Source organism: Mycobacterium sp. NGS34, from assembly GCF_059812845.1.
In genome coordinates this window covers 114,309-160,434 of the sequence record NZ_JCALDM010000012.1, presented here as the reverse complement: position 1 = coordinate 160,434, position 46,126 = coordinate 114,309, and the positions used below count along the sequence as shown (strand labels likewise).

The following is a 46,126-nucleotide window of genomic DNA, read 5'->3' as shown; positions in this document are numbered from 1 at the left end:
GGATAGCCGCGCAGCGGTCTATTCTCCTGACACGCGCGGTGAAGCAGTTCGCCGCGAGATCCGGGATCGACGGAGCGGCTATGACACGCTGGGCGGGAAATCCGTGGCGGCGGTTCGGGCTGTCCGCACGGGCGGGTTGGCTGCTCGTCGCGTTCTACAGCACGGCGGCGGTGCTGGTCGTCGCATCGTCGGCGTATAGGTGGCGCGGCGCGTACGGGACGCGGCCGGTCGACGAGGGCGTGTTCGCGCTATGCCTGCTGGTGACGGCTTCAACCGCCGGCTACGCGGCCTATTTCTCGACCGGGCGGCGCAGATTCGGCTGGCTGGCGCTGGTGATCGGCCTGCTGGGCTGGGCCGCGGGCGAGATCCTCTGGTCCGTGTACGAGGTGCGTCCGGACATCGAGCACGCCACCCACCCCGCGGCGGCCGAGGCCGTGTTCACCTTGTATCCGATCGGCGCCATGGCGTCGTTGGCGCTGTTGTCGCACCTGTCGCGGCACAGTCCCCGCCGGCTGGTGCTGGACGGCCTGATCGTGGCGACCTCGCTGTTCGTCATCTCGTGGGTGTTCGTCCTCGACAGGCAGCTGCGCGAGAACACCGGCTCACGGCTCGCGACGCTCATCGAGGTCTTCGCCGACGTCATCATCCTGACGACGGCGATCCTGATGCTGTCCCGGATCCGCTCCAACGACCTGCCGAGTCGGGGCTTGCTGGCGGGCGGAATCGCGACCATCGCGGCCGCGGATATCGCGATGGTTTTCCAGACCGGGGTGGGCAGCTATCACCTGGGCGACCTGACGGATCTGGGGCGGGTGGCCGGATTCGCGCTGCTCTCGCTTTCGGGCCTGGCCAGCGTCCACGAGACCGCCACAGATCACGCGCGGACCGAGATCATGTCCCCCGCCCTGCTCTGGCTGCCCTACCTGCCGCTGATGCTGGCCGCCGCGGTCGGCCTGGGCCAGGCGGTGAGCCTGATGGCGCACGGACCGCTGCTCGCCGCGCTGGGGATCCTCGTCGCCGCGGTGCTCGCCCGCCAATTCATCGTGCTCACCGAAAACCAGGGGCTGCTGTCCGAGGTCGCGCGGGAGGCGTTCCGCGACAGCCTGACCGGCCTGGCGAACCGGGCGCATTTCCTGCACCGCCTGGAGGAGGCCGTCGCCAGGCAGCGCCTCGACGGCGGGCCGATCGCGGTGCTGTGCCTCGACCTGGACAACTTCAAAGCGGTCAACGACGCCCTGGGGCATCCGGCCGGCGACGAGCTCCTGGTCCGGGTGGCCGACCGGCTCACCGCCGCGCTGGGCGACTCCGGTACCGTGGCGCGCCTCGGAGGCGACGAGTTCGCCGTCCTCCTCGAGGCGTCGGTCGAGGAATCGAAGGCGGCCGCGGACCGGGTTCTCGACGCGTTCGGCACGCCGATCGTGATCGACGGCGTCCCCATCGAGGTCAGGCCCAGCATCGGCTACACGGTCGCCACGGCCGCGTCGAACTGCACCGTCGACCAGTTCCTGCAGCACGCCGACCTGGCCATGTATGCCGCCAAACGCGAAGGCGGGCAATGCATTCGGGGCTTCCTGCCCGACCTGCCATTCCCGTACACGTTCCCTCAGCTGGCCGAGTCGGCCGAGTCGGCCCCGCCGGGTGTGGATCCGGTCGCCGCCGGCGCCCCGGCGGGCGCCTTCGGTAAGAACACGAAGCTGGCGCGGTCGCTGGCGCCGATCGCCGCGGCAGCGACGGCGCCGCGGGAGCGCCCGCACGACATCCCCGACGGCGTGCGGTGGCCCCCTACCTCGATCCGGATCGCCTTGGCAGCGTTGGGGATTGGCGTGGCCACCTTCGCGGTGACGAGCGTGGTGGACCCCGATGCCGCGCGCAACGCGTTCTTCGCCAAATGTCTGTACCCGGCCTTGAACCTGGCCGCCGCGGCGCTGATCGCCGTTCGCGCCTACCGCGTGACGGCCGACCGTCTCCCCTGGGTCTTGATCGCGGCCGGCATGGCCGTGTCGGCCGTGGGTGACATCGTCTACGTCGCATGGGTGCGGGACGGCCAGTCCCCGTCGGCCGCCGATCCGGAGTACCTGGCGTTCTACCCGCTCCTCTATGCCGGGCTGCTGTTGCTGATGCGATCGCGACTGAAGGTGGTGCCGCTTCCGATCCGGCTCGATGCCCTGGTGTGCGCGCTGGCCGCGGCCGCGGTGGGCGTGGCGCTGCGGGCGGGGCCCATGCACGCGGCCGCGGTCCGCGCTCCGGCGACCGTGCTGGTGGGACTCGTCTACCCGTGGGGCGACCTGGTCCTGCTGGCCCTGACCGCCGGCATGCTGCCAATCCTGGGCTGGCGCAAGGGATTCCGCTGGGCGTTGCTTGTGGTGGGATTCGTCGCCTTTGCCGTCGCGGACACCGCGTACCTCTTCGAGACCGCCGACGGCAGCTATCGGGTCGGGACCACGCTGGACGCCCTCTGGCCCGCGGCGTCGCTGCTGGTGGCCATCGCCAGCTGGGCGCCGTGGTCGTCGACGCCGCCCGCACCGAGACGCGGGCTCGGTTTCTACGCGGTGCCCGTGGTGTGCACCGTCGTCGCGCTCGCCGTCGTCGTGGGTCACAACTCAAGGCTGGCAACGATTCTCGCCGCGCTGAGCCTGGTCGCGGTCGCCGCGCGGTTATCCGCGACCTTCCGCGACGTCAGCATGCTGGCCGAAAGCCACAAGCAGGCCATGACCGACGAAGTGACCCACCTGCCGAACCGGCGGTCGCTGGCGACCGCCCTGACCGGGCTGTCCGACGTGGCGCCGGCGGGACCCCTGTCGGTCCCCGGGGCCCCGTCGCGCCGGGCGCTGCTGCTGCTGCACCTGTACGAGTTCGGCGAGATCAGCGACTCCGTCGGCCAGCACTTCGGTGACGAGTTGTTGAGCCATGTGGCGCACCGGCTCTCGCTCTGCGTGCGCCACGAGGATCTGCTCGCGCGGGTGGGCGAGGACGAATTCGCGATCCTGCTGGGCGAGGGGTCCGACCTGATCGCCGCGCGCGCCCAAGCGGGCCGGTTGCTGGAGGCGCTGAGCGAGTCGTTCGCGCTTGATCCGATCACCGTGCAGGTCGATGCCCGCATCGCCATCGCGCTCTGCCCCGACCACTGCGATCACCCGCAGGAGCTGCTCACTCGCGCCGAGATCGCAATGCCGCACGCGAAATCCGCCGTCAGCAGGATCGCGGTGTACGACTCGGCGTACGAGATGTACCGCGACAACGACCCCAACCTCATCGAGGAACTGCGCGTCGCGCTGCTGGACGACGACCAGCTGACGGTGCACTACCAGCCCAAGATCAACGCCAGCGACGGCAGCGTCCACAGCGTCGAGGCGCTGCTGCGCTGGCAGCACCCCAGCCGCGGGTTGCTGCTCCCGGACGAGTTCCTGAACGCCGCCGAACGCGGCGGGCTGATGCGGCAGGTGGCCAACCGCGCCATCAACGTCGCGCTGGAACAGATCCGTTCGTGGCGCGACCGGGGCATGCCACTGACCGTCGCGGTGAACCTCTCGACCACCAACCTGCTCGACCTGGACCTGGTGAGCACGATCGAGCGGCTGCTGCAGACGCACGGCCTGCCCCCCGACTCGCTGATCGTCGAGATCACCGAGAGCGCCCTGGTGGACTCGGCACGCTCGCGCAACACCGTCGCAGCGCTGCAGCGCCTCGGCGTTCGGATCTCGCTCGACGACTACGGAACCGGGTGGTCGTCGCTGGCGCGGCTGCAGGACGTTTCGGTCGACGAGCTCAAGCTCGACCGGATCTTCGTGGCGCGCCTGGCCCAGGACCCGCGGTCGGTCGCGATCGTGCGGTCCACGGTGGCTTTGGCGCGCAGCCTGGGCGCCGACCTGGTGGCCGAGGGGGTCGAGGACGAGGTCACCCTGCGCGCGGTGCGCCGTTACGGCTGCACCATCACCCAGGGTTTTGTGCACAGCCCGCCGTTGCCGGCGGACGACCTGCTGCACTGGATCTGCCAGCACGCGCCCAGCACCAAGTCTCAGGCGGGCGTGACGGACTGACCGATCGCCCGATTCGCGTGGCGCGGACCGGTTTGCATGGCTAACATTTTCCCGTGCTCGACCACTGGCCGATGATCGGCCGGGATCACGAGATCGGCGAGATCACGCGTGCGCTCGCCGATGACGAGGTGCGCGGGGTGGCGCTGGCGGGCAAAGCGGGAGTCGGCAAGTCGCGATTGGCCCGTGAGGCCGTGGCGGCCGCGGCGGCGGCCGGGTGGACCGTGCGTAGCGTTGCCGCCACGGCGACCAGCAGCCCGATCCCGCTCGGCGCCTTCTGGCAATGGACCGATCATGTGGAAAGCGTGCCTTTTGCCTTGGCGCGCAGGGTCATTGACGGGTTGACCGACGGCGCGCAACCGGACCGTCTGGCGGTGTTCGTCGACGATGCCCACCTGCTCGACGATCTGTCCGCGCTGGTCCTGCACCAACTCGTGCAGTCGCGGGCCGCCGCCGTGATCCTCACCGTCCGCACCGGTGAGCCGGCCCCCGCGGCGGTGACGGCGCTGTGGAAAGATGGCCTGCTTCGCCGGCACGAGCTAGAACCGTTGACCCGCACGGAAATTGACTACCTGCTGGCTGCGACTCTTGGCGCGGCCCCGGATCGCCAGTGCGCGGACAAACTGTGGCATCTGACCCGGGGAAACGTGTTGTTCGTGCGGCAGCTCGTCGAACACGAGCACGCAGCGGGGCGGATGGTGCTGAAGCGGGGCGCCGTGCGCTGGCACGGCAACGCCGCGATCCCGGGATCGCTTGCCGAACTGGTGGACTCGCAGATCGGCGGCATCCCCGCCGACGTGCGCGACGTGGTGGATCTGGTGGCCCTTTCCGAACCCATCGACTGGCACTGCCTGAGGCTGATCGCCGAGCCCGGCGCCATCGAAGCGGCCGAGCAGCGCGAGCTGATCCGCACGTCCGAGGGTGAGGTATGTGTCGGTCACCCGTTGTACGCCGAGGTCCGATTGGACCGTTGCGGCACCTCGCGATTGCGCCGTCTTCGCGGCCAAATCGCGGCCGCGATGAAGGACGGCGACGGCTCCGCAAGAGCCGTCAAACGGGGACTGTTGTGGTTGGAGTCCGACCTTCCGCCCGAGCCAGAGGTGTTGTTGAAGGCGGCCACGGCCGCGAGCGCGCTGCTGGATTTCGAGACGGCGGAGCTGCTTTTCACGGCCGCCGCCGCCACCGGTGCCGGCGCGCAGGCGCGGATACCCCTCGCCTACTCCCTGCTCATGAGGGAGAAGGGCGATCTCGCGCTGGAAGTTCTCGATGGCCTGGAGGTCGACGAGGCGACGCAATCGGCCTTCATCAACGACGTGGTGATGCGCGCGTCGAACCTGTTGTGGGGCATGCGATCACCGAAGCGGTCCTGGCGGCTCATCGACGATGCCCTCGAGACCGCGCACGGAGTGGGCCGTCAACAGCTGCTGGTGTTCCGCGCCTATCAGCTCGCGCTGGAAGCGCGGCCGGCTGAGGTCCTGGCGACCATGGCGGAGGTCGACGACGACGACCTCGACTGGTACGGGGCGACGGTGGGTTACGGCTCCGAGAGCATGGCGTACGGCGAACTCGGGCAACCCGATCAGGCCGTGGCCAAGGCTATCGAGGCCTACTACACCCTCACGTTGAGCGAAGAGGGCAAATTCCTACGCCAGCCGGCCACCGAGTACCACACGTTCGCCCTGATTGCTGCGGGACGCATCCCCGAGGCCCTCGAGGTGGCCGAACGCAATCACCGTGCCCAACGCGGAGAGCCGGCCGCCGTTGGGGCTTTGGCGACGGAGATCCTCGGCATGGTGTCGTTGGCCGCCGGTGACCTCGAGGCTGCGCTGCGGGATCTGCCGAAGGCGATCGATGAGAAGGTTGCGGACAATTTCAACGTGGCGAACAGCTTCCACCGGTTCCACCTGCTGCGCGCGCAGGCGCTGGCCCGGGCCGGCGACGCCGACGCCGCCAGTCGGGCGCTGAACGCCGCCCGCGCGCACCGGCATCCGGCCTACGTCTACGTCACCTCCACCGAGTTGCTGACCGAGGCGTGGCTGGCGGCGGCCCGCTCGCGGCCGACCGAGGCGTGCCGGCTGGCCCGCCAGGCGGCGCAGTTCGCGCGCGAGCACGATCAATTCGCCCGCGAGGTGTGGTGCCTGCAGACCGCGGTGCAATTCGACGACACCGAGGCGGCCGGGCGGCTGGCGGAGTTGGCCGAGCGCGTGGAAGGGCCACGCGCCGCGCTGGCGGCGCGCTATGCGGCGGCCGTGGGCGCCGACGACGCGGCTGAGCTCGACTGGGCCTCAGCCGAATTCGAGGTCATGGGCGACATGCTGGCCGCCGCCGACGCCGCCGGCCAGGCCGCGACGTCGCACCGGCGCGCGGGGCGGGCCGGCAGCGCGATGACCTCGGCGGCGCGCGCGCACCGGTTGGCCAAGGTGTGTGGCGGCGCGACCAGCCCGGCGATCGACGCGGCCTCCTTCGCGCCGCCGTTCTCCAACCGCGAGCTGGAGATCGCGGTGCTGGTGGCGCGGGGGCTGTCGAACCGCGAGATCGCCGAGGCGGTCTCGCTGTCGGTGCGGACCGTCGAGAGCCACATCTATCGCGCCAGCAGCAAGGCCGGGGTCAGCGGGCGTTCGGCACTGGGCGAGATGATGCGCAGGCGCGGGCCACTGAGCTGGCGTTTCGGCGCCGACGGGTCCTAATTGCAGTAATTGCAACCGGCGTGCGGGGCCGGTGCTGGTGGTGTGGGTGTTACCCGTGGGATGACTGATCTAGTCGGCCGTTCAGCCCATTACCAAGACGAAAACCGGTTTGCCTGGCTAACATTCTGGTGTGCTCGACCACTGGCCCATGATCGGGCGCGATCACGAGATCGGCGAGATAGTGCGCTCTCTCGCCGATGACGCGGTACGTGGGGTCGTGTTGGCCGGCAAAGCGGGAGTCGGTAAGTCGCGGTTGGCTCGCGAGGCCGTCGCGGCCGCCGCGGCGGACGGGTGGACCGTGCGCAGCGTCGCCGCCACCGCGACGAGTCACCCGATCCCGCTCGGCGCCTTCTCGCAGTGGACCGACGACGTACAGAGTGAGCCTTTTGCGTTGGCGCGCAGGGTCGTCGAGGCATTGACCGACGGCGCGCACCCGGACCGGCTGCTGGTCTTCGTCGACGATGCCCATCTGCTCGATGACCTGTCCGCGCTCGTGCTGCACCAATTGGTGCACTCGCGGGCCGCGGCCGTGATCCTCACCGTCCGCACCGGCGAGGCGGCCCCGGCCGCGGTGACGGCGCTGTGGAAGGATGGCCTGCTGCGCGGTCGTGAACTGGAGCCGTTGACCCGCAATGGAATTGACGACCTTCTGGCGGCGGCCTTCGGGACCGCGCCGGACCGGAACTGCGCGAAAAAGCTCTGGCACCTCACGCGCGGAAACGTGCTGTTCCTGCGCCAGCTCGTCGAGCAGGAGTACCGAGCGGGGCGGATGGTGACCCGAGATGGCGCCGTGCGTTGGGATGGCGACACCGCGATCTCGGGATCCCTTGCCGAACTGGTGGACTCGCAGATCGGCGCCGTCCCCGGCGACGTGCGGGACGTCGTGGATCTGGTGGCCGTTTGCGAGCCACTCGACTGGCACTGCCTGAGACTGCTCGCAGACCAGGACGCCATCGAAGAGGCCGAACAACGCGAACTGATCCGCACGTCCGGCGACGAGGTGTACATCGGTCACCCGTTGTACGCCGAAGTCCGGCTGAATCGTTGTGGCGCTTCGCGTTTGCGCCGCCTTCGCGGCAAGGTCGCCACCGCGATGAAGGACGGCGGACGGGCCGCGAAGGTCGTCAAGCGCGGACTGCTGTGGCTGGAGTCCGACCTTCCGCCCGAGCCGGAGGTGCTGTTGGCGGCGGCGACGGCCGCCAGTTCGCTGCTGGACTTCGAGACGGCGGAGCGGCTGTTCCGGGCCGCCGACGCCACCGGCATCGGCGCGCAGGCACGGATCCCCCTCGCCTACTCCCTGTTCATGATGGAAAAGGGCGAACTTGCCTTGGAAGTCCTCGAGGGCGTGGAGGTCGACGAGGCGACCGAATCCGCCTTCATCAACGATGTGGTGATGCGCGCGTCAAACCTGATGTGGGGCATGCGATCACCGGAGCGGTCCTGGCGACTCATCGACGACGCGCTCAAGGCCTCGCACGGAGCGCGGCGGCAACAAGTGCTGGTTTTCCGCGCCAATCAGCTTGCGCTGGCGGCGCGCCCGACCGAGGTTCTCGGGACCATGGCCGAGGTCGACTATCACGAAATCGACCGGTACGGCGCGACGATGGCATATAGCGCCGAAAGCATGGCCTATGGCGAACTCGGGCAGCCCGATCAGGCCGTGGCCAAGGCCATCGAGGCCGACCGGGCGCTCACGTTGAGCGGGCAGGGCAAGTTCCTCCGCCAAACGTTGACCGAGTTTCACACATTCGCCCTGGTCGCGGCGGGACGCATTCCCGAAGCCGTCGACGTGGCCGAACGCCACCGCACCGACCACCGCGACGAGCCGGAGGACGTGCGCGCGGTGGCCGCGGAGATCCTCGGCATGGTCATGTTGGCCGCCGGTGACCTCGCCGCGGCGCTGTTTCACCTGCCGCATGAAGTCGACGCCGAGATGGCGAACAGTTTCCACGTCGTGAACAGCTTCCACCGGTTCCACCTGCTGCGGGCGCAGGCGCTGGCCCGGTCCGGCGATGTCGAGGCGGCCGACAGTGCCCTGTACAAGGCCGAGGAACATCGGCATCCGGCCTACGTGTACGTCACCTCCACTCAATTGCTGACCGAGGCATGGCTGGCGGCGGTGCGCTCGCGGCCCACCGAGGCGCGCCGGCTGGCCCGCGCAGCGGCGGAATTCGCGCGCGAGCACGATCAATTCGCCCGCGAGGTGTGGTGTCTGCAGACCGCGGTGCAATTCGACGACACCGACGCGGCCGGGCGACTGGCGGAGTTGGCCAGGGTTGTGGAAGGACCGCGCGCCGCGCTGGCGGCACGCTACGCGGCGGCCGTGAGCGCCGACGATGCCGGTGAACTCGACTGGGCCTCAGCCGAATTCGAGGTCATGGGCGACATGCTGGCCGCCGCCGACGCGGCGGGACAGGCCGCGACGTCACACCGGCGCGCGGGGCGGGCCGGCAGCGCGATGAGCGCGGCGGCGCGCGCACACCGGCTGGCGACGTCGTGTGGCGGCGCCACCAGCCCGGCGATCCGCGCCGCCTCCTTCGCGCCGCCGTTTTCCAACCGGGAGCGCGAGATCGCGGTGCTGGTGGCGCAGGGGCTGTCCAATCGCGAGATCGCCGACGCGGTGTCGCTGTCGGTGCGGACCGTCGAAAGCCACATCTACCGCGCGAGCACCAAGGCCGGGGTCAGCGGACGTTCCGGGCTCGCCGAGATGATGCGCACCGCGGGCAGCTGAAACGCCTTTTGGCGCCGATTGCAGTAGTCGCCCGCTGTGGGGCCCGGAAATTGCAGTAGTCCACCCCGGATCGAACAAGCCCTCGGGTGCCCGACCATCACCGTGAGGCAGTGGCGGCAAACGACGCCGCCGCTCGAAACGATGCTTGGAGCCGGGCATGTCGTCTTTTGTGGTCGCCACACCGGAGGCGTTGACGGCCGCGTCCGCGGACGTGCTCGGCATCGGCGAGGCGATCAGGCAAGCCACCAGCGCGGCGTCGTCGTCGACGACAGGGATCGCGCCGGCGGCCGCCGATGAGGTGTCGGCGGCGATCGCGGGCTTATTCGGCACTGTTGGGCAGGAATTTCAAGGACTGTCCGCGCAGTCCGCGGCGTTCCATTCCCAGTTTGTGCAGTTGCTGTCCGCCGGCGGGGGCGCCTATGCGGCCGCCGAAGCCGCCAGCGCGGCACCGCTGGCGTCGGTGCAGCAGGGCCTGCAGGCGCTGGCCGCCAGTCCCCTCACCCCGATCCTGGATCTGACCGGGCGCCCGCTGTACGGCAACGGCGCCAACGGCGCGCCCGGTACCGGCCAGGCCGGCGGTGCGGGCGGGTGGCTGTGGGGCAACGGCGGCAACGGCGGATCGGGGGCGGCGGGGCAGGCCGGCGGTAGGGGCGGGGATGCGTTCCTGTTCGGCAACGGCGGCATGGGCGGGGCCGGCGGCACCGGCATCGCGGGTGCCACCGGTCTGACGGGCGCCACCGGCGGCACTGGCGGGGCGGGCGGGACCGGCGGCAACGCGGGACTCTTTTCCGGCAACGGCGGCTCCGGCGGCCACGGCGGGATCGGCGGGATCGGCGGCACGGGCGGCACCGGCGCCGCGGGCAGCTTCGCGGCCGGCGGCACGGGCCTGGGCGGGGATGGCGGCGACGGCGGCACCGGCGGGATCGGCGGCGCGGGTGGGTCCGGCGGCAGAGCCTCGGCGTTGTTCGGCGCCACCGGGAATGGCGGGGCCGGCGGGGCCGGCGGGACGGCCGGGGCCGGCGGTAACGGTGGTGTCGGGGCGGCCGGCATTGCTGCTCACCCCGATGGCGGCATCGGCGGCAACGGTGGTAACGCCGGATCCGCGGGTGCCGGCGGCAGTGGCGGGGCGCCCGGGGGCGCCGGCGCCACCGCCGGGGCAATGGGTGCGGCCGGCGACTCGGTGGGCAGCGGTGGCAACGGCGGCAACGGCGGAGCCGGCTACGACGCCGCCACAGACGCCAGCGCCCCCGCCGGAACGAGCGGTGGCGACGGCGGAGCCGGCGGATTCGGCGGAAGAGGTCCCAGCGGGGGCAGCGGCGGCACGGGCGGCGACGGCGGCGCGGGCGCGGCCGGCATCGCGGGCGGGGCCGGCGGCAACGGCGGCAATGCGGGTGCGGGCGGCAATGGCGGCAATGCGGCTGCTCCGACCGGCACCGCGGGCAACGGCGGTCACGGTGGCAACGGCGGGGCCGGTGGCGAGGGCGCGGCCGGTGCGGCCGACAGCGGTGCCGCGGGCGGCAACGGCGGGACCGGCGGCAACGCCGGCGCCGGTGGCCGCGGTGGTAACGCGGCCACCGGTGCCACCAACGGCGACGGCGGGGCCGGCGGGATAGGCGGTCAGGGCGGCTCCGGCGGCGCCGGGGCCGACTTCCCCGGCGAGAGCACCACCGCCGGCAACGGCGGTGCCGGCGGCGACGGCGGCAGCGGCGGCGTCGGCGGCGCGACCGGCACGGGCGGTATCGGCGGCGTCGCGGGCGACGGCGGCCGCGGCGGTGACGCGGGTGCCGGCGCAAACGGCGGTATCGGTGGCAACTCGACCCTCCACGAACCCTTCGCCTACGGCGGGGCCGGCGGGCAAGGCGGCAGCGGCGGCGCGGGCGGGCATGGCGGCGCGGCCACCTCAGCGGGTGGCGTGGCGGGCAGCGGCGGCGACGGCGGCCACGGCGGCGCTTCCGGTGACGGCGGCGCCGCAACCGGGATGGTCAGCGTCAGCGGCAACGGCGCGACCGGCGGCAACGGCGGCGCCGGCGGTAACGGTGGCGCGGGGGCGCCCGGCGGCGTGGCCGGGGCGGGCGGCAACGGCGGGGCGGCCGGTGCCGGCGGCGCCGGCGGGGACGACCCCGCGGGCCCCGACGGCTACGGGGGTACCGGTGGTAACGGCGGCGCCGGCGGCGTCGGCGGCAATGCCGGCAACGGTGGGGCGGCCGGTACGGGCGGCACGGGTGGTCACGGCGGCACCGGGGGCGCCGGCGGGGCGGCCGGCGCGGGTGGTTCCGGGACCGCGGCGCAGGCTTGGGCCGGCACGGGCGGCAATGGCGGCAGCGGCGGCAACGGCGGCCAAGGCGGCGCGGCCACCGACGCGAGCGGGACCAACGGCAGCGGCGGGGCCGGTGGGGCCGGTGGCTTGGGCGGCAACGGCGGGACCAACGGCTACAACACCTACTATTCCCACGGCACGGGCACCGGCGGCAACGGCGGCAACGGCGGCAACGGCGGGGCCGCCGGCGCCGGCGCGGGCAACGCGGGTAGCAGCGGCAACGGCGGCAATGCCGGCAACGGCGGCAACGGCGGCAGCGGCACCGATACCCCCGGCGGCTGGACCGCCGGCTGGGGCGGCAGCGGGGGCAACGGCGGCAACGGCGGCAACGCCGGCGGCGCCGGCGCCATCAACGGCAACGGCGGTAACGGCGGTAACGGCGCTAACGGCGCCAACGGCGATAACGGGGTCGACCCAACCGGCATTCACGCCTACGGCGGCTACGGAGGCGCCGGTGGTAACGGCGGTAACGGTGGCAACGCCGGCACCGGTGGCATCAATGGCAACGGCGGCGATGGCGGCCGCGCCGGTAACGGCGGCAACGGCGGCAACGGTTTCGACCAAACCGGCCTGGGCGCCAACGCTGTCGGGGGCGGCGACGGCGGACGCGGGGGGAACGGCGGCAGCGCCGGCAGCGCCGGTCCCGTCGGCACCGCGGGCCGCGGCGCCGACGGCGGTACCGGGGGCAAGGGCGGTGAGGGTGGCACCGCCGACCCCGGTTTCTACGCCGGCTCCGGCGGCGCCGGCGGTGACGGCGGCGTCGGCGGCAGCGGGCCCACCGGCGCCAATGGTGGTGCCGGCGGCGCGGGTGGCAACGGCGCTGCTGGCGGCACCAGCGACGCCAGCGCGGGTGGCGGCTTCGGCGGCGCCGGCGGTAGGGGCGGCACCGGTGGTGACGGCGGCACCGGGACCGTCGGCGCGGGCGGCAACGGCGGCCTCGGCGGTCTAGGTGGCAACGGCGGCAACAACGGCGACGGGCAATACGGCGACTACCGCACCGGCGGCGACGGCGGTTCCGGTGGCCATGGCGGCAATGGCGGTCTGGGCGCCACCAACGGCGGTAACGGTGGCGACGGCGGTGCGGCCGGTACCGGAGGCAATGGCGGTGACCAGATCGGCGCCAGCGGCGGTGCCGGCACCGGCGGCACCGGCGGTGACGGCGGCAGCGGCGGCGGCGGCGGCGTGGGCACCACCGGAGTCGGCGGTAACGGCGGCACCGGTGCCGCCGGCGGCGCCTCGGGCAGCAACGGCACGGGCTTCCAAGCCGGGATCGCTGGAGCCGGCAACGGCGGTGCCGGCGGCAACGGCGGCGACGGCGCGACCAGCGGCGGCACCGGCGGCCACGGCGGCGCCGGTGGCACCGCCGTCAGCAGTGGCACCGGCGACAACGTCTACGGCGCGGGCGGCGGCAACGGCGGCACCGGCGGCAACGGCGGCAACGGCACCGGCGTCAACGCCTCGGGCGGCAACGCCGGGGCCGGCGGAAACGGCACCAACGGCACCAACGGCTCCAACGACAGCGGCGGACCGGACCTGCAGGCCGGCGGCGGCGGCTGGGGCGGCGCCGGTGGTAACGGCGGCGTCGGGGGCAACGCCACCGGCACCGGCGCGAACGGCAACGGTGGTGCCGGGGGGCAAGGCGGCGACGGCGGCAGCGGCGGCGACTACACCGGTTTCGGCGGCAACGGCGGCATCGGCCTCGCCGGCGGCGCCGGCGGCAACGGCGGCAACGCGGGCACCGGCGGTGTGGGCGGCGCCGGCGGCAACGGCGGCAACGGCGGCAACTCCGGCAACTCCGGCAACGGCGCCGCCGGCACCGGCTCTAACGGCAGCGACACCTCCGCCTATGGCGGCGGCGGCGCGGGCGGCAACGGCGGCAACGCCGGGGACGCCACCGGCACCAACGGCAACGGCGGTAACGGCGGCTTCGGCGGTAACGGCGGCAACGGCGGCAGCGGCGACCCGACCCTCGCGACCAACAACGGCGCCGGCGGATCGGGCTCGTACGGCGGCAACGGCGGCGCCGGCGGCAACGCCGGCACCGGCGGTGTCGGGGGCAACGGCGGCAACGGCGGCGCCGGAGGCAACGGGGGCGTCGGCGGCGACGCCGCGGACGGCGGCGGCAGCGGCGGCTACGGCGGCACGGCCGGCAACGGCGGCAACGGCGGCAACGCCGGTAGCCCCACCGGCACCAACGGCAGCGGCGGAACCGGCGGCGTCGGCGGTGACGGCGGCAACGGCGGAAGTGGCAGCGCCACCGACGGCGGCAGCGGCGGCGGTGCCGGCGCCGGCGGCAGCGGGGGCAACGCCGGTGGCGGCGGTACGGGCGGTGCCGCAGGCGTCGCTGGCGACGGAGGCAACGGCGGTAACGGGGGCAACGCTGATCCTGGCTTCGCCGGCGGCAACGGCGGGAGCGGCGGCTGGGGCGGCAACGGCGGCAGTGGCACCAGCGGGGCCATCGGCGGCGACGGTGCCGTCGGGGGCAACGGCGGCACCGGGGGTAACGGCGGCACCAGCGGCGTCAGCGCGGGCGGCGGCTACGGCGGTTCCGGCGGCAGCGGCGGAAACGGTGGTGACGGCGGCACCGGGACCGCCGGCGCTGGCGGGAACGGCGGCGCTGGCGGCGTGGGCGGCACCGGCGGCGACAACGGCGATGGCCAACCCGGTCCCGACAACCGCACCGGCTCGGCCGGTAGCGGAGGTTGGGGCGGTAACGGCGGGAACGGTGGGCTGGGCGCCACTAAAGGCGGTAACGGCGGCGCCGGTGGCGCGGCCGGCACCGGCGGTTATGGGGGTGACCAGATCGGCACAGCCAGCACCACCAGCGGCGCGGGCATCGGCGGCTCCGGTGGCACCGGTGGCAACGGCGGTAACGGCGGCGTCGGTACTACCGGCGTCGGCGGCGATGGCGGCAGCGGTGCCGCTGGCGGCGCCGCCGGGAACGCCGGTGTCGGCTTCGACGGCGGGGCTGGATCCGGCGGCGGCGGCGGTAACGGCGGCAACGGCGGCGATGGCGCGACCGGCGGCGGCGCCGGCGGTGTTGGTGGTGTCGGCGCCAATGGCGGCAACAGTGCTGCCGGCGACTTCAACTTTGGCGGCTACGGCGGCGTGGGTGGAAACGGCGGTAACGGTGGCACCGGCACCGGCGTCAACGCCTCGGGCGGCAACGCCGGGGCCGGCGGCAACGGCGGCAACGGCACCGCCGGTACCGACGACAGCGGCGGACCCTTCCTCCAGGCCGGCTCCGGCGGCCCCGGCGGCGCCGGCGGCGCCGGCGGGGTCGGCGGCGACGCCACCGGGACGGGCTCCAACGGCAACGGCGGGGCGGGCGGCCAAGGCGGCAACGCCGGCAATGGCGGCGATTACACCGGTGTCGGCGGCGGCTCGGGTGTCAGCGGGCCGGGCGGCACGGGCGGTGACGGCGGCAACGCGGGAACCGGTGGTGTGGGCGGCAATGGTGGCAACGGCGGCGACGGCGGCAACTCCGGCAACTCCGGCAACGGCGGCGCCGGTACCGGCTCTTCCGGCGGCGACAACGCGGCCTATGGCGGCGGCGGCGCGGGCGGCAACGGCGGCAACGCCGGCAGTCCCACCGGCACCAACGGCAACGGCGGCAACGGCGGCTTCGGCGGCAACGGCGGCAGCGGCGGCAGCGGCGACCCGACCTTGGCAACCAATAACGGCGCCGGCGGCGATGGCGGCCGCGGCGGGAATGGCGGCGGCGGCGGCAACGCGGGCACCGGCGGTATCGGCGGCAACGGCGGCAACGGCGGCGACGGCGGGGCCAGTGGGACCGGCGGCGACGCCGCGGCCGGAGGCGGCGGTGGCGGCGGAGCTAGCGACTCGGCCGGCAGCGGTGGCAACGGCGGCAACGCCGGCAGTCCCACCGGCACCAACGGCGACGGCGGCGGCGGCGGAGCCGGCGGCCAGGGCGGCACCGGTGGTTCAGGCGTCGATGGCGTCGGCGGCACCGGCGGTACCGGAGGCGACGGCGGGGCCGGAGCCGTCGGTGGCGCGTCCGGCACCGGTGTCGGCCTCGCGGGCACCGGGGGCAACGGCGGGCAGGGCGGTCTGGCCGGCAACGGCGGTGACGGCGGCGCCGGCGACGTCGACGTCAACGGCGGCACCGGCGGTCAGGGTGGCGTCGGCGGCAACGGCGGTGACGGCGGCGCCATCGGCGGCTCCGGCGGCACGGCCGGCAATGGCGGCGACGGCGGTTCCGGCGGGACGGCCGGCGCCGGAGCCGCTGGCGGTGACGGCGGCAACGGCGGCGACGGCGGTGACGGCGGCAACGGCGATTCGGGCGCGGCCGGCGGCTTCGCCGGCACCGGCGGCAACGCCGGGACCGGCACCGCGCCCGGCGGCGTCGACGGCCAGGGCGGCAACACCGGCACCGACGGCACCTGACGCCTGGTCGTCGCGGCTAGAACAATTCCTTGGCGAGCAGCTCGAGCGTCGCGACCCGCGCCGGCGCCCTGGCGGGGTCGGTGCCGAGGTGAGCCGACGCGACCGGGTGCACCATCACCTCATCGACGCCGAACCGTTTGGCCAGCGCCCGCACCTGCTCGGCGGCCTCTTCCGACGTGCCGAGGACGGCCCGCCGCAGGCCGCCCTCCACGATGCGTTGCTGTTCCGGCCCGAGCTGGGCCACTTCGGCCTCCTCAACGAGCGGCACCGGCCCCAGCGGCTGCCCGGTGCGCAGCCGCGCCATCATCTGCAGGTTGGGCAGCATCAAAGCCGTTGCCTCGTCGCGGGTTTCGGCCACGGCGGCGTTGACCGTCAGGAACGTCACCGGCTCTGGCGTCAGCGCGCTCGGCTTGAACCGGGACCGGTAGACCGCGAGCGCCTCCTCGGTCCCCTGCCCGGAGAAGTGATGCGCGAACACGTACGGCAGCCCCTTAGCCGCCGCCAGGTGCGCGGAGTACATCGACGAGCCCAGCAGCCACAGCCGCGGCTCACTGGCCGCCGCCGGCGTCGCCTTCAGCCGGTAGTCCCCCGACCGCAGCGGCACCACCACCCCCCGGGCGCTCATCAGCGCGGCCACGTCATCGAGGTAGTCGGGGAAGCGCTCGATGTCCTCGTCGCCACGGCTGCCCCGTAAGGCGTACGACGTCACCGGGTCCGAGCCGGGCGCCCGGCCGATGCCGAGGTCGATGCGGCCGGGCGCGGCCGCCTCCAGCAGCGCGAACTGCTCGGCGACGGCCAGCGGCGCGTGGTTGGGCAGCATCACGCCGCCCGATCCCAGCCGCAGCTGCGTGGTCTGCGCGGCCAGGTAGGCGATCAGCACCGGCGGGCTGGTGGCGCCCACGGACGGCATGTTGTGGTGCTCGGCGAGCCAGTAGCGGGTGAAGCCCAGCCGGTCGGCTGCCTGGGCGAGCTGCACGGTGGCCGCCAGCGCGTCGCCGGTCGTCTGGTCGCTGCGCACCGGCACGAGGTCGAGGACGGAAAGTCGCACGACGGCGTCAACGCTTTCAGTGGGCCGAACGTTCCCTACCTGCGCTCAGTAGTCCTTGAGGGTGATCGAGTTGACGATGCGGTCGAACACCTCCTGCGGGATCGGCGCACCCCCGGGGATGTTGTCGATCACCAGCCACTGGTTGCGCTTGACGTAGTCGTGGAACTCGGCGTGGTAGGCGGCGAAGCCCTTCTCATAGTCACCGCCGGCCGCGGCGAGCTCGCCGGCCAGGATGTACGCGCCCAGCAGCGCCACGCTGGTCCCCTGCCCCGACAGCGGCGAGCAGCAATATCCGGCGTCGCCGACGAGGGCCACCCGGCCCTTCGACCAGCGGTCCATCTTGATCTGCGACATCTCGTCGAAGTAGAAGTCGGGCGCTGTCCGCATGTACTGCAGCAGCTGCGGGCGGACCCAGCCGTCGTCGGCCATCCGCCGTTCCAGCTCGGCGAACACCGCCTCGGTGTCGCGGTAGTCGATCCGCAGGTCGGCCTCCATGAAGCCGACCATGGCCCGGGCCTCGGTGTTGTTGCGGGCGCTGTAGACGCCGACCATCGTGTTGTCGCCGTAGTGCCAGGTCTGCCAGTAGTCGAGGTCCAGGAAGTTGGGCACGGTGAAGATCGCCGCGTAGGTGCCCAGCCGCTCGATGAATTGCGCCTCGGGGCCGAAGACCAGGCGGCGCACGTTGGAGTGCAACCCGTCGGCGCCGATGACGAGGTCGAAGCTGCGGGCGCCGGCGCGCTCGAAGGTCACCTTGACCGTGCTGCCGTCGTCCTCCAGTGCGGCGATGCTGTCGTCGAACATGTATTCGGCATTCAATTTGGTTGCGTCATAAAGCAATTCGACGAGATCGTCGCGCAGCAGCTCGATGTCGGGGTTGGCGATTATCCCGCCGGTCGGCGTCGATTCGGTGTCCTCGGAGAGCTCGTTGCCGTCGGCGTCGACGACGGATGCACCCCGGATCCGTGTCCGCGCGTGGTCCGCGGCGGCCCGCAGCATCATGCGTTCGAGCACCCCGAGCGCCGGCCCCCGCACGTCGATGGCCTGGCCGCCCGGCCGCAGCCCCGGATGGCGCTCCACGACGGTGACCGAATAGCCGTGGTGGGCAAGCCAATACGCCGCCGTCATGCCGGCCACGCTGGCACCCGAAACCAGAACGTCGGTCACTTGATTCCTGCCAACCTCTTAGCGTCGGTGAAGATGTCGTCGAGCATTACCGGAGTCAACCTACCGGTGAACATGTTCTGCTGGCTCGGGTGGTAGCAGCCGAGCAGACGCACGCCCGATCCCAGCTCCGCGACGACGCCGTGGCCGAAGCGTGGTTTGGGCGTCCGCGACACCAGCCGCAGCGCGATCTGCCAGGCGAACCCGCCCAGGGCCACGATCACCCGGATGTCGCCGGAGACCAGCCGCCACTCGGCCTGCAGCCACGGCCAGCAGGTGTCCCGCTCGGCCGGCGTCGGCGCGTTGGCCGGCGGCGCGCAACGCACCGGCGCGGCGATCCGAATCCCGTTGGCGCGCAAGCCGTCCGCCGCGTCCACGCTGGTCGGCTGGTTCACCAGCCCCGCCCGGTGCAGCGCCGCGTACAGCTGGTCGCCGGAGCGGTCACCGGTGAACATGCGCCCGGTCCGGTTGGCGCCGTGCGCGGCGGGCGCCAGCCCGACGATCAGCAGCCAGGGCCGCTCCGATCCCCAGCCCGGCACCGGCCGCCCCCAATAGGGCTGGTCGGCGAACGCGCGGCGCTTGGTGGCGGCGACCTCCTCGCGCCAGGTCACCAGCCGCGGACAGGCCCGGCACACGCTGATCGCGGCGTCGAGTTCCGCGATCGACCGGGCCCCGTCGCTCAGCGTGACCACGCGGGCGGCGTCGGCGGCCACCGGCGTCCGCGGCGTGGCCGGATCGCCCGGCCATCCGGAGCCGGGCACCACCGGAGACGCGAACGCCTGGCCGCTGCGTGGATGGGCAAGCACATGAACATCCTGCATGAGACGAAAAATCGGTCGCTGCGACGACGGCTTTGGCGCTACATTCAGCGCCGATATCCCATGAAAAGCAGCGGCCCCGCGATTCTGATCCTGTTCGCCACCCTGACGGCGACGGCGGGTACCGGCATCTCGATCGTCGCGTTCCCATGGCTGGCGCTGCAGCACCGCGACAGCGCGCGCGACGCGGCCGTCGTTGCCGCCGCGATGACACTCCCGCTGGTGCTGTCCACGCTGGTGGCCGGGACCGCGGTCGACTTTTTCGGGCGGCGACGGGTGTCGCTGGTCTCCGATTCGCTGTCCGGAACGGCGGTGGCCGCCGTGCCGCTGACGGCCTGGTTTTTCGGCGCCGACGCGATCAACGTCGCCGAGCTGGCCGTGTTGGCCTTCTTCTCGGCAGCGTTCGATCCGGCCGGCACCACGGCGCGCCAGTCGATGCTGCCCGAGGCCGCCGCCCGGGCCGGCTGGTCGCTGGACCGCACCAACAGCGTCTACGAGGCGATCCTCAACCTGGCCTACATCGTGGGCCCGGGAATCGGCGGTCTGATGATCGCGACGGTCGGCGGCGTCAACACGATGTGGGTCACCGCGGGCCTGTTCGGGATGTCCTTCTTGGCGATTGGCGGGCTGCGGCTCGAGGGCGTCGGCAAGCCGCACGTCGCGACGCGGCCCGCCGGGTTGGTGTCCGGCATCGCCGAGGGCCTGCGATTCGTCTGGAACCTGCGGGTGCTGCGCACGCTCGGGCTGATCGACCTGGTCGTGACCGCGCTGTACCTGCCGATGGAGAGCGTGCTGTTTCCCAAATACTTCAGCGACCACCACCAGCCCGCGCAGCTGGGCTGGGTGCTGATGGCGCTCGGGGTCGGCGGTTTGGTGGGCGCTCTCGGCTACGCGGTGCTCTCGCGACATACGCCGCGGCGCACCGTGGTGCTGGCGGCGACGCTCACCTTCGGCGTGGCCGCGATCGGCATCGCGTTCCTGCCGCCGTTGCCGGTGATCCTGGTGCTGTGCGGAGTGACCGGCCTGGTCTATGGGCCCACCCAGCCGATCTACAACTACGTGATGCAGACCCGGGCGCCGCATCACCTGCGCGGCCGGGTGGTCGGGGTGATGACGGGGCTGATGTACGCCGCGGGCCCGTTGGGATTGCTGGTGGCCGGTCCGCTGGCCGACGCGGCCGGGCTGAAGGTCACGTTCCTGGCGTTGGCGGTGCCGATCCTGGTGATCGGTCTCGTCGCGTGCGGCCTGCCGTCGCTGCGGGAGCTGGACCGCGCGCCGGCACTCGCCGCGGAAACGCCGCGCTGATCCGTCAGTCGCCGAGGATCTTGCGCTTCTGCTGCTCGAATTCCTCGTCGGTGAGCAGCCCGCGGTCCTTCAGCGCGGCCAGCCTCTCCAGCCGATCGATCGGGTCCTGCTGAGCCTGCTGAGCCTGCGCCGCCCCGAAGGCCCGCTGTTGCATCTCGGCCCCGCGCCGCATCATCTCCTCGCGGAATCCGGTGGGATCGGCGATGGCCTGGCGGATGACGTCGGTCATGGGCATGCCCATGACCGCGGCGCCCGCCAGGTCGGGGCGGGCCGCGGTCACGGCGTCGATCGCCACATCGGGCGCGGCGGCCGGCCGGTGGTCGACCTCGACGCGGCCGTGGTCCTTCGGGTCGTAGAGCACGGGCAGCCGGGTGCCGGGGCGCGGCGGGCTCAGCTGGGGCAGCAGCGCGGTGACGCTGGCCTCGAACGGCGGTTCGGCGTCGGGGGTGACGCGCAGCCGCAGCTTCCAGCGAACCTCGGTGTTGCCAACCAGATTCGGGTTGCCGACAGTGACCGAAATCGCCGACTGCTCCGCCGCGAGGACGTCCGCGAACGCGCGGACGCCGACTTTGCTGAGATCTCTGCGCCCGAACACCGTGCCCCTTCCGAGATCCGCCAACTGTAGCGCTACCCGGCCCGTAGGATCGGGTCGTGAATGCCGACGCGCTGGCCGAGCTGATCGCCAAGCTGCCCGACGGGATGGTCGTCACCGACCCCACCATCACCGAGGGCTACCGCCAGGACCGCGCGTTCGACCCGTCGGCCGGCAAGCCGCTGGCGGTGGTCCGGCCGCGGCGCACCGAGGAGGTGCAGACCGTCATGCGCTGGGCCTCGGCCCACCGGGTGCCGGTGGTGACCCGGGGCGCCGGCAGCGGCCTGTCCGGCGGGGCCACCGCGCTGGACGACGGCATCGTGCTGTCGACGGAGAAGATGCGCGACATCACCGTCGACCCCGTCACGCGCACCGCGGTGTGCCAGCCGGGCCTGTTCAACGCGGAGGTGAAAAAGGCCGTCGCGGAGTACGGGCTGTGGTATCCGCCCGACCCGTCGTCGTTCGAGATCTGCAGCATCGGGGGCAACATCGCCACCAACGCCGGCGGGTTGTGCTGCGTAAAGTACGGCGTCACAACCGATTACGTGCTGGGCATGCAGGTGGTGCTGGCCGACGGCACCGCGGTGCGCCTCGGCGGCCCGCGGCTGAAGGACGTCGCGGGGCTCTCGCTGACCAAGCTGTTCGTCGGCAGCGAGGGCACGCTGGGCGTCGTCACCGAGGTGACGCTGCGGCTGCTGCCGGTGCAGAACGTGTCCAGCGTGGTGGTCGCGACGTTCGCCTCGGTCGGCGCGGCCGTCGACGCGGTGCTGGGAGTCGTTGCGCGGCTGCGGCCTTCGATGCTGGAGTTCATGGACTCGGCGGCGATCAATGCCGTCGAGGACAGCTTGCGCATGGACCTGGATCGCTCGGCGGCCGCCATGCTGGTGGCCGGCTCCGACGAGCGGGGGCGCTCGTCCGGGGAGGACGCGGCGGTGATGGCCGCGGTGTTCGCGGAAAACGGTGCCACGGAGGTGTTTTCGACCGACGACCCGGACGAGGGCGAGGCCTTCGTGGCGGCCCGCCGGTTCTGCATCCCCGCGGTGGAGGCCAAGGGATCGCTGCTGCTGGAGGACGTCGGGGTGCCGCTGCCCGCGCTGGGTGAGCTGGTCACCGGGATCGAGCGCATCGCGTCGGAGCGGGATCTGATGATCTCGGTGATCGCGCACGCCGGCGACGGCAACACCCACCCGCTGATCGTGTACGACCCCGCCGACGCCGCCATGACCGAGCGCGCCAACCTGGCCTTCGGCGAGATCATGGACCTGGCCGTCGGTCTGGGCGGCACCATCACCGGTGAGCACGGCGTCGGCCGGTTGAAGCGCCCCTGGCTGGACGGCTACCTCGGCCCGGAGGTGATGGAGCTCAACCAGCGCATCAAGCGGGCGCTGGACCCGCTCGGGATCCTGAACCCGGGCGCGGCGATCTAGAGTCCCTTGCGCCTCGAGCGTGCGGCTGGCCGCACACTCGGCATCGAACGTGCGGCTAGCCGCACGTTCGGCGGCGCGATCTAGAACTCGAAGCGGTTGAGCACGTCGAAATTGCGCATCGGCGTGGCGTTGACCAGCCGCCACAGCAGCCGCACCGGCGCCGACGGGACACGCTCGTAGAGCGCCATCACCGGAGCCTGCTCGAGGAGGCGCAGCCGCGGGTTCCAGCGCTCGAGGTCGTGGATGTCGCCGATGCCCCACTTGGTGATGCCCTTGGTGAGCACCCTGGACAGCCGCGGCCCCAGCGGCGACGTCGTGTCGAAAAGCATCTCGCCGCCGGCGAACCGATCCGTGAGGCGCCCCAGCAGCGCGCGCACCTCGGGCTCGACGAGGTACATCACCAGTCCCTCCGCGACCACGAGCGTCGGGCGATCGGACGGGATCTCGGGCAGCCAGGCCTCTTCGGTCACCGACGAGCCGATCATCCGGTAGCCGTCGCGGTCGTCATAAAGCTTGCGCCGCAAGGCGATTACGTCCGGTTGATCGACGTCGAACCATTGCACGGTGTCCGGCGGACGCAGTCGGAACGCCCGGGTGTCCATGCCGCACCCGAGGTGTAGCACGACGGCGTCCGGTTGGCGGCGCAGGAAGTCGGCGCTCCACTCGTCGAGCTGTTTCGCTCGCACGGCGACCAGATATTGGTTGGATCCGGGCCGCATGGCGCGACGCATGCGCGCCCAGTCGTAGTCGATGCGGTCCACCGCCTCGGCGGCCGCCTTGTCATCGAGAATCGGTGCCGGCGAGCGGCTTTCGTAGGCCCGCAGGTACAGCGTGCACAGGTTGGTCCATTCCACCGACCCCCACGCCACGTCGCTGAAGTCGACCTTGTCCGTCGTCGTCATCGCTGTCGCTTCCCCTCCCGATACTCGGTCCACATCCGCATCAGCTGCTCGCGGTAGTCCCGGGTGCAGAACTCGCAGAAGTCGCGGAAGTCCTCGACCCGCTCGCGCTGTTCGGCGCGGTCCTCCCCCAGCACCGACAGGGCGAACTCGGCGGGCTCGATGCCCAGGCGCATCAGCGACAGCTGCGTCTCCATCACGCGGGTGAACCCGCCCGGGGTGACCCGGTAGAGGTGTTGCCGGTCGGGGCTCGGCAACCGCTCGATCATGCCGCCCTCGAGCAACTGCCGGGCCACGGTGCTGATCGATGCCTTGCTCACCGACAGCGCGCCGGCCAGCTCGGTCAGCGACTGCTGCGGCGGATGGCAGATCAGCAGCCATCCATAGACCCGGCCCATGGTGCGGGTCGCGCCGAGGAGCTCGAAGAACAGCCCCAGGCGGTCGACGAACTCGGTTTCTTCCGGGGACACCGTGATCCTCAGGTTTGTTCAGTACGGACTGAACGTAGTGTACATACTTTGGCCCGCCCATGGCGCCGAGACTGCGCCCAGTGCTACGCCGCGGCGCAAATTGGCGCGCTGGACGCAATCTCGGCGAGTGGCGTGGTTGACATGGCTACCGTGATGCCTTACGAATGAGACATGTCATCAGTGATGTCTCACGGCTTCCAACTCGCCACCGCGGCGACCTGGCCCAACCCCTGGCCGATGTACCGCGCGCTGCGCGACCACGACCCGGTGCACCACGTCGTCCCCGAGACCCGGCCCGACCGCGACTACTACGTGCTGTCCCGCCACGCCGACGTCTGGGCGGCCGCGCGCGACCACGAGACGTTCTCCTCAGCACAGGGTCTGACCGTCGAGTATGGCGAGCTGGAACTGATTGGACTGCAAGACAATCCGCCGTTCGTGATGCAGGATCCCCCGGTGCACACGGAGTTTCGCAAGCTGGTGTCGCGTGGTTTCACGCCGCGACAGGTCGAGGCGGTGGAACCCAAGGTGCGCGAGTTCGTCGTCGAGCGCATCGAGAAGCTGCGCGCCGACGGCGGCGGCGACATCGTCACCGAACTGTTCAAGCCGCTGCCGTCGATGGTCGTCGCGCACTACCTCGGCGTGCCCGAGGAGGACCGCGCGCAGTTCGACGGCTGGACGCAGGCGATCGTCGCGGCCAACACGTCCGAGGGGGGAATCGGCACTTCGCTGGACGCGGTCGGGTCGATGATGGCCTACTTCACCGCGCTGATCGAACGGCGCCGAGCCGAACCCGAGGACGACACGATCTCGCACCTGGTGGCGGCCGGGGTGGGCGCCGACGGGGACATCGCCGGCACGCTGTCGGTGCTGGCGTTCACCTTCACCATGGTCACCGGCGGCAACGACACGGTCACCGGGATGCTCGGCGGCTCAATGCCGTTGCTGCACGAGCGCCCGGACCAGCGCCGGCGCCTGGTCGACGACCCGGGGCTGATCCCCGACGCGGTCGAGGAGCTGCTGCGGCTGACCTCGCCGGTGCAGGGCCTGGCGCGCACCACCACCCGCGACGTGACCATCGAGGGCACCACCGTCCCGGCCGGCCGCAAGGTCCTGCTGCTGTACGGGTCGGCCAACCGGGACGAACGCCAATACGGGCCGGACGCAGGCGAACTCGACGTGACCCGCTGCCCGCGCAACATCCTGACGTTCAGCCACGGCGCGCACCACTGCCTGGGCGCGGCGGCGGCCCGCATGCAGTCGCGCGTCGCGCTGACCGAATTGCTGTCCCGCTGCCCCGATTTCGAGGTCGACGAGGCCGGCGTCGTGTGGTCGGGCGGCAGCTACGTGCGCCGCCCGCTGTGCGTGCCGATCCGGGTGAACGCCTGATGCCCGACTGGTTGGCCGAGCACCGCGGCGAGGCGGCCGCCGACCGGATACTCGACGCGGCCGAGCAGCTCTACACCCAGCGCGACCAGGCGTCCATCGGCATGAACGAGATCGCCAGGGCCGCAGGCTGTTCCCGCGCCACACTGTATCGCTACTTCGAGAACCGCGAGGCGCTGCGCACCGCGTACGTGCACCGCGAGGCGCGCCGGCTCGGCCGCGCGATCGCCGACGAGATCGGCGGCACGCAGGACCCGCGCGAGAGGCTGGTGGCGAGCATGACCGCCGCGCTGCGGATGGTGCGCGAAAGCCCCGCGCTGTCAGCGTGGTTCGCCGCCAGCCGCCCGCCGATCGGCGGCGAGCTGGCGCAGTCGGAGGTGATCACGGCGCTGGCCGCGGCGTTCGTCGGCTCGCTCGGTCCCGAAGATCGCGCCGTCGTGCAGCGCCGGGCGCGCTGGGTGGTGCGGGTGCTCACGTCGCTGCTGACCTACCCCGGCCGGGACGAGGCCGACGAGCGGGCGATGATCGAGGAGTTCGTCGTCCCGATCGTGGCGCCGGTCGCCGCGCGGTCGGTTACGATGCCGCCATCACACGGCTAAACAGGTCGGAGAGGGCGCCATGCCAACCATTCATTTCATCTCGGGCCTGCCGCGTTCCGGTTCGACGTTGCTGGCCGCGCTGCTACGGCAGAATCCGCGGTTCGAGGCGGGGATGTCCGGCCCGCTGGCCGGCCTGTTCGGTGCCCTGCTCGGCGAAATGAGTGCGCGCAACGAGTTTTCGGTGTTCATCGACGACGCCAAGCGCGAGCGAATCCTGCGCGGGCTGTTCGACGACTTCTACTCCGACTGCACCGCCGACGTCATCTTCGACACCAACCGCTTCTGGTGCGGCTGGATGCCCGCGCTTTCGCGGCTGTTCCCGCAGGCGAAAGTGATTGCCTGCGTGCGTGATCTGCCGTGGGTGGTGGACAGCATCGAGCGGTTGATCCAACGCAACGTGTTTTCCCCGTCGTCGATCTTCAACTACAGCGCCGGCGGCACCGTCTACACCCGGGCCAAGAGCGTGGTCGCCCCCGATGGCATGGTCGGCGGTCCCTACGACGCGCTGAAGCAGGCGTGCTACGGCGCGCAGCGGGATCGGCTGATGCTGATGCAGTACGAAACCCTGACCTCCGATCCGGCCAAGACGATGGACGCGATCTACGGGTTTCTCGGTGAGCCGGTCTTCGATCACGACTTCGACCATGTCGACTACGACGTCACCGAGTTCGACGAACGCGCCGGCACCCCCGGCCTGCACACCGTGCGGGGCACGGTCAAGGCCGAACCCCGCGAGACGCTGCTGCCGCCGGACCTGTTCAACCGCTTTCTCAGTGACGCGTTCTGGCGCGACCCGCAGCGGATTCCCGCCGGGCTGCGGGTCGTGTGACCCCAATTGCAGTAGTCCCCCTCCGGCCCACCCGAAAATTGCAGTAGTCGCTCCCGGAATGCACCCGCGCCCCGCCGCCTGACAATCGGCCTTCTACGCGCCGTAGGTGACGGGAGCCGCCATGTCGTCGTTCGTTTTCGCTTCGCCGGATGTGTTGGCCGCCGCATCGCGGGAGCTGACCGGGATCGGGTCGACGCTGCAGGCCGCGAACGCGGCGGCGGCCGGCTCGACGACGTCGGTGGCGGTCGCGGCCCAGGACGAGGTGTCGGCGGCGATCTCGGCGCTGTTCGGCGGCTACGGGCAGCAGTATCAGGCGCTCAGCGCACAGGTGGCGACCTTCCACGACCAGTTCGTGCAGGCATTGAGCTCGGGCGGGTTCGCGTACGCCGCGACCGAGGCCGCCAACGCCTCGCCGCTGCAGGCGGTCGCGGCGGCCGCGGAAGGCGCGGTCAACGGGCCCGTGCAGCAGTTCACCGGGCGCCCGCTGATCGGCGACGGCGCCAACGGCGCGCCGGGGACCGGGCAACCGGGCGGCCCCGGCGGCTGGTTGATGGGCAACGGCGGCGACGGCGGGTCGGGCGCTCCCGGCACCGCGGCCAACCCCGCCGGCGGCGCGGGCGGGGCCGGCGGCTCGGCCGTGCTATTCGGCCACGGCGGCAACGGCGGGGCGGGCGGGACATCCTTCGCCGGCAGCGGCGCGACCGGCGGCAGCGGCGGCGCCGGGGGTGCCGGCGGGTTCGTGTCCGGCGGCGGCGGGTCGGGCGGCGCCGGCGGGCTGGGCGCGGCGGGCACGTCCGCCGCGGCCGCCGGCATGGGCGGTCAGGGCGGGGCGGGCGGCGCCAGCCACCAGCTGCTGGGCGGCGCCGCCGGCGCCGGTGGGGCCGGCGGGCAGGGCGGCGCCGGCTATGACGCGGGCACCGACGCGCTGGCCGCGCCCGGCATCGCCGGCGGTCAGGGCGGCCAGGGTGGCCAGGGCGGCATCGGCGGCGGCGCGGCGGGGATCGGCGGCACGGGTGGAGTCGGCGGCATCGGCGGGGCGGGCGGCCTCGGCGGCGGGGGCGCGCAGGGCGCCCAGGGCACGGCCTTGAGTGCGGCCGGCACGGGCGGTCACGGCGGCATCGGCGGCACCGGCGGCCTGGCCGGGGCCGGCGGCTCCGGCGGAATCTTCGGGACCACTGGCGCCACCGGCGACGGCGGTAACGGCGGCGGCGGTGGGACCGGCGGGCAGGGCGGCCTCGGTGCCGCCGGCGCGGCGGGCGGCACGGGCGGTACCGGCGGCAAGGGCGGCCTGGCCGGTGGCGCGGGCGGTACGGCCGGCGACGGCGGGCACGGCGGCAAGGGCGGCGCCGGCGGCTATCTCGGTATCGGCGCCACCGCCGGCGCGGGCGCGACCGGCGGCGCGGGCGCAGCAGCCACCGGCGCGGTGGCCGGCTACGGAGGAGGCGGCGGCGGTGGTGGCGGTGGCGGCACCGTTCAAGGGATCCACGGCGGCACCGCCAGCGGAACCGCCACCGGCGGTGCGGGCGGCGCCGGCGGCGCCGGCACCACCACCGGTGAGGGCGGGGCCGGCGGCACCGGCGGCGGCGCGTCGGTCATCGCCGACGGCCAACGGATCGTCGGCGGAACCCCGGTGGACTCGCCCAGCTCCGCCACCGGGACCGCCATCGGCGGGCACGGCGGGACCGGCGGCACCAACGGCGCCACCGGCGGCCAGGGAGGCTCTGCCACCGTCGAATCCAGGGCATACAGCACCGAGACCGGCGGCACCGCCATCGGCGGCGACGCCGGGGCCGGCTCCACCGGCGGCCACGGCGGCGACGGGGGCTCGGCCCTCGTCGAATCCGACAACTACGGCGCTCATGTCACGGACAGCACCGCGACCGGCGGGGTCGGCGGAGCCGGCACCAACAACGGCATCGGCGGCGCCGGCGGAGACGCGCAGGTCTATGCCAACAGCAGCGGCACCGTCACCCACGCCAGCGCCACCGGCGGGCTCGGCGGGGCCGGCACCGCGGGCGGCCACGGCGGCATCGGGGGCTACGCCGACGTCGATGCCGCCAGGACGGGCGGCAGCGGCGTCGGCGGCACCGTCACCAACAGCACCGCCGTCGGCGGCGCGGCCGGCGCCGGCGACGGGGGCGGGTTCGGCGGTGACGGCGGCGCGGCCCAGGTCAGGGGCTACGCCACGAGCGGCTCCTACGGCGGCGCCGTCACCGGCAGCACGGCCACCGGCGGTGTCGGCGGCGACGGCGGCCCGGGTGGGGTCGGCGGCTACGGGGGCCAGGCCACGATCTCCGCCAACGGCGCAAACGCCTCCAACGTGGTCAGCTCGGTCACCGGCAGCATCGCCACCGGCGGGGAAGGCGGGCGCGGCAGCACCACCGGCGGGCTCGGCGGAGCCGGAGGCTACGCCACCGTCGCGGCCAACAGCGGCAGCACCATCACCGACGGCACGGCAATCGGCGGCGTCGGCGCGGCCGGAACCAACAGCGGTATCGGTGGCGCCGGCGGGCACGCCGAAATCGACGCCTTCAATACCAGCTCCATCGGCGGATCCACCGCGACCGGAGGCGACGGGGGCGCCGGCAGCGGCGCCGCGGGCCAGGGCGGCGACGGCGGCCTCGGCAGCATCCGCGCGTCGGGCGCGGGCACCTCCGTCACCGACGGCCACGCCACTGGCGGCGGCGGCGGTGCCGGCACAAACGGCGGCGGCGGCGCCGGCGGTGTCGCCCAGGTTTCCGCCAGCTCTGGCGGCGCCGCCACCGACTCCACTTCCGGCACGGTCACCGGCGGCGCCGGCGGCTACGGCAGCGGCGCCGGCAGCCAAGGCGGCGCCGGAGGCGCCGCCATCATCCAATCCTTTGGCAGTGTCGGGCCTTACGGCGGCAACGCAACCGTCCTTGACGGCACCGCCACCGGCGGCGCCGGTGGGAACGGCACCGCCGGCGGCTCGGGTGGTACCGGTGGGTTTGCCTCGCTTGGCCATTTCCAATACGGGACCGCCTCCGGCACCGCCACCGGGGGCGCCGGGGGCGACGGTAGCGGCGCCGGCAGCCAGGGCGGCGCCGGCGGCGCCGGCCAGGTCGGCGGCAACCAGGGCACCATGACCGACGTGTCCGCCACCGGCGGCGCCGGCGGCGCGGCTGCCAATGGCGGTGCGGGCGGTGGCGGCGGAGGGGCCAGGGTTTATGGCTACGGCGTGGCGAGCTCCGCCGGCGACTCCACCGCCAAAGGCGGCGGCGGCGGTTACGGCACCGGTGCCGGCAGCCACGGCGGCGACGGGGGCTACGCCCGCGTGCGAGCCATCAACTACGGCAGCGTGAACAACGGCGACGCCACCGGCGGTACCGGCGGGGCCGGCAGCGGCGGCGGCATCGGCGGCGCCGGAGGCCGCGCCGAAGTGCAAGCCTTCAGCGGCACCCTCGGTGCGAATGCCGCAGTCACCGACAGCAGCGCGGTCGGCGGGGTCGGCGGGGCCGGCAGCGGCGGCGGCATCGGCGGCGCCGGAGGCGGCGCCAATCTCGACGCCGGTCAGCCCCTCGCCAGCGTTGACGGGGGCAGCATCACGGGCGGCACCGCCACCGGCGGCGCCGGCGGGGCCGGGAGCGCCGGCGGCACCGGCGGTGCTGGAAGCTACGGCACCGTCACCGCAACCAACGGCGCCACCGTCACGACCGGCTCGGCCATCGGCGGCGCCGGCGGCTACGGCACCGGCGCCGGCGGCCAGGGCGGCGCCGGAGGCCACGGCCTCGTCACCGCCGACGGCGCGGGCAGCTCGATCACTACCGGCACCGGAACCGGCGGGGCCGGCGGCCACGGCAGCGGCGGAACGGGCGGCGAAGGGGGCTACGCCAAGGCGTCGGCAACCACCGGCAGCACCGTCACCGACGGCTACGCCACCGCCGGGGCCGGCGGCGCGGGCACCACTGGCGGCACGGGTGGGGCCGGTGCAAAGGCGCTTATTTTGTCCATCGGCTCCTCCGCCGTGGACGGCACGGCTGTCGGCGCCGCCGGCGGGGCCGGCAGCGACGGCGGCGTGGGTGGCGCCGGTGGCTACGGCGCCCTCGCGGCCGTCAACCACGGCACCGTCACCGCGAGCTCCAGCACCGGCGGCATCGGCGGCGCGGGCACCGCCGGCGGCTACGGCGGTGCCGGCAGGGCGGGCTTCGTTCAGGCCGGCAATGACAGCTCCGCCAGTAACTTCACCGCCACGGGCGGCGCCGGCGGCGCCGGCAGCGGCCTCGGCAGCCACGGTGGCGCCGGGGGCTTCGGCATAGCCGAAGACTTCAACGGCGGCGCCAACATCACCGACGGCACCGTCACGGGCGGGGCCGGCGGGACCGACACCGCCGGTGGCACCGGCGGTGTCGGCGGCAACGCCATCGTCCAGGCTCAGTTCGGTGCCTACGTCAATGGCAGCACGACCGTCGGCGGGGCCGGCGGCGCCGGCGTCGGCGGCGGCACCGGCGGGGCCGGCGGCCAGGCCTTCATCCAGGCCTTGGACGGCAGCGTCACCGACGTCACCGTGACCAGCGGCGCCGGCGGAGCCGGCCACACCGGTGGAGTCGGCGGGGCCGGCGGAGGCGCCACGGTGACCGTCTCCGGCACCGGCAGCTCCGTCGCGACGGGCACGGTCGTCGGCGGTGCCGGCGGCGACGGCATCGACGCCGGCAGCGCGGGCAGCGGCGGAGGCTCCGCCACCGTCGAGACGGCCGGCGGCGCGACCGTAACCGGCGGCTACGCCACCGGCGGCGTCGGCGGGGCCGGCAACAGCGGAGGCGCCGGCGGCCTCGGGGGCAGCTCCACCGTCAACGCCAACGGCGCATCGAGCACCATCACTACCGGTCACGCGATCGGCGGCGCCGGCGGCAGCGGCACCGGCGCCGGCAGCGTCGGCGGCTACGGAAGCTACGCCACCGTCGAGGCGTTCGGCGGCTCCTCCATTAGCGGTGGCTCCGCCACCGGCGGCGCGGGCGGCTACGCCACCGGCGGCGGCGCCGGCGGCCACGGTGGCCACGGCATCGTCGAAACTGTCGACGCGGGCAGCTCGATCGCCGGCGGCACCGGCACCGCCGGCGCGGGCGGTAACGGCATCGACGGCGGCATCGGCGGCGCCGGTGGCGACGCCAATGTGTCCGCGACCGACGGCGGTGCCGTCACCGCTGGTACCGCCACGGGCGGCGGCGGCGGTTACGGCTCCGGCGGCGGCAGCCAGGGCGGCGCCGGAGGCCACGCCATCGTCTCCGCCGACGGCGCAGGCAGCTCCGTCACCAGCGGCACGGCCACCGCAGGCGCCGGCGGGGCCGGCAGCAGCGGCGGCATCGGCGGCGCCGGAAACTACGCCAGCGTCACCGCAACGAACGGTGGCACCATCGACATCAGCTCAGCCACCGGCGGCGCCGGGGGCTACGGCTCCGGCGCCGGTAGCCAGGGCGGCGCCGGAGGTCACGCCCTCGCATCCGCCGACGGCCCAGACGGCTCCGTCCAATTCGACAGCGCGATGATCGGCGGCGCCGGCGGCAACGGCAGCCAGGGCGGTATCGGCGGCGCCGGAGGAAACGCCCTCGCCTCCGCCAGCGGCTTTGGCATCGTCACTCACGGCACCGCCACCGGCGGCGCCGGCGGCAACGGCAGCAGCGGCGGCGCCGGCGGTGCCGGCGGGTGGGCCGAGATGGAGGCCGGCGACGGAGGCTACGGCACCGTGTTGGGGTCCGCCACCGGTGGGGCCGGCGGCGCCGGCTACGACGGCCATCTAGGCGGTGCCGGCGGCGGGGCCTCCATCATCGCCCACAGCGCCAACTACGCCGGGGTCAACGCCAGCGGCATCGCCACCGGCGGCGACGGCGGCCATAGCGGCCACGGGGCGTACGGCGGCGACGGCGGTAGCAACGCCATCAACAGCACCTCCGGTACCGCCGGTAGGGCCGAGCTGCTGGCCACCGGCGACGCCCGTGTGTCCAGCTTCGGCACCGGCGCCATCGGCGGCGCCGGCGGGGCCGGCGGCGACGGCACGGTTGCCGGTGCTCCCGGCGGTGCCGGCGGGGCCGGCGGGTACGGCCGGGTCTCCCCGTCGTCGGGCGTCGTCAACGCCAGCGGCACCGGTGGCTACGGCGGAAGCGGCGGGGCCGGTGGCGCCGTCAGCGGCGCCTACGGCGGCGCCGGTGGCAACGGAGGCTTCGGTAACAGCAGCGGTGACGCTGACGGCATCGGCGGCCACGGCGGCGCCGGCGGCGCCGGCAGCCTCACCGGCATCGGCCACGGCGGCGCCGGCGGCGCCGGTGGCGACGGCACCGGCGGCCTCGCCGACAACGGCACCGGCGGCCAGCCCGGTACCGGCGACACAACCGGCAACGACGGCTCGCCCGGCGCCAACTTCCCGTGACAGCCCACCGCTGACGAACACGTCAACCGCGACCCGGTCGATTGACCCGGCCGCGGTTGACGTTTGCGCGCGACAGCAGCGTGACTTTAGAAACCGACCATAGAGTCTTTGGTCACTATTCCGGACTTTTAGTTTGTAAAGATTCGGATTTAGTTACTATTGGTCACGTGTCGAGGAACTCTTCGGGTTTTCTCTGCCCTAGGTGATCGGAGCCGATATGTCGTCGTTCGTGGTCGCGTCGCCGGATGTGCTGGCGTCCGCGTCGGAGCAGCTGAGCGGGATCCAGTCGACGCTGAGGGCAGCGAACGCGGCCGCGGCGCCGTCGACGACGGCGCTGGTGCTCGCGGCCCAGGACGAGGTGTCGGCGGCGCTCTCGGAACTGTTCGGCAGCTATGGGCAGCAGTACCAGGCGCTCAGCGCGCAGGCCGCGATGTTTCACCAGCAGTTCGTGCAGGCGCTGAGCTCGGGCGGGCTGGCGTACGCGGCCGCCGAGGCCGCCAACGCCACCCCGTTGCAGGCGGTCGAGTCGGCTGCGCAGAGCGCCGAAAGTGCGATCAACGGGACCGTGCAGCAGTTCACCGGGCGCCCGCTGTTCGGCCCCGGCACCAATGGCGCGGCGGGGACCGGCCAGGCCGGCGGTCCCGGCGGGTGGTTATACGGCAACGGCGGCGACGGCGGGTCCGGCGCGCCGGGTACCGCGGCCAATCCCGCCGGCGGCGCGGGCGGCGCCGGCGGGTCGGCCTTCATGTTCGGTCACGGCGGCAACGGCGGGACGGGCGGGACGGCCTTCGCCGGCAGCGGCGCGACCGGCGGCACCGGCGGCGCCGGGGGCGCCGGCGGGTGGGTCTACGGCGGCGGCGGATCGGGCGGCGCCGGCGGGCTCGGCGCCGCGGCCACCGCCAACGCGGCCGCCGGCATGGGCGGTCAGGGCGGGGCCGGCGGCGCCGGCCATCAAATGCTCGGGGGCACCGCGGGTGCCGGCGGCGCCGGCGGGCAGGGCGGCCACGGCTACGACGCGGCGACCGACCCGCTGGCCACGCCCGGCGCGGCCGGCGGCCAGGGCGGTCAGGGCGGCCACGGGGGCGTCGGGGGCAGCGCCGGCGGGATGTTCGGCACCGGCGGGGCCGGCGGCGCCGGCGGGGCCGGCGGCACCGGCGGGGTGGGCGCGCAAGGCGCCCCGGGCACGACCCTCACGGCGGCCGGCGCCGGCGGTCACGGCGGCGGCGGCGGCACCGGCGGGCTGGGCGCCGCGGGCGGCTCGGGCGGAATGTTCGGGACCGGCGGCGCCGCGGGCGACGCCGGTAACGGCGGTACCGGCGGCACCGGCGGGCAGGGCGGCCTGGGCGCCGCCGGCGCGGCGGGCGGCCAGGGCGGCACCGGCGGCAGGGGCGGGCTGGCCGGCGGCGCCAGTGCTACCGCCGGCTTCGGCGGCGACGGCGGTAGGGGCGGCGCCGGCGGCGCCATCGGTACCGGCGCCATTGCCGGCGCCGGCGGGGCCGGCGGCGCGGGCGCCGCAGCCGCCGGTGCCGTGGCAGGCTTCGGCGGTGGCGGCGGCGGTGGTGGCGGCGGCTCCACCGTCCAGGCCAGCAACGGCGGCACGATCAGCGGGACCGCCACCGGCGGTGGCGGCGGGATCGGCGGCGCCGGCACCACCAGCGCCGAGGGCGGAGCCGGGGGCGCCGGCGGCGACGCGTCGCTCATCGCCAACGGCCAACACCTCGTCGGCGGGAACCCGGTGGACTCGCCCAGCTCGGCCGGCGGCACCGCCGTCGGCGGGCACGGCGGCGCCGGCGGCATCAGCGGCGGCATCGGCGGCAACGGGGGCTCGGCCACCGTCTCGTCCGGGGCCAACGGTTCCATCACCGGCAGCGCCGCGACCGGCGGCGCCGGCGGTGCGGGCGCTAGCGGCGGCATCGGCGGTGCGGGCGGAGCGGCCATGGTTGACGCCGACAGCGGCGGCACCGTCACCGGCGGCACCGCGACCGGCGGGGCCGGTGGGGCCGGCAGCGGCGGTGGCGTCGGCGGCGCCGGAAACTACGCCACCGTCAAGGCAACCGACGGCGGTGCGGTCACCGCCGCCACCGCCACGGGTGGCGCCGGCGGGGCCGGTACGGGCGCCGGCGGTATCGGCGGCGCCGGCGGAGGCGCCACGGTCTGGGGCTACGGCACCGGCAACGCCGACAGCGCCACCGCCACCGGGATCGCCACCGGCGGCCACGGCGGGAACGGCACCGACGGCGGCCACGGCGGGGCCGGCGGCGTCGGCTACATGCAGGGCGGCTACGGCACCGTGGCGGGCGACACCACCGGCAGCGCCGCGGGCGGCGCCGGTATCGGCGGGGTCGGCGGCGACGCCACCGGCGCCGGCAGCAGCGGCGGCCATGGCGGCTACGGCGTCGTCGAGGCCGCGGGTCCGAACAGCACCGCCGACGGCACGGCCACCGGCGGCGCCGGCGGCGCCGCGTTCGGCGGCGGCATCGGCGGCGCGGGCGGCGGGGGCGTCGTCGACGGCGGCTTCGGCAACCTGGGCTCCACCACCGGGCACGCCTCGGGGACCGCCACCGCCGGCAGTGGTGGGGCCGGATATGCCGGCCACACCGGCGGGAAGGGTGGCGGGGCCCTGATCGTCGGTGAGGACCCCACCACCCCCGCAGACAACCCCACCGCGAGCGGCTTTGCTTACGGCGGCGCTGGCGGCCACAGCGGCACCGGCGCTTACGGCGCCAACGGCGGCAAGGGCGGTAACGGCTGGGTGCAGGCCCTCGGCACCGCCGACGTCACCGGCACCGCCACCGGCGGGGCGGGCGGGGCCGGCGGCGCCGGCACCGTGTACGGCGCGGGTGGCGGAATTGGCGGGGTCGGCGGGTTCGGCCACGTCGTCGGGTTCTCCGGCACCGTCGCCGCCAACGCCACCGGCGGCTACGGCGGGGCCGGCGGCGCCGGTGGTTCCATGGCCGGGGCCTACGGTGGCGCCGGCGCCCACGGCGGCATCGGCACCAGCAGCGGCAACATTTCCGGTACGGGCGGCCACGGCGGGGCCGGTGGCGCCGGCAGTCTCACCGGGACCGGCCACGGTGGCGCCGGCGGCGCCGGTGGCGACGGCACCGGCGGCCTCGCCGACAACGGCACCGGCGGCCAGCCCGGTACCGGCGACACGGCCGGCGGCGACGGCTCGCCCGGCAACAACTACCCGTAGCGGCATCCCCGTCGTCACATGACCAAGACGCGTAGTGCCCGCCTCACAGCGACAGATACGAATGGGGCGGAAGTGACGACGGCGAATCGCCGGCGTGCTACGCCGACGCGGCGTGAGGCCTGCGCTGCTCGCGCGCCGCGAACGCGGTGACGATTTCCCCGGCGCGTACCGCCACGTTGGACAGCAACGACGACGACAGGCCGTGGGTGTGCTCGACCGCGCCGTTGAGGTAGATGTCCCCCGGGGCACCGGCTTTGGCCACCAGTCGATAGTCGCGGGTGACGGCCGGGCGCCCGTCTGAGTCGAATTCGTACCGGGCGGCCAGGTCACCGAGGAAGCCTTGGACGTCCAGCGGTTCGTAGCCCGTCGCGTAAATCACCGCGTCGCAGTCCAGCGTCGCGCGCGAGCGATCGATCAGGTGGCACACCGTCAGGCGCACCTTGTCCGGATACTCCCGCGCGGCAACGACTTCCGAGGCGTTGTGCATGAAGAGCCGGCGATCGCCCGCCACCAGTTCGGCGTACTCGCGGGAATAGAGGTCGTCGATCAACTCCGGATCGACCACCGAATAGTTGGTCGCGCGATGGTAATCGAGCAGCCGTTCGCGCACGTGCGCGTCGGCGCAGTAGAACTCGTCCACCGCCGACGGGTCGAAAATGCGGTTCGCGTACGGGGTGTCGTCCGCGCTGCTGTATCCGTACCGGGCGAAGACCGCGTGCACCTCGGCCTGCGGGTAGGTCGCGTGCAAATGGGCGACCACCTCGGCCGCGCTCTGGCCCGCGCCGACCACGGCGAATCGTCCTGCGCCGTCAAGGTTCAGCGCGGCCAGGTTGTCGAGCAGCCGGTGGCTGTGCCACTGCCGGGACGTCTCGACGACGCCCGCCGGCAACACGGGGTGCAGCCCGGTCGCGAGGACCAGGGTCGCCGCATGGATGACGCGGTCGGGTTCGGTGTGCACCACGAAACCCGGATCACCCGAGCCGATTTCGACGACGCGGTGCCCGTAGCGGACGTCGGCGGCGACGCGTGCCGCGGCCCACTCGAGATAGTCGTGAAACTCCATTCGGGTGGGGAATAACGTGTGCAGGCCGATGAATTCAACCAGTCGGCCACGCTCGCTCAGGTAGTTCAGGAACGTGAAGTCGCTCTTGATGTTTCGCAAAGTGACGAGGTCTTTGAGGAACGGGATCTGCATGCGGGCGTTCGGCAGCAGCATCCCGAGGTGCCAACCGAACTCGGCCTGCTCCTCGACGAACACGGCGGCCATGCGCCGCTCGTCCAACGCGATCGCCAACGCTAGATTCGACGGCCCGAAGCCGACGCCCAGCAGGCCGGTCTGCTCAGGTATGGGCATAGGACCGCGCCAACCGTTCCAGATAGCGTTCCCGCACCGTGGCCCTGTCGATCAGCACAATGAAGTCGGCCATGTCGAAGTCCGGGTCGTAGGAGGGCTCCCCGCAGATCATCCCGCCGATCCGCAGCGACCCCTGCACCATCGGCGGGATGCGCACCGGCCCCGGGTCGGGCAGCTCGGAGAGGCTCAACCCGTTGACCGTGACGGGGTTTCGCGGAATAACCCGGTATCGCTCGGGGGCGGGATGCCTGCCCAACGCCACGTCGCGCACACCCCGCGCCAGGGCGCCGCGCGGCCCGCCATCGTCCATCCGGACCGACAGCGACCCGATCCCCCACTGGTAGCCGCTGATTTCCTGGTATCGGAGGATTCCCGCCCACAACAACCCCATCACCGCACCGCTGCGGTGGTCGGGATGCACGCTCACCCGGCCGAGTTCGACGAGCCCGGAGCGCAACTCGTTGAGGCCACCGATGTCGAACGTGGTGTCCGCGAAGAGGCCGCCGGCGGCTTTGGCCCCGTCGGGCGGCAGCAGCCGGTAGCACCCGACGATCTGTCCGCTCGTCTCGTCCCGGGCCAGCAGGTGGTCGCTGTACGGATCGAACTGATCGACGTCGATCATCTCTCCGGTCAGGGGCCCGCGGATCGCCTGCGGCAGCGCCGCGCCCATTTCCTCGGCAAACGTCTGGTAACGCAACCGCTGCGCGGCTTCGATGTTTGCCGGGTCGCTGGAGATGATGACGCTGTAACGGTTGTTGTCCGTCGCCGGGATGATGGTCGCATCGCCCAACATGGATCGGAACGTTACACGGACATGCCTTCAGCAAACGGCATTTCGGGCTCATCGTGGCGGCGCGCGCCGACCCCGATCAAGATCGCGCTGACGACCGCCGCGGCGGTCGCCGCAATGGCCGCGGCCACCAGAGCGACCTGCATTCCGGCGGCGCTGGCCTGACGGGCCGCGCGCGCGATCGCGGGCAGCGCGGCACGGTATTCGGCGGGCAGGAAATCGAGCGCCCGAAGGCCTGCGCCGGCCGACAACCGGTCGACGAGGCGCTGCGCGGGGCCGGGGCCGGCGAGGCCGAGCTGGGCCAGTTCGCTCGTGGCGCTGGCGGACCCGCGCCGACCGAACAGGGCGCCCAGGCCGGCCACGCCGGCCAGGATGCCGACCTGGCGAACCGTGCTCACCGCACCGGTCGCCATCCCGGCGTCGGCGACCGGCACGAATTGCAGTGCGATGTCCGACGTCAACGCGAACAGGCCGCCGAGGCCGAGCCCGGCCACGACGGAACCGGCGATGAAATGCGTCCATTGGGTGTCGGGGCCGACCCCGGTCATCAGCCACAGCCCCGCCGCGATCAGCGCCACCCCGCCCGGGATCGACGTCCACGCCGGAAAATACCGCGCGCCGATCATGGCCAGTGGGGCGCCCAGCACGCAGGCGATGGTCAGCGGCAGGGCCCGCAGGCCGGACTGAAATGGGCTGTATCCCAGCGTGTTCATGAAATACAGCGCCAGGTAATTGGTCGAGGCGATCAGCGTCCCGGCCGCCGCGAACGCCGCCAGGGACACCCCGGCAAAACCCGGGCGGCGCACCACCGTCAGGTCGAGCATCGGCGCGCCGCAGCGCGATTCCCACCACACGAACACCGCCAGGCCCGACACGGAGAACGCGCCCAGGGCCAGGATCGCCCCGCTGGTCCAGCCGCGGTGGTTGCCCTCGATCAGCACGTATACGCCGGCGAACAGCGCGGCCGACAACACGGCCGTGCCGAGCAGGTCGACTGGACGGTATTGCGCGCCAAGGGTTTCCGGGACGAACCGCGCGGCGATGGCCAACGCGAGCACGCCGACCGGCACGTTGATCAAAAAGATCGACTCCCAGCCGAACGCCCCGACCAGCGCCCCGCCCAGCAGCGGCCCGACCGCGGCGCCGGCGCCCATCACGGCGCCGTAGATCGCGATCGCGATGCCCCGGCCCCGCTGTTCGGGAAAGGCCGCGGCCACCATCGGCAGCGAGACGCCCAGCAGCACCGCCCCGCCGGTGCCCTGCAGCGCCCGGCACAGGTTGAGCGCCTCGATGCTGCGCGCCAGCGCGCAGCCGGCCGAGGCCAGCGTGAACACGACCATCCCGGCCAGGTATAGCCGTCGCCGCCCGAGCCGGTCACCCAGCGTGGCGGCGGTGAGCAGCAGCCCGGCCATCGGCAGCGCGTACGCGTCGACCACCCACTGCAGGCCGCTGAGGTCGGCGTCCAGGGAGGCCTGGATGTTGGCCAGCGCGGCCGAGACGATGGTCATGTCGAGCAGCAGCATGAACACCGCGAGGCACACCGCGAGCAGCGTCAGGCGGGGGTGGAGAGCCGTCCCGCCTTCGTCGTCGGGCACCTAGCCGTCCTTGACCCGGGTGAAGCGGTGCAACAGCCAGGCGAGCGGGATCGTCACCGCCAGCGTCGCGACGAACAGGTAGCCCATCGAGCCGGTGTAGACGTGCGCGCGGACGATGTAGACCATCGCGAATTCCATGGTGATGAGGTGGATCAGGAAGATCTCGTAGGAGATCTCACCCAGCCACACCATCGGCCGGCTGGCCAGCAGCCGCGCATACGCGCCCTGATTGCCCAACGCCAGCGGCGCCACCGCGAGCGCGGCGATGACGGCGTAGAAGACGGTCTTGCAGATGGCCTGGCTCAGCGTCGCCGGCGACGTCGTGGGCGCGCCGGCGATCGGCGTGGAGGCGATGAAATAACAAATGACCGCCAGCGGGATGGCCACGAACGCGTAGCACTGCACCCTCATCGCCTGCAGCACGGCCAGCGCCATGCCGGCCAGGAACCAGGCCAGGTAGGTCGGCAGCCAGAGCCGGGCGCCGTCGGGGAACCAGTGGTCGGTGTGCACCAGGATCAACCATCCCGGGCTGATCAGCGCCATCGCCGCCAGGGCGGCGAGCACCAGCTTCGGCCGCCACTGGCGCCGGGTGACCAGCACCAGCAGCAGGTAGGCGAGCAGCGGCAGCACGACGTAGAACGACGCCTCCACCGCCAGGCTCCACATCTGCGTCAGGCCCTGGTGCAGGTACTTGCCCAGATAGCCGTTGCAGTAGATCTGGGTCAGCGTCAGGTTGCGCACCAGGCCCAGCCAGGTGTGCCCGGGGTTCGGGCCGGCCTCGCGGAAGTGGTAGAGCACGTAAGCGAACAGCACGGTGATGAGGTAGGCCGGCATGATGCGCCGAACCCGGTGCCGCGCATAGCGACTCAGCGACGGCGCCGGCCCGCCGGTGGCGGCCGACTTCACCCACGGGCGGAACAGCAGGAAGCCCGACAGCACGAAGAAGATCGGGACGCCGATCTCCAGCCGGGAGCCGACCAGACCCCAGTAGCCGTGGGTGTACTTGCCGGTGGTGTAGGCGGCGTGGGTGCCGACGACGGTGAGCGCGGCGACGGCGCGGATGCCGGTCAGCGATGCGACGCGGTCAACGTGCGAGACCTGCTCGAGCCCGCCCTGGGCGTCGCGTTCCTCCGACAGGGTCATCGGCGCGGTTTGCTCTTGCCGGGTGACCGGTCCGGCCGCAGGTCGATCAGCACGCCCGAGATGCGGGTCTGCTCAAGCTTTTTCAGCGTTGCCCTGGGCAGCTTGGCCGGCAGTTCCACCAGCGAGAAATCCGGCCCGATGGCGATGTGGCCGAAGTCGCTGCGGTGCAGGCCGCCCTCGTTGGCGATGGCGCCGACGATCGCGCCCGGCCCGATCTTGTGCCGCTTGCCCACCGAGATCCGGTAGGTGGCGAAGTTCCTTGACTGCCTGGGTCTTTCGTGTGATTGTTCAGGACGTTCCCGGCGCTCGCGCCGTTCCGGCGGCGGTTCGGGCGCCATCAGGAACGCCTCGCCGTCGCGGGACTGCACGGCCAGCGCCGCGGCGATGTCGGCCATCGGGACGTCGTGCTCGCGCTCGTAGTCCTGAATCAGCTTGCGGAACAGGTCGATTCCCGGTGCGGCGAGCGCGTCGGTGATGGAGTCGGCGAACTTCGCCACGCGCTGGGCGTTGACGTCCTCGACGGTCGGGAGCTCGGCCTCGGTGAGCGTTTGGCGGGTGGCCTTTTCGATCGCCTTGAGCAGGTGACGCTCGCGCGGGGAGACGAACAACACCGCGGTGCCGCTGCGCCCGGCCCGGCCAGTGCGCCCGATGCGGTGCACGTAGGACTCGGTGTCGTGCGGGATGTCGTAGTTCAGCACGTGCGAGATGCGTTCCACATCAAGGCCTCTGGCCGCGACGTCGGTGGCGACCAGGATGTCGATGCTGCCGTTCTTCAGCGCGGCGATGGTCCGCTCCCGCTGCGCCTGCGGGATGTCGCCGTTGATGGCCGCGGCGGAAAACCCTCGGGCCCGCAGCTTTTCGGCGACCTCCTCGGTGGCCTGCTTGGTGCGCACGAACACGATCATCGCCTCGAACGGCTCCACTTCGAGCAGGCGGGTCAGCGCGTCCATCTTGCGGGGGCCCGCCACCTGGATGTAGCGCTGCGAAATGTTCTCGGCGGTAGCGGTTTTCGCCTTCGCGGTGATTTCCACCGGATCGTGCAGGTACTTCTTGGTGAGCTTGCGGATCGCGGGCGGCATGGTCGCCGAGAACAGCGCGACCTGTTTGTATTCGGGCGTTTCGGACAGGATGCGTTCGACGTCCTCGGCGAAGCCCATGGTGAGCATCTCGTCGGCCTCGTCGAGCACGAGGTAGTCGAGGTGGGACAGGTCCAGCGTGCCGCGTTCCAGGTGGTCGATCACCCGGCCGGGCGTGCCGACCACCACCTGAGCGCCGCGTCGCAGCCCGGCCAGCTGCACGCCGTAGGACGAGCCGCCGTAGATCGGCAGCACGTGGATCTTGGGCAGGTGGGTGCCGTAGCGGCTGAACGCCTCGGCCACCTGCAGCGCCAGCTCACGAGTGGGCGCGAGCACCAGCGCCTGCGTCGCGGTGCTCTTGGCGTCGATCTTGGACAGGATCGGGATCGCGAACGCCGCCGTCTTGCCGGTGCCGGTCTGCGCCAGCCCGACGACGTCCGAGCCGGCCAGCAGCGGCGGGATCGTCGCCGCCTGGATGGCCGTCGGCGACTCGTAGCCGACGTCGGCGGTCGCCTTCAGGACCGCAGGGTGAATCTGCAGGTCGGCGAATGTAGGAGAGGCAGCCTCGGGCGGGCTGTCGGGGAGGGTCATCAGGACCTGGAGTCTAGTGGTGATCACGAGCTCGGCGGGGCCGAGCTCGTGGCTGAACGGTGCATTTCGTGTGGGCTTAAGGCGAGCCGGCGCCGCCGCTGCCACCACCGCCGCCATTGCCGGGGACGTAGTGGATGCCGGTGTTGTCGCCGTAGAAGCCTCCTACGGTGCCGGGGCCGCCGCTGGTGCCGGGGTCTCCTGGCTCCCCGCTGGACCCGGTCCCGCCGGTGCCGCCGGTGCCGCCGAAGCCGCCCTCGCGGGGATAACGGTTGCCATAGCCGCCGAGGCCGCCGTCGCCACCGCGGCCACCCGTGCCGCCGGCGGAAATCGCACTCGAACCGCCGGTACCCCCCTGGCCGCCCGGCCCACCGGGGCCTCCGAGGTACGTGCTCGGGTTGCCACCGCCTAGGCCGCCGGTACCGCCGACGCCACCGGTGCCTGCGCCGCCACCGGTGTCCGCGCCGCCTTCTCCGCCGGCGCCGCCTATGCCGCCGGGGCCGCCCTGGTCGCCGGCGCGGTACGGGCTACCGGAGCCTTCACCTCCGGTGCCGCCTTGTCCGCCGTCGCCGGCGATGCCCACGCCGCCTGCGCCACCGACACCGTTGCCCGCGGCGCCGCCGAGGCCTCCGGCGCCACCGACACCGCCCTGACCGCCGGCGGCACCCAGGCCGTCGATACCGGCGGCGCCGCCGACACCGCCCTGGCCGCCAGTACCTCCAGCCCCGCCGCTGCCGTTGGTGCCAGACGTGGAGGCGCCGCCTTGACCGCCAGTGCCACCGACACCGCCTTGCCCACCGGTGCCTCTTGGGGCGGCGGCGCCGCCTAGGCCGCCGGTGCCGCCGCGGCCGCCGGTGCCTGCACCGCCGCCGGTATCGGCCCCGCCGAGACCGCCGATGCCGCCGTGACCGCCCGTGCCGGCGGTGTCATTGACGGAGGCCGCGCCGCCGCCTTGACCCCCGGTGCCGCCCTGGCCACCCGTGCCGGCGGCGCCCACGCTGCCGGCACCCCCAGCACCGTTGCCCGCCGCCCCGCCGACGCCGCCGGCGCCACCGACACCGCCTCCACCGCCGACCCCGGCGTCGTTCCCACCGTCGTCGTTGTAGCCGGCACCGCCGAGGCCGCCCTGACCGCCGGCACCACCCGCGCCACCGGTGCCGTTGGTGCCCGACGCGGAGGCGCCGCCCTGCCCGCCGGAGCCGCCCACACCGCCCTGACCGCCGATGCCAGCCGTGCCATTCGGCGTCGAACCACCACCGCCAACGCCCCCCAGACCGCCGGCGCCGCCTCGACCACCGGTGCCAGCGCCGCCACCAGCGTCGGCCCCGCCCTGACCGCCGACGCCGCCCTGCCCGCCGGTGCCGGCGGCGTCATTGACGGAGGCCGCGCTGCCGCCCTGGCCACCCGCGCCGCCCTGGCCACCCGTGCCGGAGGCGCCCACGCTGCCGGCACCCCCAGCACCGTTACCCGCCGCCCCGCCGACGCCACCGGCGCCACCGACACCGCCGCCACCGCCGACCCCGGCGTCGTTCCCACCGTCGTCGTTGTAGCCGGCGCCTCCGACACCGCCCTGCCCGCCGGCACCCCCCGCACCACCGGTGCCGTTGGTGCCCGACGCGGAGGCGCCGCCCTGCCCGCCGGAGCCGCCCACACCGCCCTGACCGCCGACGCCAGCCGTGCCATTCGGCGTCGAGCCGCTACCGCCAACGCCTCCCAGGCCGCCGACGCCGCCTCGACCGCCGGTGCCAGCGCCGCCACCGGCATCGGCCCCGCCCTGACCGCCGGCGCCGCCGTGACCGCCCGCGGCCGCGGTATCACCGACACTGGCCGCCGCGCCCCCTTGGCCACCGACGCCGCCCTGCCCACCGACGCCGCTGACGCCCGCGGCGCCAGCGCCGCCAACGCCGTCGCCCGCGCCACCGCCGACACCGCCGGCACCGCCGACACCGCCCTGGCCACCGGCGTTGGCGTCGTTGCCACCGCCGTCGTTGTGGCCGGCGCCCCCGACACCGCCCTGCCCGCCGGCACCCCCCGCACCACCGGCGCCGTTGGTGCCCGACGCGGAGGCGCCGCCCTGACCGCCGGAGCCGCCCACACCGCCCTGACCGCCGGCGCCGCCCGCGCCGTACAGCGCCGAGCCGGCACCTCCGGCGCCACCCACGCCGCCGATGCCGCCGCCACCGCCGATGCCCGCGCCGCCGCCGGCGTCGACCCCGCCCTGACCGCCGACGCCGCCCTGCCCGCCCGTCCCCGCGGTGTCCCCGGCGTGGGCCGACAGGCCGCCTTGACCCCCGGCGCCGCCCTGCCCACCGCCGCCGCTCGCGCCGTCGACACCGTGGCTCGCTGCGCCGCCGACGCCGCCGACGCCGCCCTGGCCGCCCGCGCCGCCGGCCCCGGCATCGTTGCCACCGTCGTCGTTGTAGCCGAGACCGCCGACACCGCCCTGGCCGCCGGTGCCACCCGCGCCGCCCCTGCCCGACGTGGACGCGCCGCCGTGGCCACCCGAGCCGCCGGCGCCGGCCTGACCACCGGTCGCGCCCGTGCCGGACGGCGTCGGGGTGTCGTTGCCGGTGACGCCTTGGGCACCGGTGCCGCCCTGACCGCCGACGCCTGCAGTTCCGCCCGCGGCGCTGACGTCGGCGCCGCCCTGGCCACCCTGGCCGCCCTGGCCGCCCGCGCCTGAACCGCCGCCGGTGTTCACACCGCCTTGCCCGCCGATGCCGCCCTGGCCGCCCGCACCGCCGGTGCCGTGGTCTCTGATGTTGGCGCCGCCCTGACCGCCCTGGCCGCCCGCGCCGCCGGTGCCGCCGACGCCCACGTGGCCGGCGGTCCCGCCGCCCGCGCCTGCGACGCCGCCGGCGCCGCCCACACCGCCTTGGCCGCCTTGACCGCCGGGGCTGGCGTCGCCGTTGCCGTCGTCGTCCCAGCCAGCGCCGCCGATGCCGCCGTGACCCCCGGTCCCACCGGCCCCGCCGTCGCCGTTAGTACCGAAGTTCGAGGCGCCGCCCTGGCCGCCGGTGCCACCCTGAGCGCCCGTGCCGCCGATGCCGCCGGTCGCCGAGCCCGCCATGCCGGTGCCACCCGTACCGCCGGCACCGCCGGCGCCCCCCGTCCCACCCGAGCTGCTGAGGTCGGCGCCGCCTTGCCCGCCGGTGCCACCCCGGCCGCTGCCGCCGCCCGTGTCGGTGCCGCCCAGTCCGCCCTGGCCGCCCGCTCCGGCGGTGTGTCCGCTGTAGGTCGTGACGCCGCCTTGGCCGCCGGTACCGCCCGTGCCGGCGGCGCCGACGGCGCC

At 73.7% G+C, this 46,126-nt stretch carries 23 protein-coding genes (1 of these 23 running past the window's edge); 11 read left to right on the top strand and 12 right to left on the bottom strand.

Going from position 1 to position 46,126, the window contains the following annotated elements:
- The first annotated feature begins 80 nt into the window (after positions 1–80).
- The 4 genes from AC5Y7V_RS24565 (at position 81) to AC5Y7V_RS24550 (ending at position 16,176) form a co-directional block, all read left to right on the top strand.
- The gene (locus AC5Y7V_RS24565) at positions 81–4,037 is read left to right on the top strand and encodes a diguanylate cyclase domain-containing protein (protein ID WP_499882636.1); all 3,957 of its coding nucleotides are present in this window, start codon (positions 81–83) and stop codon (positions 4,035–4,037) included.
- 53 nt (positions 4,038–4,090) lie between these two features.
- A complete protein-coding gene (locus tag AC5Y7V_RS24560; protein WP_499882635.1) occupies positions 4,091–6,721 on the top strand; it encodes a helix-turn-helix transcriptional regulator in 2,631 nt (876 codons plus the stop codon).
- A gap of 130 nt (positions 6,722–6,851) precedes the next feature.
- Entirely contained in the window at positions 6,852–9,452 is a 2,601-nt protein-coding gene (locus AC5Y7V_RS24555; protein WP_499882634.1) for a helix-turn-helix transcriptional regulator, read from the top strand.
- Between the two features lie 157 nt (positions 9,453–9,609).
- Positions 9,610–16,176, top strand: coding sequence for a PE family protein (locus AC5Y7V_RS24550; RefSeq protein ID WP_499882633.1), 6,567 nt, complete (start codon positions 9,610–9,612; stop codon positions 16,174–16,176).
- Between the two features lie 16 nt (positions 16,177–16,192).
- Here the strand turns inward: AC5Y7V_RS24550 and AC5Y7V_RS24545 are convergent, their stop codons facing one another.
- The 3 genes from AC5Y7V_RS24545 to AC5Y7V_RS24535 are packed head-to-tail and all read right to left on the bottom strand — an operon-like array spanning position 16,193 to position 19,206.
- A complete protein-coding gene (locus AC5Y7V_RS24545; RefSeq protein ID WP_499882632.1) occupies positions 16,193–17,224 on the bottom strand; it encodes an LLM class flavin-dependent oxidoreductase in 1,032 nt (343 codons plus the stop codon).
- A gap of 45 nt (positions 17,225–17,269) precedes the next feature.
- A complete protein-coding gene (locus AC5Y7V_RS24540) occupies positions 17,270–18,388 on the bottom strand; it encodes an FAD-binding protein (RefSeq protein ID WP_499882631.1) in 1,119 nt (372 codons plus the stop codon).
- Positions 18,385–19,206 carry a uracil-DNA glycosylase gene (locus tag AC5Y7V_RS24535; protein WP_499882630.1) on the bottom strand — a complete coding sequence of 274 codons (822 nt, stop codon included), beginning with the start codon at positions 19,204–19,206 and terminating at the stop codon, positions 18,385–18,387. The genes AC5Y7V_RS24540 and AC5Y7V_RS24535 overlap by 4 nt, the downstream gene beginning before the upstream one ends.
- Positions 19,207–19,266: 60 nt before the next feature.
- Between AC5Y7V_RS24535 and tap the strand changes: the two genes are divergently transcribed.
- Entirely contained in the window at positions 19,267–20,508 is a 1,242-nt protein-coding gene (tap, locus tag AC5Y7V_RS24530) for a multidrug efflux MFS transporter Tap (protein ID WP_499882629.1), read from the top strand.
- Between the two features lie 4 nt (positions 20,509–20,512).
- Here tap and AC5Y7V_RS24525 read toward each other — a convergent pair whose 3' ends face one another.
- Positions 20,513–21,103 carry an SHOCT domain-containing protein gene (locus tag AC5Y7V_RS24525; protein WP_499882628.1) on the bottom strand — a complete coding sequence of 197 codons (591 nt, stop codon included), beginning with the start codon at positions 21,101–21,103 and terminating at the stop codon, positions 20,513–20,515.
- 56 nt (positions 21,104–21,159) lie between these two features.
- On the opposite strand from AC5Y7V_RS24525, the gene AC5Y7V_RS24520 reads away from it, so the two are divergent.
- Positions 21,160–22,527: an FAD-binding oxidoreductase gene (locus AC5Y7V_RS24520; RefSeq protein ID WP_499882627.1), complete on the top strand. Its 1,368-nt coding sequence runs from the start codon at positions 21,160–21,162 to the stop codon at positions 22,525–22,527.
- 80 nt (positions 22,528–22,607) lie between these two features.
- On the opposite strand, the gene AC5Y7V_RS24515 is transcribed toward AC5Y7V_RS24520, so the two are convergent.
- A complete protein-coding gene (locus AC5Y7V_RS24515) occupies positions 22,608–23,429 on the bottom strand; it encodes a class I SAM-dependent methyltransferase (RefSeq protein WP_499882626.1) in 822 nt (273 codons plus the stop codon).
- Entirely contained in the window at positions 23,426–23,896 is a 471-nt protein-coding gene (locus tag AC5Y7V_RS24510) for a GbsR/MarR family transcriptional regulator (protein WP_499882625.1), read from the bottom strand. The genes AC5Y7V_RS24515 and AC5Y7V_RS24510 overlap by 4 nt, the downstream gene beginning before the upstream one ends.
- Before the next feature lie 171 nt (positions 23,897–24,067).
- On the opposite strand from AC5Y7V_RS24510, the gene AC5Y7V_RS24505 reads away from it, so the two are divergent.
- The 5 genes from AC5Y7V_RS24505 to AC5Y7V_RS24485 all read left to right on the top strand — a co-directional run bounded on the left by AC5Y7V_RS24505 (position 24,068) and on the right by AC5Y7V_RS24485 (position 36,288).
- Complete coding sequence (locus AC5Y7V_RS24505) at positions 24,068–25,285, top strand: cytochrome P450 (RefSeq protein WP_499882624.1); 1,218 nt, start codon at positions 24,068–24,070, stop codon at positions 25,283–25,285.
- The gene (locus tag AC5Y7V_RS24500; RefSeq protein WP_499882623.1) at positions 25,285–25,881 is read left to right on the top strand and encodes a TetR/AcrR family transcriptional regulator; all 597 of its coding nucleotides are present in this window, start codon (positions 25,285–25,287) and stop codon (positions 25,879–25,881) included. The genes AC5Y7V_RS24505 and AC5Y7V_RS24500 overlap by 1 nt, the downstream gene beginning before the upstream one ends.
- Positions 25,882–25,900: 19 nt before the next feature.
- On the top strand, positions 25,901–26,710 hold the full coding sequence (locus tag AC5Y7V_RS24495) for a sulfotransferase family protein (RefSeq protein ID WP_499882622.1): 810 nt from the start codon (positions 25,901–25,903) through the stop codon (positions 26,708–26,710).
- Between the two features lie 121 nt (positions 26,711–26,831).
- Positions 26,832–33,092: a PE domain-containing protein gene (locus tag AC5Y7V_RS24490; RefSeq protein ID WP_499882621.1), complete on the top strand. Its 6,261-nt coding sequence runs from the start codon at positions 26,832–26,834 to the stop codon at positions 33,090–33,092.
- A gap of 217 nt (positions 33,093–33,309) precedes the next feature.
- On the top strand, positions 33,310–36,288 hold the full coding sequence (locus AC5Y7V_RS24485; protein WP_499882645.1) for a PE family protein: 2,979 nt from the start codon (positions 33,310–33,312) through the stop codon (positions 36,286–36,288).
- Between the two features lie 97 nt (positions 36,289–36,385).
- On the opposite strand, the gene AC5Y7V_RS24480 is transcribed toward AC5Y7V_RS24485, so the two are convergent.
- The 6 genes from AC5Y7V_RS24480 to AC5Y7V_RS24455 form a co-directional block, all read right to left on the bottom strand.
- Complete coding sequence (locus AC5Y7V_RS24480; RefSeq protein ID WP_499882620.1) at positions 36,386–37,642, bottom strand: lysine N(6)-hydroxylase/L-ornithine N(5)-oxygenase family protein; 1,257 nt, start codon at positions 37,640–37,642, stop codon at positions 36,386–36,388.
- Positions 37,629–38,435, bottom strand: a complete 807-nt coding sequence (locus AC5Y7V_RS24475) for a GNAT family N-acetyltransferase (RefSeq protein WP_499882619.1) — start codon at positions 38,433–38,435, stop codon at positions 37,629–37,631. The genes AC5Y7V_RS24480 and AC5Y7V_RS24475 overlap by 14 nt, the downstream gene beginning before the upstream one ends.
- 11 nt (positions 38,436–38,446) lie before the next feature.
- The gene (locus AC5Y7V_RS24470; RefSeq protein WP_499882644.1) at positions 38,447–39,988 is read right to left on the bottom strand and encodes a DHA2 family efflux MFS transporter permease subunit; all 1,542 of its coding nucleotides are present in this window, start codon (positions 39,986–39,988) and stop codon (positions 38,447–38,449) included.
- 39 nt (positions 39,989–40,027) lie between these two features.
- The gene (locus AC5Y7V_RS24465; RefSeq protein WP_499882618.1) at positions 40,028–41,170 is read right to left on the bottom strand and encodes an acyltransferase family protein; all 1,143 of its coding nucleotides are present in this window, start codon (positions 41,168–41,170) and stop codon (positions 40,028–40,030) included.
- Positions 41,167–42,837 carry a DEAD/DEAH box helicase gene (locus AC5Y7V_RS24460; protein WP_499882617.1) on the bottom strand — a complete coding sequence of 557 codons (1,671 nt, stop codon included), beginning with the start codon at positions 42,835–42,837 and terminating at the stop codon, positions 41,167–41,169. The genes AC5Y7V_RS24465 and AC5Y7V_RS24460 overlap by 4 nt, the downstream gene beginning before the upstream one ends.
- A gap of 76 nt (positions 42,838–42,913) precedes the next feature.
- Positions 42,914–46,126 carry the 3' portion of a PE family protein gene (locus tag AC5Y7V_RS24455; RefSeq protein ID WP_499882616.1) on the bottom strand. It continues 14,457 nt past the right edge of the window, so the window shows 3,213 of its 17,670 coding nt (coding positions 14,458–17,670); its start codon lies off the right edge, out of view; its stop codon occupies positions 42,914–42,916.

Excerpts from the sequence above, each read along its gene's own strand:
- AC5Y7V_RS24535 (WP_499882630.1), bottom strand. The coding sequence starts at position 19,206 with ATGCAGGATGTTCATGTGCTTGCCCATCCACGCAGCGGCCAGGCGTTC.
- AC5Y7V_RS24480 (WP_499882620.1), bottom strand. The coding sequence starts at position 37,642 with ATGCCCATACCTGAGCAGACCGGCCTGCTGGGCGTCGGCTTCGGGCCG.
- AC5Y7V_RS24550 (WP_499882633.1), top strand. The coding sequence starts at position 9,610 with ATGTCGTCTTTTGTGGTCGCCACACCGGAGGCGTTGACGGCCGCGTCC.
- tap (WP_499882629.1), top strand. The coding sequence starts at position 19,267 with ATGAAAAGCAGCGGCCCCGCGATTCTGATCCTGTTCGCCACCCTGACG.
- AC5Y7V_RS24460 (WP_499882617.1), bottom strand. The coding sequence starts at position 42,837 with ATGACCCTCCCCGACAGCCCGCCCGAGGCTGCCTCTCCTACATTCGCC.
- AC5Y7V_RS24465 (WP_499882618.1), bottom strand. The coding sequence starts at position 41,170 with ATGACCCTGTCGGAGGAACGCGACGCCCAGGGCGGGCTCGAGCAGGTC.
- AC5Y7V_RS24505 (WP_499882624.1), top strand. The coding sequence starts at position 24,068 with ATGTCATCAGTGATGTCTCACGGCTTCCAACTCGCCACCGCGGCGACC.
- AC5Y7V_RS24515 (WP_499882626.1), bottom strand. The coding sequence starts at position 23,429 with ATGACGACGACGGACAAGGTCGACTTCAGCGACGTGGCGTGGGGGTCG.
- AC5Y7V_RS24490 (WP_499882621.1), top strand. The coding sequence starts at position 26,832 with ATGTCGTCGTTCGTTTTCGCTTCGCCGGATGTGTTGGCCGCCGCATCG.
- AC5Y7V_RS24495 (WP_499882622.1), top strand. The coding sequence starts at position 25,901 with ATGCCAACCATTCATTTCATCTCGGGCCTGCCGCGTTCCGGTTCGACG.
- AC5Y7V_RS24485 (WP_499882645.1), top strand. The coding sequence starts at position 33,310 with ATGTCGTCGTTCGTGGTCGCGTCGCCGGATGTGCTGGCGTCCGCGTCG.
- AC5Y7V_RS24565 (WP_499882636.1), top strand. The coding sequence starts at position 81 with ATGACACGCTGGGCGGGAAATCCGTGGCGGCGGTTCGGGCTGTCCGCA.
- AC5Y7V_RS24500 (WP_499882623.1), top strand. The coding sequence starts at position 25,285 with ATGCCCGACTGGTTGGCCGAGCACCGCGGCGAGGCGGCCGCCGACCGG.
- AC5Y7V_RS24475 (WP_499882619.1), bottom strand. The coding sequence starts at position 38,435 with ATGTTGGGCGATGCGACCATCATCCCGGCGACGGACAACAACCGTTAC.